The following is a 55,568-nucleotide window of genomic DNA, read 5'->3' on the forward strand; positions in this document are numbered from 1 at the left end:
TGGCGAGGTAATAGGCATTGCCGCCCAGCGCGTCGTCGACGATCTGGTCGCGATCGGTGATGAGGATCTGCTTGCCGGTCGAATCCGTCGTGTACGACTGGCGCAGCACGCGCGGGCCGACGCCGCGGATGTCGAACCCGCGGAACTGCGGCTCGCCCAGATAGAAGCGGTCGGTGATGCGGATCTTGTCGATCCCCGGCCCGCGCGACTTCTCCAGCGAGCGGATATAGCCGCCCTCCGCGGTCAGCGACGCGACGAAGCCGCTGCCCAGCCCCTTGAACTTGGACGCCTCGGCGCGGGTACGGATATATTTCACGTCACCGCCCAGACCGGCGAAATCCTGGCTGAAGACGAAGCGCTGCCCCGCGGTCGGGCGCAGGCGGCTGTTGAGGCTGTCGTAGATCAGCGAATAGCCGACCGACGACGTCAGGCGGTTGCCGAGCGCGTCGCACAGATAGTTGCCCGCCCGCAGGCGGTCGCACTGCCCGTTGGTGAAGAAGGTCGACTCGTCCAGCCCCACCTCGTCGTACGAGAAGCTGTAGCGACCGGCGAGCTGCCAATATTCGGTCAGCGGCACGCCCGCGCGCACCTGGAACCCGGTCGAGGTCTGGCTGTACGTCGTGTTGCGGTTGGTACCGATGAAGTTGAACGCGTTGAAGTCGCGCCGGAACACGTCGACGCCGACCGCAATGTTGCGATCGAAGATATACGGCTCAGTAAAGCCCAGCTCGATCGACTTGGAATAGCTGGAATAATTCACGCCGGCGCGCAACGTCTGCCCCTTGCCGCGGAAATTCTCCTGCGTGATGTTCGCCTGGATGATGAACCGCTCGAGGCTGGAGAAGCCCGCCGACAGCTGCAGCTGCCCGGTCGACTTCTCCTCGACGTTCGCCTCCAGCACGACGCGGTCCGGCGCGGAGCCGGGAGTCTGCTTGATCTCGAACTTGTCCTGGAAATAGCCGAGCGAATTGATGCGGTCCTGCGAGCGCTTCACCTGGAAGCTGTTGAACGCATCGCCCTCCGCGACGCGCACCTCGCGGCGGATGATCTTGTCCTGCGTCTGGACGTTACCGGTGATATCGATGCGCTCGACATAGGTGCGCTGCGCCTGGCCGATATGGAAGTTGATCGACATGGTCAGCGTGTCGCGGTCACGCTGGAACTCGGGGCTCACATCGGTGAAGGCGTAGCCGAACAGGCCCGCGGTCTCGGACAGGTTGTCGACCGTGTCCTCCACCATCTTGGCGTTGTACCAGTTTCCTTCCTTGACCGGCAGCGTCGCGGCCAGCTTCTTCCCGTCGAAATCGCGGATGTCGCTGTCGACCGTCACCTTGCCGAATTTGTAGCGCGGGCCTTCCTCCACCACATAGGTGATGATGAAGTCCTTGCGATCCGGGGTCAGCTCCGCGACCGCGCTGGTCACGCGGAAATCGGCATAACCCTCGGTCAGGTAGAATTGCCGCAGCTTCTGCTGGTCATAGGCCAGACGGTCCTGGTCGTAGGACGTGCCCGACGACAGGAAGCGATAGAAGCGCGCTTCCTTGGTCGCCATCTGCGCGCGCAGCTTGCCGTCGTCGAACACCTCGTTGCCGATGATGTTGATCTGGCGGACCTTGGATTTCGGCCCTTCGCTGATCTCGAACACCACGTCGACGCGGTTCTGGTCCAGGCTGACCATCTTCGGATCGACCGTCGCGGCGAAGCGGCCCTGCCGGCGGTACAGCTCGATGATGCGCGCCACGTCCGCGCGCACCGCGGAACGCGTGAAGATCTGGCGCGGCTTCAGCCGGATCTCCTTCGTGATCTTGTCTTCCTTCAGGCGCTTGTTGCCCTCCAGGATCACGCGGTTGATGATCGGGTTCTCGCGCACGCGGATGACGACGTCGCCCGTCTCCGCGCCCGAGATCGAGACGTCGGCGAACAGGTCGCTGGCGTACAGGTCCTTGATCGCCTGATCGAGCGTCTCGTTGGTGTAGGGCTGGCCCTGACGCAGCTTGGTATAGCTCAGCGCGGTTTCGGGCTCGATCCGCTGCGTCCCCTCGACGCGCAGCGACGCGATCGTCTTCACCGCCGCCGCAGGCGCAGCGGCCGGGGTCGCCGTCGCGGCGGGACGCGTCGCCGCCGGACGCGCCGGTGCGGTCTGCGCCGCGGCGATGGCGGGGATGCCGGCCAGCATGGTGCAGCCCAGCAGGGTCGCCGAGGCACGCGCCCGCGAAGTCGAAACGTTGAGCACCGTCACCAAATTCCCACCCGAGAGAAGCCGCCACGCGAAAAAGGCCGCGTCGCCCTGCCTTACCTTCGTCACCCGATCAACCCGGCCAGATGACGCCACAGTCCGAAGTTGCCCAGATCGTTGAACGTGACCAGCAGCATCAGCGCCAATACCGCCATCAATCCGCCGCGATAGGCCCATTCGATCGTTTGCGGGGCCACCGGACGCCGTCGCACCGCCTCGATCGCGTAGAAGAACAGGTGCCCGCCATCCAGCATCGGCACTGGCAGCAGGTTGATGAACCCCAGATTGATCGAAATGAGCGCGATCAGGAACGCGAAGGCGTCCCAGCCCAGCGTCATCTGCTCGCCGGACACCTTCGCGATCGACAGCGGACCGCCCAATTCCTTCACCGAACGGCGCCCGGTGACGATCTGACCGATCGTTTCCACCATCATGCCGACGATCTGCCCGGTACGCTTCACCGCCACGACGGGCGCCTCCGGCACGCCGACGGGACGTACCACCGGCGCCCCCGGCGCGATGCCGAGCAGACCGACGCGATATTCGTTGCCGAAGCGGTCGCGCTGGAGCTGCGTGCCGATCGTCGCCACCGTCGATTGCGCCGCGCCGTCGCGGACATAGTCGACGCGGATCCGCTCGCCCGCGCGGATCTTCACGAAGCGGACCATGTCCTCGAACGTGGCGACGGGGCGGTCGCCCAGCGCCGTCACCTGATCCCCCGCGCGGAGCCCCGCCGCCGCCGCCGCGGTGCCGGGCATCGCCTGCCCCACCACGGCGGGCGTCCGCGGATCGCCGTAGGCGAGCGCGAAGCCCGCGAGGATCACCACCGCCAGCACGAAGTTGATGACCGGCCCCGCCGCGACGATGATCGCGCGCTGCCACACCGGCTTTGCCTGAAACGTGCGCTGCCGCTGCGCCGGGGGCAGCGCGAGCCACTCGGTCGAGGGTTGCCCCGCGGGGTTCATGTCGCCCGCGAACTTGACGTACCCCCCCAGCGGCAGCCACCCGATCTTCCACCGCGTGCCGCGCCGGTCGGTCCATCCCGCGACCTCGCGACCGAAGCCGATCGAGAACGCCTCCGCATCCACGCCGAACCAGCGCCCCGCCAGGTAATGACCCATCTCGTGGACGAAGACGAGCGGACCGATCACCAGGATGAAGGCGACGATGGTCAGCAATACTCCCGGTGTCTGGATCAACGCACGCAATCCTTCACGCGCTCGCCGGCCAGTCTGCGCGCCTCCGCATCGATCGCGAGCACCGCGTCGAGCGTCTCCGGCGCGGCCGGGTCGTAGCGCTGCAGGGTATCGTCCACGATTGCGGCGATTTCAAGAAACGCGATGTTACCCGCCAGAAAGGCCGCGACCGCCACCTCGTTCGCCGCGTTCAGGATCGCCGGCCGCGCGCCGCCCGCCTCCAGCACCGCGCGCGCCAGCGCCAGCGCGCGGAACCGCACCGGATCGGGCGCCTCGAAGTCCAGCCGCCCCAGCGCGATCAGGTCGAGCGGCGCCATCGGCGTCGCCATCCGCTCCGGCCAGGCGAGGCAGTGCGCGATCGGCACGCGCATGTCGCTCGGCCCCAGCTGCGCGAGCATCGAGCCGTCGATATAATCGACCATCGAGTGGATCACCGACTGGCGGTGGATCACGATCTCGATCCGCTCGGCCGGGACCGGAAACAGCCGCGCCGCCTCGATCAGTTCCAGCCCCTTGTTCATCATGGTCGCGCTGTCGACCGAGATCTTCGCGCCCATCGACCAGTTCGGATGCGCCACCGCCTGTTCGCGGGTGACCGTCGCCATCCGCTCCAGCGACCAGTCGCGAAACGGCCCCCCGCTGGCGGTCAGGACGATGCGGCGCACGCTGTCCGGGCGCGCCGCGTCGAAGCATTGGAAGATCGCATTATGCTCGCTGTCCGCGGGCAGCAGCGTCGCGCGATGCTCGCGTGCGGCCGCGGTGACCAGGTCGCCGGCCGACACCAGCGGCTCCTTGTTCGCCAGCACCACCGTGCCGCCCTGCTCGATCGCGCGCATCACCGGCTTCAGCCCGGCGCACCCGACGATCGCACCCATCGTCCAGTCCGCGCCCGACGCGGCTGCGTCGCACACCGCGTCCATGCCGCCCGCCGTCTCGATCCCCGAGCCCGCCAGCGCCATCCGCAACGCCGGCAGGCACGTCTCGTCCGCGACCACCGCCAGCTCGGCCCGCGTGCGCAGAGCGGCCTCGGCCAGCCGTGCGACATCGCAATTCGCGGTCAGCGCACGGACGCGGTACCGCTCCGGCGCGCGCTCGACCAGATCGAGCGTCGAGGTGCCGACCGACCCGGTCGCCCCCAGGATGCTGACCGTCCTCACGGAAACACCAGCGTCGTCGCGACCACGAACGCCGCGACCGGCGCCACCGGCACGAGCCCGTCGAGCCGGTCCAGCACCCCGCCGTGCCCGGGCAGGATATTGCCCGAATCCTTCACCCCGGCCTGCCGCTTGAGCCAGCTTTCATACAGGTCGCCCGCCTGCGCCAGCACCGCGAGGAACGGCGACATCAGCGCCAGCGCGGCGGGAAGGCCAGCCTCGGTCCAGAGGATCAGCCCCAGCAGCCCGGCCGCGATCACGCCGCCGCCCAGCCCCGCCCAGGTCTTGTTCGGGCTCAGCCGCGGCGCCAGCTTCGGCCCGCCGATCGAGCGCCCGGCGAAGAACGCGCCGATATCGGTCGCCCACACCAGCGCCATCGCCCAGAAGGCGTGGAGCAGGCCGTCGTCGTGGCGGCGCAGGAAGACCAGCGACAGGACCGGCAGCCCGCAATAGACCACGCCCAGCGCCAGTTGCGGCAGCCTGGTGACGATCACGACGAAGAACGCAGCACCTGCGATCAGCCCCAGCGTGAAGAAGTCGTGCGGCTCGATCACCAGCCACGCCGGCGCCATCGTCGCCAGCGGCACGCTGAGCGCGAACTGCGCCAGCCGCTTGGTCTTGGGCGGCACCTTCTGCAGGTCGGCCCACTCCGCCATCATAAACAGCGCGACGACGACCGTCAGCAGCCAGAAGGCGATGTCGCCCAGCCACAAGGCGACGCTCGCCACCGCGATCATCCCGACGCTGGCGATCATCCGCAGCCGCAGGTTCGACGGCGTACGCAGCGGCGCATCGGGGGTGAGCGGCGGGTTGGGGGGGAACGGCGCCGGATCGGTCATACGCGCAATGTACTCGTCAAAGGCCACCGTAGCGACGCTGGCGCCGGCCGAACGCATCGACCGCCGCGGCCAGATCCGCCGCGCCGAAATCGGGCCACAGCGTCTCCACGAACAGCAATTCGGCATAGGCCGCCTGCCACAGCAGGAAATTGGACAGGCGCTGCTCGCCCGAGGTGCGGATCAACAGGTCGAGCGGGGGAAGCTCACGCGTCTCCAGCTCGCGTTCGACCGCGTCGACATCGATCGCGGCGGGGTCCATCCCGCCGGCCGCCGCGCGCGCCGCCAGCCGCTGCGCCGCCGCGACCAGTTCCGCCTGCGCGCCGTAATTGAGCGCGATCGCCAGGATCGGGCCGGTATTGGCCGCGGTCCGCTCCACCGCATCCTCGACCAGCGCGACCACGTCCGCCGGGAAACGGCGATAGTCGCCGATCACCCGCAACCGGACGTTCTCGCGCACCAGCTCGGCCAGGTCGTGACGGATGAAGAATTTGAGCAGGCCCATCAGCCCGCTGACCTCATCCTCGGGGCGACGCCAGTTCTCCGAGGAGAAGGCGTACAGCGTCAGCGCCTCCAGCCCCATCGCCCGTGCGGCGCGGGTGACGGTACGCACCGCCTCCACCCCCGCGCGATGCCCCGCGGCGCGCGGCAGGTGACGCCTGGCGGCCCAGCGGCCGTTGCCATCCATGATGATCGCCACGTGACGCGGCAACACCTCCGGCACGGGCTGGTGCGTGGCCGCCGCGGTCGCCATCATTCCTCCCCCAAGGATCCCCGGCGCGTCACTTGCCCAGAATTTCCTTTTCCTTGGCCGCCGCGACCGTATCGATGTCCGCGATCGTGGCGTCGGTCAGCTTCTGGACCTCGCCCTCGTGACGCTTGCGCTCGTCCTCGCTGAACACGCCCTTCTTCTCGTCGGTCTTCAGCGCGTCCATGCCGTCGCGGCGGACGTTGCGTACCGCCACCTTGGCCTTCTCCGAATATTGCCCGGCGAGCTTCGCCAGTTCCTTGCGGCGCTCCTCGGTCAGGTCCGGGATCGGCAGCCGCAGCGTCGTGCCGTCGTTGATCGGGTTGAGGCCGAGCCCGGCCGACCGGATCGCCTTCTCAACCGGCCCGACGTTGGTCTTGTCCCACACCTGGACCGAGATCATGCGCGGCTCGGGCACCGACACCGTCGCCACCTGGTTCAGCGGCATGTGCGCGCCGTACACCTCGACCGTCACCGGATCCAGCAGCGAGGTCGACGCACGCCCGGTGCGCAGACCGCCCAGGTCGCCCTTCAGCGATTCCACCGCGCCCTGCATGCGGCGCTCCAGATCTGCCTTGTCATAGGCGGCCATCAGATCGTCTCCATTTGCTTCTGCACGACCGTCGATACCCCCTCACCGCGCAGCACGGCGGCGAAGTTGCCGTGCTCGCGGATGTTGAAGACGACGATCGGAATGTTCGAATCACGGCACAGCGCGATCGCGCTGGCGTCCATGACCTTCAGGTTCCTCGCCAGCACCGTGTCGTAACTGACGGTATCGAAACGCTTGGCGCTCGCCACCTTCTTGGGATCGGCATCGTAGACGCCGTCGACCGAGGTGCCCTTGAACAGCGCGTCGCAGTTCAGCTCCGCCGCACGCAACGCCGCGCCGCTGTCGGTGGTGAAGAACGGCGAGCCGACGCCCGCCGCGAAGATCACGACGCGGCCCTTCTCCAGATGCCGCTCGGCGCGGCGCCGGATGAACGGCTCGCACACCGACTGCATCGGGATCGCGGACTGGACGCGGGTATCGACCCCGATCTGCTCCAGCGCGTTCTGCACCGCCAGCGCGTTCATGACGGTCGCCAGCATGCCCATGTAATCGGCGGTGCCGCGCTCGAACCCCTTGGCCGCCGCGGCGAGGCCGCGGAAGATGTTGCCGCCACCGACGACGATGCACAGCTCGTAGCCCTGCGCCTTCACGTCCGCGATCTCCTCCGCCACGCGCGCGGTGATCGCGGGATCGATCGCCAGCCCCCCCTCGCCCATCAGCACTTCGCCGGACAGTTTGAGGAGGATGCGTTTGTAGCGGGGCTGGGTCATGGAATCCGGATGATGGTGGAGGGCGGCGCGGACCCTAGGCGGCAGGTCCGCGGCTGGCAATGGGTTGACACCTACCCAAACCGTCACCCCGGGGTCGACCCGGGATAACGACGAAGGCATCTTCCCCCGAAAGGAAAACCGCCGCTCCGGCATCCCGGAGCGGCGGCCCTCTTCGTGCGCAGGCTGTGCGGACGGCTCAGGCGTTCTGCGGCACGCCCGAGGCAGCGGCGACTTCGGCGGCGAAGTCGGACACTTCCTTCTCGATGCCCTCGCCCAGCTGGAAGCGGACATAGTCCTTCAGCGCGATCGCGGCGCCGGCATCCTTGCCCGCCTTCGCGACGACGTCGCTGATCTTGGTCTTGCCGTCCATCACGAACAGCTGGCTGACCAGCGCATGCTCCTTGCGGTACTTGGCGATCGAACCCTCGACCATCTTGGCGATGATGTCGGCCGGCTTGCCCGATTCGGCGGCCTTCTCGGTCGCGATCGCGCGCTCGCGCTCAATCTCGGCCTCGTCCAGATCCTCCTCGTTCAGCGCCTTCGGGAAGGCGGCGGCGATGTGCATCGCCAGCTGCTTGCCCAGGCCCTGCAGCACCTCGTCCGACGCCTCGGACTCGAGCGCGACGAGCACGCCGATCTTGCCCAGGCCCGGCGCCTGCTGATTGTGGACATAGGCGACGACCGCGCCCTTCTCCACCGACAGCTGCCTGGCGCGGCGGATCGACTGGTTCTCGCCGATCGTCGCGATGTTGTTGGTCAGCGCTTCCTCGACGGTCTTGCCCGACGGCATCGTCTCGCCCTTGATCGCGTCGACGTCACCGCCAGTGGCGAGCGCGATCTGGGTCACTTCGCGGACGAACGCCTGGAACTGGTCGTTCTTCGCGACGAAGTCGGTCTCGGAATTCACCTCGACAACCGCACCCTTGGTGCCGGCGACGGCGACGCCGACCAGGCCCTCGGCCGCGGTGCGGCTCGACTTCTTCTGCGCGGCCGCCAGGCCCTTGGTACGCAGCCAGTCGAGCGCGGCCTCCATGTCGCCGCCGTTCTCGCTCAGCGCCTTCTTGCAGTCCATCATGCCCGCGCCGCTCTTCTCGCGCAGGTCCTTGACCATCGCTGCCGTGATATCGGCCATCATATCGTCCTTGCTTGGTGCGCCGACGCGCGACGGCTCGAAAGGGAACCGCCGCGCGTCGAACGGGAAAATCGGCAACGCGCCCTTTAGACGCGCTGCATGACGGTTACGCGGCAGCGGTCTCGTCGGCAGCCTCGGCGGCCGGGGTCTCGACCGTGGTCGCCTCCTCCGCCGGCGGCTCGCTCATCGCGCCCAGATCGACGCCACGGCTCGCCTGCTGCTGCTGGTTGCCGCGGGTCGCCGCGATCGCGATCGCCTCGCAATACAGGCGGATGGCGCGCGCGGCGTCGTCGTTCGCGGGCACCGGGAAGGCGATGCCGTCCGGCGACACGTTCGAATCGAGGATCGCGACGACCGGAATGCCCAGCGTGTTCGCTTCCTTGATCGCCAGCTCTTCCTTGTTCGCGTCGATCACGAACATCACGTCGGGAACGCCGCCCATGTCGCGGATGCCGCCCAGCGACAGCTCCAGCTTGTCGCGCTCGCGCGTCAGCTGCAGCACTTCCTTCTTGGTCAGACCGGCGGTGTTGCCCGACAGCTGCTCTTCCAGGGCCTTCAGCCGCTTGATCGAGTTGCTGATCGTCTTCCAGTTGGTGAGCATGCCGCCCAGCCAGCGGTGGTTGACGAAATGCTGGCCCGCACGACGCGCGGCGTCGGCGACCGGCTCCTGCGCCTGACGCTTGGTGCCGACGAACAGCACCTTGCCGCCCTGCGCCACCGACTGCGACACGAACTCCAGCGCGCGCGCGAACAGCGGCACGGTCTGCGACAGGTCGATGATGTGGACGCCGTTGCGCTCGCCGAAGATGTAGGGCTTCATCTTCGGGTTCCAGCGATGCGTCTGGTGGCCGAAGTGCGCGCCGGTTTCGATGAGCTGCTGCATGCTGACGACAGGTGCCGCCATAAGATAATTCCTTCCGGTTAAGCCTCTGGGAAGCGAGTGACGCGGCCTGGAAGGCCGGCGCACCGGGTGATGATGCTTCCCATGCGGGGTTGAGGGTCGCGCCGTTAGCGGAACTTGCGGCAGGACGCAAGCTCACGACGATGGTTGACACGTCGGAACATAGATGGAACAAGGGCGCGGAACGAAAAGCGAACCGAGTGTACGCCGCCGTACCATAGCCGCCGAATCGCAATGATCCGGATCATATGGGATGCGGGCAGAGGAACCCTGGCATTGTCAAGAGGTTCGTCGCACGTGGTTCGCGTATCGAGGAGGCGAACGTGGTGACCTTTGTAGCTATCGTGATTTTCGGGGCAGCGCTGGCAACGGCCGGATATGCGCTCGCCGCCACCGTTTTGCCCAGCACGGGGAAGATCGTCGCCGCGCTGCGCGGTCAGCCGCAGCAGACGCGCTTCGAACCGCTCGCCTCGCTGGTGCGGGCCGAGCGCCGCATCGCGGTCAGGCGCTGGGCGGCGGCGCCGGCGCGTCCGTCGCAGCGCCGCCGCGAAGCCGCCTGACGCGGGCGTAGCTGCGGACGCTGAACGGGATCGACAGCAGATAGGCGACGCATGCGGCCGCCGCCGTCTGCCACGGTGCGCTGACCGCCGCCGCCCCGACGAAGACGACCAGCGCGATCGCCTCGAACCGGATGTTCCGCCGCAGCCGCAACGACGTCCACGAGAAGGTCGCGAGGCTGGATACCATCAGCATCGCGACCAGCACCGTCCACGGCGCCACCAGGCGCGGATCGCGCAATATCGGTTCTTCGGTGACGAACCACAGGAACAGCGGCAGGAACGCCAGCCCGGCTCCGGCGGGCGCCGGCACGCCGGTCAGGAACCCCGCCGACTTGTGCGGCTGTTCGCTGGCATCGATCGCGGCATTGAAGCGCGCCAGTCGCAGGGCGCAGAAGACCGCCAGCATTAGAGCGGCCATCCAGCCGAACCGCGGCAAGGTATGCAGCGACCATAGATAGATGATGAGCGCGGGGGACACCCCGAACGAGATGGCATCGGCCAGCGAGTCGAGCTCCGCGCCGAAGCGGCTTTCGCCGTGCAGCATCCGCGCGACGCGACCGTCCAGTCCGTCGAGGACGCCCGCGACGAGCACCATCACCACCGCCAGTTCGAACGAGCCGGAAATGGCGAAGCGGATCCCGGACAGCCCCGAGCACAGCGCCAGCGCGGTGACCGCATTGGGCGCCACGGCGCGAAGCGGCAGGCCGCCCGCAGCGCGGCGCAACGGGCGACGGGGCATACGGCGCTGGACGGGCGGCAACATCGTTACTGCGCGATCGCGCTGACGGCGGGGCCGTCCAGCCGCGCCAGCACGGTCTCCCCCGCCATCGCACGCTGTCCCAGCGCCACTTGGGGTACGAACCCGTCGGGAAGGAAGACGTCGACCCGGCTGCCGAAGCGGATCAGGCCGACGCGCTGCCCGGCGCCGACGATGTCGCCGATCTTCGCGAAGGCGACGATGCGGCGCGCGACCAGCCCGGCGATCTGCGTGAAGCCCACCTTGCGACCGTCATGTCCCTCGACCACGAAATGCTGACGCTCGTTCTCCTCCGACGCCTTATCGAGATCGGCGTTCAGAAACTTGCCCGAGATATAGACGACCTGCCTCACCACACCCGCGATCGGCGAGCGATTGATGTGGACGTCGAACACCGACATGAACACCGACACGCGCACCATCGGCGCCTCGCCCAGTTCGCCGGCCAGCTCGCGCGGCACGGGCACGCGCTCGATCATGGTGATGAGGCCGTCGGCCGGCGAGACGATCAGGTCGTCGCCCACCGGCGTCGCGCGCACCGGATCGCGGAAGAAGGCGGCGACCCACAGGGTGACGCCCAGCAACGGCCAGAAGAACACCTTGGACAGGATCGTCATCAGCAACGTGATGCCGAACGCGATGGCAGCGAACTTCTGCCCCTCCGGATGGATCGCGGGAAAACGCCATTTGACGGTACTGGTAACGGGTATCCCGCCGTGCAGCGGCGGCTTGTCGAGCGATGTCATCGCCTCGTCCTATCGGCCGGTACGCAACGTGACAACCGTTACAGGCGGAGCGCCGGGCACAGCCGGTACCGCGTCCCGTCGGACAGATCGGTAAAGGCGTCGCGCGCGTCGACCCGCAGCTTCAGCCGCTCGGCCCGTCCCATGACGGGCGCCCGGCCGCCATATTCGACGCACCGCTGCCGCAGCGTATAGCGCCTGCCGATATGCGCCAGCACGCGCGCCTGGCACTGGCCCGCCTTGCTCGATCCGATGCCCTGACCGTTGTAATCGCGCAGCGCGACGTTCGGCGCTTCCCGGCAGGCGATGCCGTTCTGGACATAGGCGCCGCGCGCCAGCGGCAACGTATCGGCCCATGCCGGGGCCGTCGTCATCAACAATGCGCCAACCGTCGTCAACATCCGCATAGGTCCACCTCCGGCCTACGAACGTCCCGCGCCCGTTCCGGCTCCGTGACGCACGTGGTTGATCCCCCGCGCCCTTCCCCCTATCGACCGCGACAACCTCCCCTCACAAGGAAAGCGCAGATGGCGAAGATCAAGGTGAAGACGCCCGTCGTGGAGATCGACGGCGACGAGATGACGCGGATCATCTGGGAGTGGATCCGCGAGCGGCTCATCAAGCCGTATCTCGACATCGATCTCGATTACTACGACCTGGGAATCGAGCACCGCGACGCCACCGACGACAAGGTGACGGTCGATTCCGCCAAGGCGATCCAGAAGTACGGCGTCGGCGTGAAGTGCGCCACGATCACCCCGGACGAGGCGCGGGTCGAGGAATTCGGCCTGAAGAAGATGTGGAAGTCGCCCAACGGCACGATCCGCAACATCCTGGGCGGCGTCGTCTTCCGCGAGCCGATCGTGATGAAGAACGTCCCCCGCCTGATCCCGGGCTGGACGCACCCGATCGTCGTCGGCCGCCACGCCTTCGGCGACCAGTACAAGGCGACCGACTTCAAGGTGCCCGGCAAGGGCAAGCTGACGATGAAGTGGGAAGGCGAGAACGGCGAGAGGATCGAGGAGGAGGTGTTCGACTTCCCCGGCGCCGGCGTCGCGATGGGCATGTACAATCTCGACGAATCGATCCGCGACTTCGCGCGCGCCTCGATGAACTACGGCCTGGGCCGCGGCTGGCCGGTGTATCTGTCGACCAAGAACACGATCCTCAAGGCGTATGACGGCCGCTTCAAGGACATCTTCGCCGAGGTGTTCGAGAGCGAGTTCGCCGAGCCGTTCAAGCAGGCCGGCATCGTCTACGAGCATCGCCTGATCGACGACATGGTCGCCTCCGCGCTGAAGTGGAACGGCGAGTTCGTCTGGGCCTGCAAGAACTACGACGGCGACGTCCAGTCGGATCAGGTCGCGCAGGGCTTCGGCTCGCTGGGCCTGATGACCTCGGTGCTGATGACCCCGGACGGCAAGACGATCGAGGCGGAGGCCGCGCACGGCACCGTCACGCGTCACTATCGTCAACATCAGCAGGGCAAGGCGACCTCGACCAACCCGATCGCGTCGATCTTCGCCTGGACCGGCGGCCTGAAGTATCGCGGCAAGTTCGATGGCACCCCCGACGTCACACGCTTCGCCGAGGAGCTGGAGCGCGTCTGCGTCGAGACGGTCGAGGCCGGCGACATGACCAAGGATCTCGCGATCCTGATCGGCCCCGATCAGAAGTGGATGACCACCGAGCAGTTCTTCGAGGCGGTCCGCGTCAACCTGGAGAAGAAGATGGCGACCTGGGCCTGATCGCCCGGTCACCGTCGCAGGACGGGAGCCGGCGCATCTTCGGATGCGCCGGCTTTTTCTTTGCTCAGTCGTCGCTCGCCGCCGGCTGCGGGCAGCGACATGCCGGCTTCGCGGTTTTGCGCTTCGGCGCGGTCGTGGCGAATTCGCCGGCGGTGAGCGTATTCGACCTGTCGCGATCCGCCTCGGCGAAGCGCTTCGTCGTCTTGACCGCCCATTCGTCGAACGACAGCCGGCCGTCGCCGTTCACGTCGAGCTTCGCGAACGCCTTGTGCCGCGACGCGAGATATTCCTCGCGCGTGATGCTGGCATCGCGGTCCTTGTCGTAGCGATCGAATCGCTTTTGCTCGCGTGTTTTCGCCGTCGCCTCGGGCAGATCCGCGTCGTCCGCTGCCGCCTGACCGGCTACAGCCGCCTGTGCTGTCACGGGCGCCGGGGAGGGTAGCAACGGATCGGGGCGCGCCTGACCGTTGAAGACCAGCCACCCCGCCGCCACCAGCAGCAACGTCGCCACACTACCCGCTGCATATCGCCACATCGTCCGTCCCCCCCGTTGCCGCATGTTATCGGCACCGCGGCGGACGGCAACCACGCCAAAGCGGTCAGCGGCCCGTCATACGATGCCACAGGATGCGCGCCGCCCGCGCCGGATGGTCCTCCGGTCGATCGTCGCGCAGGTCGAGCCGGGCCAGATGCGCCATCGCCCCCAGCGCGCGCAGCGCCACCGGCCACCGCGGCGACAAGGCCCGCGCCAGCCCTTCCTCCGCGGTTCGACGGGCCTCGGCGGCAAGCGAGGAATCGCTGAGGTGGCGCGACAGGTCGGCGAGCGCCCACCCCTCTCCGGCGAGCCTAACCTGCTCGCTGTCCCGATCCAGAACGACCGCCGCAAGCGAGAAGAGGCCTGCCCCGCGCGCCTCGGCATGACGCGCCAGCGCCGCGCGGTCGAGCGGGATATCGAGGAGCGCCTCCCACCCCTCCACCAGATCGGCGAGCGGGGCCGCGGCGGTCAGCGCCACGACATCGCGCGACAGGGCCGACAGCACCGGCTCCGCCGGCCCGTCACCCGGGGTCAGGCCGGAAAGCGCCTCATGCCACCAGGTCAGCCGCATCTGTCCGACCAGCGGCTCGCGCGTGGTCCGCAGGATCGCGGCCAACCGATCGTCCAGCGCGAACAGCGCCGCCAGCGCCGCGCGGCGATCGGCGGGCGCATAGCCGATGGCGAGCGCGCGCTCGTCGGGCGAGCTCATGCCGCCACCCGCCACAGCGTCCGCGCGCCGATCGAACGGTCGGCGCGCGGGATGCCCGTCACTGGCGGTAACAGACCTTCTTGACCGCCGCCGTCACCTTGTCCGCCGACACCAGCGCCAGCTTCTCCAGATTGGCGGCATAGGGCAGCGGCACGTCCTCGTTGGTGACGCGCAGGACCGGGGCGTCGAGGTCGTCGAACCCCTCCTCCATCGCGATCGCCACGATCTCCGACGCGATCGAGCAGGTCGGCCAGCCTTCCTCGACCACCACCAGCCGGTTGGTCTTGGCGAGGCTCTTGAGCACGGTTTCCTTGTCGAGCGGACGCAGCGTGCGCAGGTCGATGACCTCCGCCTCGATCCCCTCGCCCGCCAGCGTCTCGGCGGCCTCCAGCGCCAGCCCGACGCCGATCGAATAGCTGACGATCGTCACGTCGCTGCCCTCGCGCATGATGCGCGCCTTGCCGATCGGCAGCACCCAGTCGTCGAGCTTCGGCACCTCGAACGAGCGACCGTAGAGCAGCTCGTTCTCCAGGAACACAACCGGATCGGCCGAGCGGATCGCAGCCTTCAGCAGCCCCTTGGCATCGGCCGCATCGTACGGCGCGATGACGATCAGTCCGGGGACGCTGGCGTACCACGGGCCGTAGTTCTGCGAGTGCTGCGCGCCGACGCGGCTCGCCGCGCCGTTCGGGCCGCGGAACACGATCGGGCAGCGCATCTGGCCGCCCGACATGTAATTGGTCTTCGCGGCCGAGTTGATGATGTGGTCGATCGCCTGCATCGCGAAGTTGAACGTCATGAACTCGACGATCGGCTTCAGCCCGCCCATCGCCGCGCCCGCGCCGATCCCGGCAAAGCCATATTCGGTGATCGGCGTGTCGATGACGCGCTTGTCGCCGAACTCGTCGAGCAGGCCCTGCGTCACCTTGTACGCGCCCTGATATTGCGCGACTTCCTCACCCATCACGAACACGCGCTCGTCGGCGCGCATTTCCTCGGCCATCGCGTCGCGCAGCGCCTCGCGGACGGTGACCTTCACCATCTCGGTGCCCTGCGGGATCGCGGGATCGGTCACCTCGGCCTTCTGGCTCGCCGCCTCGAACAGCTGGCGCGCACCCGTCTCGACCTTCTCCTGCGCCGGGTGTGCGGAATCCTCGACCTCGTCGTCCTTCTTCGCGTCCGCCTTCGCCTTGGGCGCGGCATCGTCGTCCTTGCTTTGCGCCGGGGCGGTGTCCGCGTTACCCGCCTCCTCCCCCTCGCCGGTCAGCTGCATGATGACCTCGCCGACCTTCACGCCGTCGGTGCCCTCGGCGACCAGGATCTTCGCCACGGTGCCCTCGTCGACCGCCTCGAATTCCATCGTCGCCTTGTCGGTCTCGATCTCGGCCATGATGTCGCCGGACCTGACGGTGTCGCCTTCCTTGACGAGCCACTTGGCGAGCGTCCCCTCCTCCATGGTGGGGGACAGCGCCGGCATCTTGATGTCGATCGCCATCTCAATACTTCTCCACCAGAACGTCGGTATACAGTTCGCCCGGCTCCGGCTCGGGCGTGCTCTCGGCGAAGTCGGCCGCTTCGTTGACCTGCTTGCGGATGGTCTGCTCGATCGCCTTCAGCTCGTCTTCCTTCGTGCCGTGGTCGTCCATCAGCAGCTTCTTGACGTGCTCGATCGGGTCGGACTTGTCGCGCACCGCCTGCACCTCGTCGCGCGAACGGTATTTGGCGGGGTCGGACATGGAGTGGCCGCGGTAGCGATAGGTCTTCATCTCCAGGATGATCGGCCCCTTGCCCGCGCGCACCCAGGCCAGCGCTTCCTCGGCCGCGCCGCGCGCCGCCAGCACGTCCATGCCGTCGATCTGCAGGCCCGGGATGCGGAAGCTCTCGCCGCGGCGATACAGCTGATCCTCCGACGAGGCGCGGTTGACCGACGTGCCCATGGCGTACTGGTTGTTCTCGATCACGAAGATGATCGGGAGCTTCCACAGCTCGGCCATGTTGAACGTCTCGTACACCTGGCCCTGGTTCGCCGCGCCGTCGCCGAAATAGGCCAGCGTGACGCCGCCGTCGCCATTGTACTTGTGGCTGAAGGCGAGGCCCGCGCCCAGCGATACCTGCGCACCGACGATGCCGTGGCCGCCGTAAAACTTATGCTCGACGCTGAACATGTGCATCGAGCCGCCCTTGCCCTTCGAGATGCCGGCCTGACGCCCGGTCAGCTCCGCCATGACGTCCTTGGGCGGGATGCCGCACAGCAGCATGTGGCCGTGGTCGCGGTATCCCGTGATGACCGAATCCGCCTCGGTCAGCGCCGATTGCAGCCCCACCGCGACCGCCTCCTGCCCGATGTACAGGTGGCAGAAGCCGCCGATCAGCCCCAGGCCGTACAGCTGCCCCGCCTTCTCCTCGAAGCGGCGGATCAGCAGCATGTCCTCGTAAAACTTGAGCAATTCCTCCTTCGTCGCCTCATAGGGGGCGGGATCGGCGGGACGCTCGCGATTGGACCTGTACGGGTCGCTCGATTTTGGCGCGGATGCCGTAGCGTTCGTGCGGGCTGGGGCTTTTGCCACGATGGACGTAACCTCGTTTCCTTGGGGAGAGACGCGCCTATAGTCGCGGCACGCCGGGTTGCGCAAACCCTAGCGGCTTGAAAGGGTTTCGGAGCGCGGCTACCGATCCGATCATGGATCGCCCGCCCCAGCCAGAGCCCGCCGCCCCGATCCATCCGCTACGCATCGCGAACTTCCGCGCATACTGGTTGGCGCGTTTCTCCGGCACGATCGCGATCAGCGCGCAGGCGATCATCATCGGCTGGCAGGTATACGGTATCGCCCGCGAGACGATGGACATCCGCGAGGCGGCGTTCATGCTCGGCATGATCGGGCTGGTACAGTTCGTGCCGCTGTTCGTCCTGACGCCAGTCGTGGGACTGGTGGCGGACAGCATCGACCGGCGCTGGATCGTGCGCGGGACCACGGCGGTGCTCGTCGTCAACGCCGCGATGCTCGGTGTGCTGACCTGGGCGGGCGGGCTGACGTTGCCGTTCCTCTTCGGGGCCGCCGGCGTGATCGGCGTGGCGCGCGCCTTCTCCGGACCGGCGTATTCGGCGCTCGCGCCCAATCTGGTGCCCAAGGAGAGCCTGCCGACGGCGATCGCGATCTCGTCGATCGCGTGGCAGACCGGCACCATCGCGGGGCCCAGCGTCGGCGGGCTGCTGTACGCGATCCATCCGGACGTCGCGTACGGCACGGTCGCGGGCATGCTGGCGCTGGCGCTGGGGCTGATGTTCCTGATCGGGCGCGTGCCCCAGCCACCGGCGCAGAAGGACCGCCGCCCGCTCCAGCGCATCCTCGACGGCTTTTCCTATGTACGGCGCAACCGGCTGGTGCAGGCCGCGATCACGCTGGACCTGTTCGCGGTGCTGCTGGCGGGCGCGACCGCCTTGCTGCCGATCTTCGCGCGCGACATCCTGCACGTCGGCGCCAGCGGGCTGGGTTTCCTGGCCGCCGGCATGGGGATCGGCGCGGCGTCGACGGCGATCTGGTTCTCCTTCCGCCCGATGAAGACCAACGTCGGGGTGAAGATGCTGATCGCGGTCGTCGTCTTCGGGCTCGGCATCCTGACCTTCGGCATCGCGACGCAGGTGACCGACGCGCTCGGCATAACCGTCCTGCCGCTCCCGCCCGGCTCGCTCTTTCCCGCGATCCGGACCGATTTCGTGCTCAGCCTCGTCGCGCTGATCGTCGCGGGCGGTGCCGACATGGTGTCCGTCTACGTCCGCCAGTCGCTGATCCAGCTCCACACGCCCGACGCCATGCGCGGACGCGTCGGCGCGGTGTCGCAGCTCACCATCTCCGCCTCCAACGAGCTGGGCGAGGCGGAGAGCGGGCTGATGGCATCGCTGCTGGGTCCGGTCGGCGCGGTCGTCTTCGGCGGGGTCGGCGCGATCACCGTCACCCTGCTATGGGCCTATCTCTTTCCGGAACTGAAGCGGGCGCGGACGTTTGACCCGCCCGAGGTGCTCGAAACCGAACCACAACACGGAGTAGCGCAGCCATGAAGGCCAACACGATCCTGGAGACGATCGGCAACACGCCGCACATCCGCGTGCAGAAGCTGTTCCCCGGCTCCGAAGTCTGGATCAAGTCTGAGCGCTCGAACCCCGGCGGCTCGATCAAGGACCGGATCGCGCTCGCCATGATCGAGGCGGCGGAGGCAGCCGGCGACCTGAAGCCCGGCGGCACGATCATCGAGCCGACGAGCGGCAACACCGGCATCGGCCTCGCCATGGTCGCCGCGGTGAAGGGCTACAAGCTGGTGCTGGTGATGCCCGAGAGCATGAGCCTGGAACGCCGCCGCCTGATGCTGGCCTATGGGGCCGAGTTCGACCTGACCCCGCGTGAAAAGGGGATGAAGGGCGCGATCGAGCGCGCGCTGGAGTTGGTCGAGCAGACGCCGAACGCGTGGATGCCGCAGCAGTTCGAGAACCCCGCCAACGTCGACGTCCACGTCCGAACCACGTCGCAGGAAATCCTCAACGACTTCCGCGATGCGCCGATCGACGTCATCATCACCGGCGTGGGCACCGGCGGCCACATCACCGGCGTCGCCGAGACGCTGAAGAAGGAATGGCCGCAGCTGAAGGTCTATGCGGTCGAGCCGCAGGCTTCGCCGGTCATCTCCGGCGGTCAGCCGGGACCGCACCCGATCCAGGGCATCGGCGCGGGCTTCATCCCGTCCAACCTCCACACCCAGGCGCTCGACGGCGTGATCGAGGTGGATGCCGCGGTCGCCAAGGACATGGCGCGCCGCGCCGCGCGCGAGGAGGGGATGCTGGTCGGTATCTCCTCGGGCGCGACGCTCGCCGCGATCCTTCAGAAGCTGCCCGACCTGCCGGACGATGCGCGCGTCCTCGGCTTCAATTACGACACCGGCGAGCGTTACCTCTCGGTGCCGGATTTCCTGCCGGAGAGTTGATCTGAGCGACCTGTCCTGGCGGCTGCGCGCGATCCTCGGCGGGATCGCGGCGGCCGCGATCGCCGTTCCCGCGGCGGTCGTCACCCATCCGCCCGCGATCCCTGCCGCGCTGCCGCCTGCGCTCGTCGCCAAGGTGAAGCGCCCGCAGCGCGTCGTCGCCGCGACCGAGGTGCCGGAGGTCGAGCCGGTCGAGTTCCAGTCGCTCGACCCGGCGGACGCCCGCGCGTGGAACGCGAGCATTCCGTTCGTCCGCGGTCCGAAGCCTGCCGCGCGCCCGTTCCGCTTCGCCGGCGACGAGCAGCAGCGCGCCCGCGCCACCGACTGCCTCGCCGCGGCCGCCTATTACGAGGCGGGAGACGATCCGGTCGGGCAGAAGGCGGTCGTGCAGGTCGTCCTCAACCGCCTGCGCCATCCCGCCTTTCCCAAGACGGTGTGCGAGGTCGTGTTCCAGGGATCGGAGCGCAGCACCGGCTGTCAGTTCACCTTCACCTGCGACGGCGCGCTCGCGCGCATTCCCTCGCCCCCCGCCTGGGATCGCGCGCGACGGCTCGCGTCAAAGGCGCTGAATGGCGCGGTCGATCGCACCGTGGGCTATGCCACCCACTACCATACCGACTGGGTCGTGCCCTATTGGAGCGCCAGCCTAGACAAGATCGCCGAGGTCCACACGCACCTGTTCTTCCGCTGGACCGGCTGGTGGGGTACGCCGGCCGCGTTCCGCCGCAGCGTCTCCGCGCAGGAGCCGGTCGTCGCCAAGCTGGCGGCGGTGTCCCCGGTTCACCGGCTGGGCAGCGCGCTGGACGAGGCCGCGCTTGCCGTCGCCGCCGCTGCTCCTTTGGCCGATGGACTGATCGCTCCGGCCCCCGCGACGATCGCCGCCGCGTCGCTCGCCGGCACGCCGCGCGCGCTGCCGGACGATCCCGATACGTTCCTCGTCGTCCTCGATCCGCGCACGCCGGAGGCGTTCCCCGCGCTGGCGCTCAAGGCATGCGGCGAGCGTGCGCGATGCAAGCTGATGGGCTGGATCGACGCTCGCCTGCTGCCGAACTCGCTGACCATGTCGCCGGCGCAATATCAGGGGATGGGGTTCAGCTACCTGCGCGACCGCGCGGGCAAGCTGGAGCGGACCTTGTGGAATTGCCAGCAATTCCCCCGCGAGGCGGCGACGCAATGCATGCGCGGGCGGGCGACGCTGACGGCGACACCCGCGCCCGCACCGACGGCACGCGGACCGGAGGGATTGACCGGGGTCCGCCGCGCGCCCGCTCCCGTCGCCGGTCCGACGATCGCGGTGCCGGAGATGTAATCATGGACCTGTTCCGGCATCCAGGGGTCCACACGTCACGACGCGCCGTGTGCGGAACCCTGGACCCCGGAACAAGTCGAGACCTGCGAAAGTCGTGGATCGCTCGGCAATTTTTCCGTTCCCCGGCGAAGGCCGGGGCCCAGTTTGTATGACCTTTCCGTCTGTTACCACCGTCGACCAGCTGGGCCCCGGCCTTCGCGAGACCATTGCAAAAGCTTCCACCGTGCTCCTGCGAAGGCAGGGGCCCAGGGTTGCCGGCCCCTACAGGCCTTGTTCTGTCTGACCCTGGGCTCCTGCCTGCGCAGGAGCACGATCGGTATGCGGCGCTGTTGCATCCATTTTGCAAAGGCCCCGGCCTACGCCGGGGAACAAGGAACTGAGTGTCGCAGAGGTCTCGAACAAGTCCGGGGTGACGAAGGGCACCGGCTCACGCCGCCGCGAACATCTCCGGCGGCAGCGCCATGACCGACTCCGCGCCGCCCTCGATCTGGCGGCGCAGCGCACCCGCCTGCGGCAGCACCCGCTCGGCATAGAAGCGCGCGGTTACCAGCTTGGCGTCGAGGAATGCGGCGTCGCCGCTGCCCTCGGCCTTCAGCTTCGCCGCCGCCGTCGCCATGCGCAGCCACATCAGCCCCACCGCGACGACGCCGACGATATGCATGTACGGGACCGCACCCGCGCCGATATTGTTCGGGTTCTTCATGCCGTTCGCCAGGAACCACATGGTCGCCCCCTGCAACTCGCCCGCGGCCTTCTCCAGCCGGGCGGCGAAGTCGGCGGTGGCCTCGTTCTGCTTGCCCGCCGCGATCTCCTCCAGCACCAGCTTGCCGAACGCCTGCACCGCACGGCCGCCGTTCATCGCCAGCTTGCGCCCCGCCAGATCCATCGCCTGCACGCCGTTGGTGCCTTCGTAGATCTGCGCGATCCGCGCGTCGCGGACGTATTGTTCCATCCCCCATTCCTGGATGTAGCCGTGTCCGCCATACACCTGCTGCGCGTTGGTCGCGATCTCATAGCCCTTGTCGGTGCCGACGCCCTTGATGACCGGGGTCAGCAGCCCGATCAGGTCGCCGGCCAGCTGGCGCTCCTCCTCGGTCGCGGCATTGTGCTCCAGATCGACCTGCAGCGCCCCCCACAGGCACAGGGCGCGAAGCCCCTCGGTCCACGCCTTCGCCTCCATCAGCATCCGGCGCACGTCGGGATGGACGAACAGCGTGTCGGCCTTCTCATCGGGCTCCGCCGCCCCGGTCAGCGCGCGGCCCTGGCGCCGGTCCCTGGCGTATTGCACCGCATTCTGGAACGCGACCTCGGCGATCGCCAGCCCCTGCAAGCCGACACCCAGCCGCGCCGCGTTCATCATGATGAACATTGCGGCCAGCCCCTTCATCTCCTCGCCGACCAGCCAGCCCTTCGCGCCGTCATAGTTCATGACGCAGGTCGCGCTCGCGCGGATGCCCATCTTGTGCTCGATCGAGCCGCACGACACCGCGTTGCGCTCGCCCAGCGACCCGTCGTCGTTGACCAGGAACTTGGGCACGACGAACAGGCTGATGCCCTTGCTGCTGTCGGGCGCGCCCGGCGTCTTCGCCAGCACCAGATGGATGATATTGTCGGTCAGGTCGTGCTCGCCCGCCGAGATGAAGATCTTGGTGCCGGTGATGGCATAGCTGCCGTCCGCCTGCGGCTCCGCCTTGGTGCGGATCAGCCCCAGGTCGGTACCGCATTGCGGCTCCGTCAGGTTCATGGTGCCGCCCCACTCGCCCGACACCATCTTGGGCAGGTACTTCTCCTGCTGCTCGGGCGACCCCTTCACCACCAGCGCCGCGATCGCGCCATGCGCCAGTCCGGGATACATGGCGAAGGCCATGTTGGAGGAGATCATGAACTCCTGAAACGCGGTCGAGACGACGTGCGGCATCCCCTGCCCGCCGAACGCCTCGGGCGCGCTCAGCGTGCCCCAGCCCGATTCGACGAAGCGGTCATAGGCCTGCTTGAACCCGGCCGGGGTGGTGACGCTGCCGTCGTCATGGCGCTTGCAGCCTTCCTGATCGCCCGACTGGTTGAGCGGGAACAGCACCTCGGCGACGAAGCGCCCGCCCTCCTCCAGCACGGCATCGACCGTGTCCGGGGTCGCGGCGGCAAAGCCCTCGACATTGGCGTAGCGGTCCAGCCCGACGACATGCTCCAGCACGAAGCGGGTGTCGCGGACGGGCGGGGTGTATTGCGGCATGGGATCAGTCTTCCTTGCTCTGCGCGCTCTCCACCACGTCGAGGAAGGCGGTCAGCTCCTCGATCGCGGCGTCGATGTCGCGCCTCTGGTTCTTGAGTGCATCGATCCGCGCCTTGCAGCGCTCGATCGTCACGACGCGCTGCACGTGCCGCCCGTCGCCGATGTCGTAGAGATCGATCATCTCGCGGATTTCGGCCAGGCTGAAGCCGACGCGCTTGCCGCGCAGGATCCACGCGACGCGCGCACGGTCGCGCTGGGAGTAGATGCGGGCCAGTCCGCGCCGCTCCGGCGCGATCAGTCCTTCGTCCTCGTAGAATCGCAGCGCGCGTGGGGTGATGCCGAACTCGCTCGACAGATCGGTGATGCTGAAGCTGTCGCGATCGGGCCGCGGCGGGACGACGGCATAGGCGGCGGACGAACTCATGCCACCGCTTCTAAATTCCGCTTACGTGAACGTCAATCCGCACAAAGCAGCTGACCATCCGCACCGCGCAGGCGCGCCGCCTCCGCCGCAGCGTCGCTCAACCGCTCGACACGGAGCGCCGCCAGGGTCGCGCGTCCCTCGCACGCCGCCTCGCAGGGGGCCGGCAGGATGGTGGGAAAGACGATGCGGTCGCCCTCGCTGCGCGCGTCGAATCGGCACCCGCCGCCGAAATCGATCGCCAGCACGTCGCGGCCCGTCGCCGTGCCCCGCGCGGAGCAGCGCTGCCCCTCGCCATAGTCGACACTCGCCCCGACGCGATAACCGTCCGGCCGCGGCACCAGGCAGATCCGGTCGTTGTCCGCGACGAACACGCCGGTGGGCAGGATGCGCGCCGGATCCACGACGAGATTCGCCGCCAGCGCTGCCCGCTCCAACCCCTCGCCGCCGCGCGGGTCGACGGTCGCCGGGTCCGGACGCCCGCACGCCGCCAGCATCGCGAGCGCGGCGAGCGCGCCACGCCTCAATCGACGCGCTCCAGCCCGTCAGCGCCGACGCGGCGATAGAAGCAGCTCTTCGCCCCCGTATGACAGGCGGGCCCGGCAGGATCGGCGATGATCCACAGCGCATCCTGATCGCAATCGACCCGCATCTCCACCACGCGCAGCACGTTGCCGGACGTCTCGCCCTTCTTCCACAGCCGCCCGCGGCTCCGCGAGAAGAACGTCGCCTCGCCGCTGTCCCGGGTCGCGCGGATCGCCGCCGCATTCATGTGCGCCACCATCAGCAGCGCGCCACTCGCGCGATCGCTCACCACCGCGGTGACAAGTCCCGCAGCATCGAACTTCGGTTGGAAAATAGTGCCCTGCTCGCGATCGTCGACCATGAGCGGCGACCTAGCATCGCCTCGGTCGCGTGTCAGCGGTTGCGGATCGCCTTGACCAGATCGTCCTTCGACATCGTCGAGCGACCCTCGATGCCGATCTTCTTCGCCTCGTCGTACAGGTCCGACTTCGTGCGGTCCTCCAGCCGGGTCGATTCGTGGTCCAGCGAGCCGTTCGCCTTGGCATTGGCGATTCGCGCCGCTTTCTCCTTCGACGCGCCCTGCTCGCGCAACTCCTCGTACAGCGCGTCGTCCTTGACCTGCGATCCGTGGTCCTTGGCCATGCGAAATCTCCTGTCGAACCGACCCGAACGCGGTGTGCCGCAAAACGCTCCGCGCTTTGATGACATTCGCGCGTCAGGCGCTATATGCGGCCCCGCACGATGGAAGCCCCCGCCACATGCTGACCACACATCCGTTCGACGACGATCACCTGCACGAGGAGTGCGGCATCTTCGGTGCCTCCGGCTCCGACGGCGCCGCCGCGCTCGTGGCGCTGGGGCTGCACGCGCTCCAGCACCGCGGCCAGGAGGCCGCCGGGATCACGAGCTTCGACGGGCGCGAGTTCCATACGCACCGCGCGATGGGGCATGTCGCGGGCAATTTCGACCGCGACGACATCATCCGTTCGCTCCAGGGCGACGTCGCCTGCGGGCACGTCCGCTATTCGACCACGGGAGAGACCGCGCTGCGCAACGTGCAGCCGCTCTATGCCGAGCTGCAGTCGGGCGGGTTCGCGATCGCGCATAACGGCAACATCTCCAATGCGATGCGCCTGCGCCGCGAGCTGGTGCGCCGCGGCTCGATCTTCCAGTCGACCTCGGATACCGAAACGATCATCCATCTGGTCGCAACCAGCCAGTATCGCACTTTGCTAGACAAGTTCATCGACGCGCTGAGGCAGGTCGAGGGCGCGTATGCGCTGATCGTGATGACCCCCGACGGCATGATCGCCTGCCGCGATCCGCTGGGCATTCGTCCGCTGGTCATGGGCAAGCTGGGCGATGCGATCATCTTCGCGTCGGAAACCGTCGCGCTCGACGTGGTCGGCGCGGAGTTCGTCCGCTCGGTCGAGCCCGGCGAGCTGGTGATCGTCCAGGGCAACGAGATCCGCTCGATCAAGCCGTTCGAAAAGGTCGCGGCACGCCCCTGCATCTTCGAATGGGTGTATTTCTCGCGCCCCGATTCGATCGTGGACGATCATTCCATCTATTCCGTGCGCAAGAATATCGGCGCGCAACTGGCGATCGAGGCGCCGGTGGAGGCGGATCTGGTCATCCCGGTGCCGGATTCCGGCGTCCCCGCGGCAATCGGCTATGCGCAGGAGAGCGGTATTCCGTTCGAACTGGGCATCATCCGCTCGCATTACGTCGGCCGCACCTTCATCCAGCCCGGCGACAAGGTCCGTCACCTCGGCGTCAAGCTGAAGCACAACGCCAACCGCGCGCTGATCCAGGGAAAGAAAATCGTCCTGATCGACGATTCGATCGTCCGCGGCACCACCTCGCTGAAGATCGTGCAGATGATGCGCGATGCCGGCGCGGCCGAGGTGCACATGCGCATCGCCTCCCCGCCGACCCGCCACAGTTGTTTCTACGGCGTCGACACGCCGGAACGTGCCAAGCTGCTCGCGGCGAAGCTCGATCTGGGCGGCATGACCGACTTCATCCACGCCGACAGCCTCGCCTTCGTGTCGATCGACGGGCTCTACAAGGCGCTGGGCGAGAGTCACCGCGCCGACATCCGCCCGCGCTATTGCGATGCCTGCTTCACCGGCGACTATCCGACCGCGCTGACCGACCACGACGAATCGAGCGCGGTGGACCAGTTCGCGATGCTGGCCGAACGAGTGAACTGACGACCCTATGGCTCAGGAATTGAAGGACAGACTGGCGCTGGTCACCGGCGCCAGCCGCGGTATCGGTGCCGCGACCGCGATCGCGCTGGGCGCCCGGGGCGCGCACGTGATCCTGACCGCCCGCACCGCCTCCGCGCTGGAAGATGTCGAACAGGCCATCTTCGACGCGGGCGGATCGGCGACGATCGCGCCGCTCGACCTGGCGCAGAGCGATTCGATCGCGAAGCTCGCCACCGCGATCGGCGAGCGCTGGCAGGCGCTCGACGTGATGGTGCTCAACGCCGGCATGCTCGGCACGCTGGCCGCGGTGCCCGCGATCGATGCGAAGGAATTTGCGCAGCTGCTGACGCTCAACGTCTCGGCGCAACTGGCGCTGCTCCAGGCCTTCGACCCGATGCTCCGCCGGTCGAGCGGCGCACGGGTGATCGGGATCACTTCCTCGGTCGGGCGGACGCCGCGCGCCTATTGGGGCGCGTACGGTGCCTCCAAGGCCGCGTTCGAGACGCTGCTCGAGGCATATGGCGACGAAACGGCGGAGGTCGGCCGCATCCGCGTCGCGGTGCTCGACCCCGGAGCCACGCGGACGAAAATGCGCGCGCGCGCCTATCCGGGCGAGGATCCCGCCTCGGTCAAGCCGCCGGAAGTGGTCGCGGAGCGGATCGTCCAGCTGGCGATCGACGGGTTCGAGGCCAATCACCGCGAGCGTGTCGCCGGTTGAGGGTCAGCCCTTCACCAGCGTCACCTGCATCACGTCGATCCCGCCGCCGCGAAAGCCGCCTTCGCAATACATCAGATAATAGCGCCACAATCGCTGGAAGCGCGCGTCGAAGCGGGGCGGCAGGCGGCCGTCCGCCGCGGCCGCATCGAACCGATCGCGCCATTGTCGCAGCGTTTCGGCATAATCCTCCCCGAAGGACTGCGGGTCCTCCCAGGTCAGGCCCTGCTGCGCCGCGATCGCGCGGAAGCGGCTCTCCGAGATCAGCGATCCACCCGGGAAGACGTAGCGCTGGATGAAGTCCACGCCGCCCGCGTAGGAGGCCCAGACGTCGTCGGCGATGGTGATAAGCTGGAGTGCCGCACGACCGCCCGGTTTGAGCACGCGCGCGATCGTCGCGAGATAGGTCGGCCAATATTCCGGGCCGACCGCCTCGACCATCTCGATGCTCGCGACCGCGTCGAACCTGCCCTCGACGTCGCGATAGTCGGTCAGCCCGACCGTGACGCCGGGCAGGTCGCGCGCCAGCACATGGTCACGCTGCTCGGTGGAGAGCGTCAGCGCATGTACCCCTACGCCCGCCGCCGCGGCGGTAGCCGCGAACGAGCCCCAGCCACAGCCGATCTCCAGGATGCGGTCGCCGGGGCGCGCGGCGGTACGGCGCAGGATCGCATCCAGCTTGCTGTGCTGAGCTTCCTCCAGCGACGGCGCCGAGCCGGCGAACAGCGCACTGGAATAGGTCAGCGTCGGGTCGAGCCACTCGCGATAGAAGTCGTTGCCCAGGTCGTAGTGCGCCGCGATGTTGCGACGCGACCCGGCGCGATCGTTGCGGCGCAGGCGGTGAAGCACGCGCGCCGCGAGCTTCGCGCTCGCCTTGGCGCGGGCGACGTCGCCCAGCGCGGTGCGGTTGCGCATGAACAGGTCGAAGATCGGCACCGCATCCGGGCTGGTCCAGTCGCCGGCCTCCCACGCCTCGTACCAGCCGATCGAGCCGCCGGTGACGAGCCGCCACAGCGCGCGCCAGCGCACCACGCGGACGATCGCGAGCGGGCCGGCGGCATGTCCGCCGAGCAGGCGACGGGTGCCGTCGGGAAGCTGCGCATCGATCGCCCCTTCCAGCAGTCCGGCATTGATGCGGTCGAGCACGCGGTGATAGACGCGGCCGAGCCACCGCGCGGCGACAGGGGGTCGAGAAATCCGGGTGGTCGCCGCGTCCATGCGCAGCGCGCCTAACGCACCTTTCGTCCCGCCGCCAGCGCGCGCTCGCGCGCCTCGCGGTGACCGATCAGCGGCTCCGGGTAATCCCGCGGCCGGCAGCCGGCCCCGTCCGGATCGTGGACGGCGTCGTCGCCCAGCTCGGCGAGCTCCGGCACCCACTGCCGGATATAGTCGCCCGCATCGAACTTCGCCGATTGCGACAGCGGGGCCATGATTCGGCCGAACATGTTGGCATCCACCCCGGTGCCCGCGACCCACTGCCAATTGACCGCGTTGTTCCCGTAATCGGCATCCACCAGCGTGTCCCAGAACCAGCGCTCCCCTTCGCGCCAGTCGATCAGCAAGTGTTTGATGAGAAAGGAGGCGGTAATCATGCGGACGCGGTTGTGCATCCAGCCGGTGGTCCAGAGCTGGCGCATCCCGGCGTCGACGATCGGATAGCCCGTCCGTCCCTGCTGCCATGCCGTCAGGTCGCGCTTCGCTGCCGCGCCGGTGCGCCACGGGAGCTTGTCGAACGCAGGACGTCCGTTTTCCTCGCCATATTTCGGCAGCGCCCAGACGACGCCGCTGGTGAAATCGCGCCACGCGAGCTCCTGGCGGAAGGTCGTATCCCCTGTCCCGGTCGCCTGCCAGACGGTGCGCGGCGACACTTCCCCGAAGTGGAGATGGGGGGAAAGGCGCGAGCTTCCCTCCTGCGAGGGCATGTTGCGAGCGGTATCGTAGTCGCTGATATCGAGCGACTTCACCTTCGCCAGCGCGGCGGCTTCGCCGGGGGTCCAGTCGAACCCGCCCGACCAGTCGGGCTTCGTCGGCAGCAGGTTCCAGTCGGCCAGCCGGTCACTCTTGGGCCATGTCTCGGGGGCCGGGATCGAGCGCGGCATGGGAAGCGGATCCTCGGGCGGCAGGCGCGACTGGAGTGCCTTCCAGAACGAGGAATAGATGCGATATTGCCCGCCCGATCCGGTCGTCACCTGCTCCGGCGGGGCGAGGTGGTTGCCGTCGTGGAGGCACAGGCGCTCGCCCAGCGCTTCCTCCGCGTCGCGCCACCACGGCTCGTAATGACGGATCGCGTGGATCGCCTCCGCCCCCGTCTCGTCGGCCAGTTCGATCAATATCCTGGCCGCCTTGCCCCGCCGCAAGATCAGATTACTCTGCTTTTCTTTCAATGCCTTGGAGAAGTTTGTCAAGCTGTGGTGCAACCACCAGCGCTGCGCACCGCCCATCCGCCACGCGCCCGGCGTCTCGTCATCCAGCACATAGACCGGGATCACCGGGCCGGCATGCGCGGCGGCGGTGAGCGCGGGTTGATCGTGGAGGCGGAGGTCCTGGCGGAGCCACAGAAGACTGGTCATCGCCCGACGCTACGCCGCTACTCCACCCGCGGTTCCTTCTCGACCATCCAGGTCTGCCCCTTGGCGAGCAATTTGGCGAGGTCGGGGGTCTTGCCGGCCGCGACCTGCGCATTCTGCGCCACGACCGCGCTTTCGAACGTCGGCGCCGGGTCCTCGTAGATGACGCCCAGCGCCATCGGGAACGTCCCGAAGGGCATTTCGACCAGCGCATGCGCGATGGCGCGGTTGGCCTTGTCGTGGACCAGCACGCCGGGATCATCCGCCGCCACGACCTGGAGCGTCAGGGTCGCAGGATCGAGCTTCAACCCCTTCGTTCCGCCGGCGAAGGTCAGCGGCTTGCCGTGCTCGACCCACATCTGCGCCTCGGCGGCCTTCGCCTTTTCGGTGAAGGGAGCGAAGACGTCGTCGTTGTAGACGATGCAGTTCTGGAAGATCTCGACGAAGCTGGTTCCCTTGTGCGCATGCGCGGCCTTGAGCACGCCGACGAGGTTCTTGTGGACGTCGATGCCGCGCGCGACGAAGCGGGCGCCCGCCCCGAGCGCGAAGGCGCAGGGGTTGGCCGGGCGGTCGACCGACCCGAACGGGGTCGATGGCGACTGGGTGCCCACCCTGGATGTTGGCGAATATTGCCCCTTCGTCAGTCCGTAGATCTCGTTGTTGAACAACAGCAGCTGACAATCGAGGTTGCGGCGCAACAGGTGCATCGTGTGGTTGCCGCCGATCGACAGCGCGTCGCCGTCGCCGGTGATGATCCAGACATCCAGCTCGGGATTGGCCAGCTTCACCCCCGTCGCGACCGCGGGCGCACGGCCGTGGATGGTGTGGAAGCCATAGGTTTCCATGTAATAGGGAAAGCGAGAAGAGCAGCCTATCCCACTGACGAACACGGTGTTTTCGGGCCGAACGCCCAGCTCCGGCATGGTCCGCTGAACCGCCTTCAAGATGGCATAGTCGCCGCAGCCGGGGCACCAGCGAACCTCCTGATCGGTCTCCCAATCCTTGGGCTTGGTCACCACGAAACCGGGGGTCATGTCGTTCATCGGGCGGGTCCTGTCGGGCGGATGTTGGCGATGTTGGCGCGGACGCGAGGTTCAGACGCGTTGCGGAGAAGGCGCCTCCGTCCGGAGCGAGCCGTCGTCATGGCCCGATTGCGGCGTCGGCAGCTGCGCGGCATCGGCCGGCACCTCGCCGCCCTCGTTGCCGGGCACGCCGTCGAAGAAGGTGGCGATCGCCGCCTCGATCTCCGAGATGCGGAACGGCTGGCCCGACACCTTGTTGAGCGGCTTCGCGTCGACCAGGAACTGATCGCGCAGGACGGTTTTCAGCTGGCCGGTATTCATCTCGGGCACGAGGATATGCCGAAAGCCGCGAAGTAGGACAGCGAGATTCTGCGGCATCGGCCAGATGTGGCGGATGTGGATGTGGCTGACGTTCAGCCCGCGGCGCCGCGCGCGGCGCACCGCCTGATGGATCGGGCCGAAGGTGGAGCCCCAGCCGACGACCGCGAGCGTCCCCGACGTCTCGCCCAGCTCGACCGCCTGATCGGGCACCGCGATGCCGTCGACCTTCGCCTTGCGGGTATCGGTCATCTCCTGATGGTTGGCGGGAGAGTAATCGATGTTGCCGGTGCCCTGCTTCTTCTCGATCCCGCCGATGCGGTGGAGCAACCCCGGGGTCCCCGGCCTCACCCAGGGGCGCGCGAGCTTCGCGTCGCGGGCGTAGGGCTGGAACCCGCCATCGGGCACATCCTGAAGGAAGGCGACAGGAAACGGATCGAACCCGTTGGGATCGGGGACCTTCCACGGCTCGGCCGCATTGGCGATATAGCCGTCGGTCAGCAGCATGACCGGGGTCATATATTGCGTCGCGATACGGCACGCCTCGATCGCGACCTCGAAACAGTCTGCCGCCGAGCGCGCGGCGATGACGGGCATCGGCGCGTCGCCGTTGCGGCCATAGACCGCCTGATAGAGATCGGACTGTTCGGTCTTGGTCGGCAGCCCGGTGGAGGGTCCGCCGCGCTGCGAATTGACGATGACCAGCGGCAGCTCGGTCATGATGGCGAGCCCGATCGCCTCGCCCTTCAGCGCGATGCCGGGGCCGGAGGAGGAGGTGACGCCGAGCTGCCCGGCGTAGCTGGCGCCGATCGCGGAGGCGATCGCGGCGATCTCATCCTCCGCCTGGAACGTGGTGACGCCGAATTCCTTCAGCCGCGACAGATGGTGGAGGATCGCCGAGGCCGGGGTGATCGGATAGCCGCCGAAGAACATCGGCAGTTCCGCCAGCTTCGCGCCGGCGACGAGCCCCAGGCTGATCGCCTCCGCGCCCGTGACGGTGCGGTACAGGCCGGGCTCGGCGGGGGCGGCGGGGAGCGCGTGCTGCTTGACGGTCTGGCCCAGCTCGGCGGTTTCGCCGTAGGCATGGCCGGCATTGAGCGCGGCGATGTTCGCCTCCGCCAGCGTCGCATTCTTCGCGAACTTCGCCTTGAGCCAGTCGACCAGCGGCTGACGGTCGCGGTCGAACATCCAGAGCGCGAGCCCCAGCGTCCACATGTTCTTGCAGCGCAGCGCCTCCTTGTTGCCGAGGCCGAAGGGCTTCACCGCGTCGAGCGTCAGCTGCGAGATGTTGAGGCGGATCACCTGCCAGCGCGCGAGCGTGCCGTCGTCGAGCGGGTTGGCGGGATATTTCGCCTTGTCGAGGTTGCGCTGCCCGAACTCGCCCTCGTCCGCGATGATGAGGCCGCCGGGCCTGAGCGCGTCGACGTTGGTCTTGAGCGCCGCCGGGTTCATCGCGACCAGCACGTCGAGCATGTCGCCCGCGGTTTCGATCGCGGTGGAGCCGAAGTTGATCTGGAAGGCGGAGACGCCGAAGAGCGTGCCGAGCGGCGCGCGGATCTCCGCGGGAAAGTCCGGGAAGGTGGCGAGGTCGTTGCCCGCCAGCGCGGTGGAGAGCGTGAACTGACCGCCGGTCAGCTGCATGCCGTCGCCGCTGTCCCCGGCGAAGCGGACCACCATCGACTCGGGGGCGGGCGACGCTCCGGCTTCCTCGGGCGTGACCTGATGCGCGGCGGTGGCCATCGGCTCTCCTCGTCTTCTTTTGCCACCTTCTTATCCGGGCGGCGATCCACCCGCCAAGGTAAAAGGATATTGCGTCGGCGCAACCTCCGCTTTTCCGGAGGTTTCCGCGAGCGTGGCGATGACGCGGACATGCCGCGCCGCCAGCGCCATGACGTCATCGCCGTATCCGCCGCCCACGGTGCTCGCCAGCGGGATGCCGCGCGCCCGGGCGAGCGAGCCGACCAGCCGGTCGCGGCGCGCCAGCCCGCCTTCCGTCAGCGCAAGCCGGCCGAGGCGGTCGTCGGCGAAGGGATCGACCCCGCCCTGGTAGAGGATCAGGTCGGGGCGGTGACGATCGAGCAGCGGGACCAGCGTGGCGGCGAGCGTCTCGACATATTCGTCGTCGCCGACATGGTCGCGCAGCGGCACGTCGAGCGTCGAGCGCGCCTTGCGGGCGGGGAAGTTCTTCTCGGCGTGGATCGAATAGGTCGCGATGCGCGGATCGGCGGCGGTGAGCGCGGCGGTGCCGTCGCCCTGATGGACGTCGACATCGACGATCAGCAGCCGCTCGACCGTCCCCTCCTCCACCAGCCGGGTCGCGGCGATGGCGAGGTCGTTGAGGACGCAATAGCCCGCCCCCGTCGTGGCGAGCGCGTGGTGGCTGCCGCCCGCGGTATTGGCGGCGAAGCCGTGGCGGAGCGCGAGGCGGGCGGCGAGCCAGGTGCCGCCGGGGACGACCCGCGAGCGGCGCGCGACCCCATGGGTGACGGGGAAGCCGATGCGGCGTTCCTTCTCCCGCGGGACCGACGCCGACAGCACCTCGGCGACGTAATCGGGGTCGTGCGTCGCCTCCAGCCATGCGTCGGGCATCGCGTCCGGCTCGTGCCAGACCACGTCCGTGCGCGCGCGCAGCAGGTCGCGGATCGCGCCGTTCTTGCCCCAGCGATAGGTCGTCCGCCCGGGAGTCCCGGTCACGTAATCGGGATGGTGGACGACGTGGATCATTGGGATAAGATAGGTTGCAAAGGCGAACGCGCCACCTGAGCAGGAGAGACATGCATGACCGATACCGGCCCCTTCGTTCGCGCGGATGTCCGCGGGTTCCTCGACTATCTGAACAACGTGCCGGGGCCGAAGATGCACGAGCAATCGGCGGCGGACGCGCGCGCGGTATATTACGCGATGAAGGACGTGGCCGATCCGCCGGTGGGCGAGCTGGCGGTCATCAAGGACCTGTCGATCCCCGGCCCCGGCGGCGCGATCCCGGCGCGGCTGTTCGACGTGCGAGAGGCGCGCGCGCCGGGGCCGGTGGTGGTCTTCTATCACGGCGGCGGGTTCGTGATCGGCGACATCGACACGCATGCCAGCTTCACCGCGGAGATGTCGCGCCAGCTCGACCTGCCGGTCGTGAGCGTCGACTACCGGCTGGCGCCCGAGGCCAGATGGCCCGCGGCACCCGACGATTGCGAGGCGGCGGCACGCTGGGTCGCGGGCAACCCGGCGGAGCTGGGGCGGACCGCGACCTCGCTGGTGCTGTCGGGCGACAGCGCGGGCGGCAACCTGACCATCGTCGTGGCGATGGCGCTGCGCGACGATCCCGCGGCGGTGCCGGTGGTGGTGCAGGCGCCGATCTATCCGGCGGCGGACATGGCGAAGGAATATCCGTCCTTCAACGACTTCGCCGACGGCTTTCTGCTGACGCGCGAAGGTATGATCTGGTTCGGCGAGCATTATGCCGCCGATCCGGCGCATCCGCGATCCTCGCCGCTGGCGGGCGAGCTGAAGGGGCTGCCGCCCGCGGTCGTCATCACCGCCAGCCTGGACCCGATCCGCGACCAGGGGCGCGCCTATGCCGCCGCGCTGGCGCTGGCGGGGGTGCCGGTGACGTTCCGCGAGGCGCAGGGCATCGTCCACGGCTTCATCACGCTGCGTCAGGCGATCCCCTCCGCGCAGGGCGACGTGGCGGGGTATCTGACCGCGGTGAAGGCGGCGATCGTCGAGGCGGAAGCGCAGCGGGTGATGGCGCAGGCGGCCGGGTGACGTTAGGAGGCGGGGCATGACCGATCCTGCCCCGCTCCCCTACCGCCCCTGCGCGGGTGTCATGCTGATGAACCGCGACGGCCGCATCTTCGTCGGCCAGCGGCTCGATAACGTGCTGGAGGCATGGCAGATGCCGCAGGGCGGCGTCGATCCGGGCGAGGAGGCGCGCGATGCCGCGGTGCGCGAGCTTCGGGAGGAGACCGGCGTCACCGCGGACAAGGTGACGCTGGTGGCGGAGGCGCCGGGCGAGTTCGTCTACGACCTGCCGCCCGAGATGATCGGGAAGGTGTGGAAGGGGAAATATCGCGGCCAGGTGCAGCGCTGGTTCCTGTTCCGCTTCGACGGGGAGGACGGCGACATCGACATCCGGACCGAACATCCCGAATTCCGCGCCTGGCGCTGGGCCGACGCGGCGGACCTGCCGCACCTGATCGTGCCCTTCAAGAAAAAGCTCTATGAGGATGTGATCGCGGCCTTTTCCGAGTATCTGCCCACCGCGTGACGATGCTGCCGAGCCTTTTGATCCTGTCCGCGGCGCAGGTGACGCCGCCGCCGCTGGAGGTGCCCGCCCCGACGCTGGGTCCGGTGGAGGTGGCGCTGGCCCCGGTGCCCCCGCCCGAGATTCCGCCCGAGGTCCGCGCCATGCTGGACGCCGCGATGCAGACCGGCGACGAGAGCGGGGTCGACACGATCGTCAAATATGCGCGCGTCGCCGATCCGGGGTCGGGCGACCTCGTCCTGCGCCGCGCCACCGACTGGCGCGAGGCACGGGCCCGCGCGCGCGACCAGCGCGTGCGCCGCGCCGGGGTGCTGGAATTGTGGAGCGGGCGGGTCGAGGCGGGCGGCTTCTCCTCCTCCGGCAATACCGAGGTCACCGGGCTGACCGGCACGCTGGACCTGACGCGCGAGGGGCTGCGCTGGCGGCACCGTCTGCTGGCGCAGGCCGATTTCCAGCGAACGGCGGGCGTCACCAGCCGCGAACGCTACGTCGCGGCCTATCAGCCCAATTACAAGATCAACGACCGCGGCTATATCTACGGCAACGCGCAATATGAGGCGGATCGTTTCCTGGGCTACGACAACCGCTATTCGGTGTCGGCCGGGGCGGGTTACGGCGTGCTGCGGCGCAGCGGGCTGACCGCGGATGTCGAGCTGGGGCCGGCGTTTCGCCAGACCGATTTCACCGACGACACGATGCAGCGCAGCCTGGCGGTGCGCGGCAGCCTGGACCTCGACTGGACGCTGATGAGCGGGCTGGTCGTGACGCAGGATGCCGCGCTGTACCTGGAGCGGTACAACAGCACGGTGCGAAGCGTCTCGGCGATCGAGGCGAAGCTGCTGGGACCGCTCTCCGCACGACTGTCCTATACGGTGCAATATGAAAGCGCGCCGACCGCAGGGCGCGTGCCGACCGACCGCACCAGCCGGGCGTCGCTGGTCTATGCCTTCTGACGGTTCCGTTCGGGCGACGGGGCCGCTAGGCTGACGCACATGGATCAACTTTCCACGAACGAACGCGCCGCCGTCGAGCGGATCGACGCGCCCGCGATGCTGGCCCGGGTCGAGCGCTGGGCGGCGGTGAACAGCGGCACGCGCCACGTCGCGGGCTGTGCGACGATGGCGGGGCTGCTGGCGGATGCCTTCGCCGCGCTGCCGGGCGAGGTGAGGCTGGTCGAGCCGGCGGCGGCGCACAGCGTGGGCGCGGACGGCGTCGTCTCCGCGCTGGAGCATGGCCGCCACCTGCACCTGAGCGTGCGCCCCGACGCGGCGGTGCGGGTGCTGCTGACGGGGCATATGGATACGGTCTATCCGGTCGATCACCCCTTCCAGACGGTGGCGTGGCGCGAGCCGGGCGTGCTGGGCGGTCCCGGCGTAGCGGATATGAAGGGCGGGCTGGCGCTGATGCTGGAGGCGCTGCTGGCGATCGAGGCGTCGGATTGCGCGATCGGCTATGACGTGGTCATCAATTCGGACGAGGAGACCGGCTCCTTCTCCTCCGCCGCGCTGCTGGCGGAGGCGGCGCGCGGCAAGGTCGCGGCGCTCACCTACGAGCCGTCGCTGCCCGACGGGACGCTGGCGGGAGCGCGCGGCGGCACGGGCAATTTCTCGATCATCGTGCGCGGGCGCGCGGCCCATGCCGGGCGCAATCCGGAGGATGGACGCAACGCGGTCGCCGCGGCGGCGGCCCTGGCGGTGCGGCTGCACGCCGCGCGCTCGCCACGGCTGGCGGTGAACCCGGCGCGGGTCGATGGCGGCGGGCCGAACAACGTCGTCCCCGACCTGGCGATCCTGCGCATCAACTTCCGCCCCAGGGATGCCGACGAGATCGCGCGCGCCGGTGACATGATCCGCGACACGGTGGCGGCGGTGACGGCGGAATATGACGTCGCGATCGAGGTGCACGGCGGGTTCAACCGCCCGCCCAAGCCGATCGACGCCGGCGCCGCGCGCCTCTTCGCCACGGTCCGCGATGCGGGCGCGGCGCTGGGTCAGGCGATCGCGTGGCGCGACACCGGCGGAGTGTGCGACGGCAACAACATCGCCGCCTGCGGCGTGCCCGTGGTCGACACGATGGGCGCGCGCGGCGGGGCGATCCATTCGAGCGAGGAGTTCCTGATCGTGGACAGTCTGGGCGAGCGCGCGGCGCTCTCCGCGGTGACGCTGCTGCGGATCGCGGCCGGGGGGATGGCATGACGTTCGTGGTGCGTGCGGCGCAGGACGACGACCTGCGCCACCTGTACGAAATGGCGAAGCTGACCGGCGGCGGGTTCACCAACCTGCCCGCGGATCGCACCGCGCTGACCAACAAGCTGGCGCTGAGCCGCGCCGCCTTCGGGCGCGACGATACGACGCTGGCGGATGAGCATTTCGTGCTGATGCTCGAGAATACCGCCAACGGCGAGGTGCGCGGGACGAGCCAGCTCATCACGCACGTCGGGCAGAAGCATCCCTTCTACAGCTATCGCATCGGCACGCTGACGCAGCACAGCCGCGAGCTGGAGCGGACGTTCCGCGCGGAGATGCTGTCGCTGACCACCGATCTGGAGGGGGCGAGCGAGGTCGGCGGGCTGTTCCTCCACCCCGGCGAGCGCGCCGGCGGGCTCGGGCTGCTGCTGGCGCGCAGCCGCTACCTGTTCATCCGCGCGCACCGGCCGCGCTTCGCGGACCGGGTGCTGGCGGAGCTTCGCGGCGTGATCGACGAGGCGGGGGGCTCGCCGTTCTGGGACGGTCTGGCGGGGCGCTTCTTCGGGATGAATTTTCAGGCCGCGGACGAGTTCAACGCCATCAACGGGCATCAGTTCATCGCCGACCTGATGCCCAAGCATCCGATCTATACCGCGATGCTGTCGGAGACGGCGCGCGCGGCGATCGGGATGCCGCATCCGTCGGGACGCGCGGCGATGAGAATGCTGGAAAACGAGGGCTTTGCCTTCGAAAGCTATATCGACATCTTCGATGGCGGGCCGACCATGACTGCGCGCACCGACCAGGTCCGCACGATCAAGGAGGCGCGCGACGGCACGGTCGCCGCGGTCGGCGACGTCCCCGGCGGGACCGAGGCGCTGGTGGCGACCGGGCGGCTGACCGCGTTCCGCTGCGCTTATGGTCAGGTCCATGGCGACGGCGACCGCGTGACGCTGTCGTCCGCCGCGGCGCAGGCGCTGGGGGTGGAGCCCGGTGAGACGATCAGCTGGATCGGGCGGATATGAGCGAGCTGCGCGAGATCAATTTCGACGGGATCGTGGGGCCGAGCCACAATTATGCGGGCCTCAGCCCCGGCAATCTGGCCGCGACGGGCAACGCCGGCGCGGCGTCGCATCCGCGTGCCGCGGCGCTTCAGGGCGTGGCGAAGATGCGCGCCAATCTGGCGCTGGGGCTGGTGCAGGGGGTGTTCGTCCCCCACCCCCGCCCCGACCATGCGTGGCTGGCGACGCTGCACACGAACTTCGCCGATGCCGATACCTTCCTGAAGGCGCGGGCGCTGTCGGCCTCCGCGATGTGGGCGGCGAATGCGGCCACCGTGTCGCCCGCGCCGGACTGCGGCGACGGGCGCTGTCACCTGACCGTCGCCAATCTGGTGACGATGCCGCATCGCAGCCACGAATGGCCCGCGACGCTCGCGCAACTGCGCCTCGCCTTCGCCGATCCGGCGTTCGCGGTGCACGCCCCCATCCCCGCCCCGTTCGGCGACGAAGGGGCGGCGAACCACATGCGGCTGGCCGACCGGCACGGCGCGGGCGGTATCGAGCTGTTCGTCTATGGCAGCGGGGGCGGCCCCTTCCCCGCGCGCCAGCATCTGGAGGCATGCCGCGCGGTGGCGCGCGCGCACCGGCTCGATCCCGCACGCGTGCTGTACGTCGAGCAATCCCCGCAGGCGATCGCCGCGGGCGCGTTTCACAACGACGTGGTCGCGGTGGCGAACGAGCGCATTCTGTTCGCGCATGAGCAGGCGTTCGCCGATCGCGACGCGACCCATGCCGCGATCCGCGCGCTGATGCCCGAGGTGGAGATCGTCGAGGTGCCCGCCGCGGCGGTGTCGCTGGCGGATGCGATCGGCTCGTATCTGTTCAATGCGCAACTGGTGACGCCCGCGGACGGCGCGCCGACGCTGATCGTCCCGGGCGAGGCGTGCGACAATGCGCGCGTGTGGCAGTGGTTGCAGGGGCATCTCGCCGGCAACGGCGCGATCCGCCGGGTCGAGGTGGTCGACGTGCGCGAGTCGATGGCCAATGGCGGCGGGCCCGCGTGCCTGCGGCTGCGCGTGGTGGCGGACCCCGCGACGATCGACCCGCGCTTCCTGGTGGACGATGCCAGGCTGGACCGGATAGCCGACGTGATCGAGCGTCATTGGCCCGAGACGATCCAGGCGGAGGCGATCGGCGATCCGGCGCTGATCGCACGGATCGAGACGGCGCATCGGGCGCTGCTGGAGGCGATGGAGCTGGCGGAGCTGCTGGACTGACGATGCCGCCGCCGCCGGAGGGACTGCGCCGACCCCGGTTCCACGGATGACACTCTTGCAAAGGTCCCGCCTCCGCCGGGGTCGGGTGGGCGGGTTGCGCGCGATGAAGCTGTCGGTCCCGATGGCGCCCCCGCCCCTTCGACGAGCGGGACATGGCGGGCGAGAGGCGGTACACCTGTCGAATTAACTGACAGGTAACCATGAGCGATGGCGAAGGATCGACGTATTTCCGCCCCTGGCACGCTCCTTGCGATGTTGCGGGGCATGTGGACCCGCCTCGCCCGCCTGTTCGTCATCAAGACCCGGTTCGAGGCGTTCCTCGTGATCTACGCGCTCGGAGCGGGCGCGGTGGAGCGGGGGATGGGGTATCTCCATCGCTTTCCGGGGACGCAGGGCTGGATCCTGTTCCTCGCCTGCACCGCCGCGGTGTTCATGGCCGGGGGCAAGATCCTCGACGCGGTGACCTACGAACAGGAACGGGCGGGCTGACGCTACGATAGAACCGCGCGGCATACCGCACGCGCGAACGCCTCTTGATACGTTGTAACATTTCTTTATCAGGCGGGGCGATCATGGAGTCGCCGATGAAAACCTTGCTGCTCGCCGCTGTCGCCCCCCTCGCCCTTGCCCCGGTCACCGTCGCCCTGCCCGCCGCCGCGCAGGACGCGCGACAGGCCGACCCGCACCGTTCCGACGACATCATCGTCTCCGCGCCGATCCGGCAGAGCGAGGCGGACGTGCTCCAGGGGACCTCGGTGCTGGCGGGCGAGAACCTGACGCGCGAACTGCGCTCCACCATCGGCGAGACGCTGGCGCGGCTGCCGGGCGTGTCCTCCACCTCGTTCGGTCCGAACGCGTCGCGCCCGATCCTGCGCGGTTTCCAGGGCGACCGCATCCGCGTGCTGACCGACGGGATCGGCTCGATCGACGTGTCCAACACCTCGGTCGACCATGCCGTCATCATCGATCCGCTGCTGTCGGAACGGGTCGAGGTGCTGCGCGGGCCGGCGGCGCTGCTGTACGGCTCGTCCGCGGTGGGCGGCGTGGTCAACGTGGTCGACCGGCGTATCCCGCGCTCGCTGCCGGAGAAGGGCTACCGCGTCGACGCGATCGCCAATTACGGCAGCGCGGCCGACGAGCGGTCGGTCGCGGGGTCGGCCGAGGCGGTCGTGGCGGGGCCGCTGGTGCTCCACGTCGACGGCTCCTACCTGAAGGCGGACGACCTGCGCATCGGCGGCTTCGTGCTGTCGCGGCAGGCGCGGCGTGAGGCGCTCGCCTCGGTCGGGGCGCCGCAGCCCGGTGCCGACGAGCCGATCGACTTCGCTGCCAATGCCGCGCTGCGCGGCCGGCTGCCCAATACCGCGGCGGAGACGTGGACCGCGGGCGCGGGCGCGGCGATCGTCACCGATGGCGGGACGCTGGGCGTCTCCTATGGTCATTACGACAGCCTGTACGGCCTGCCGGTGCGCTATGCGACGCAGCCGGGCCAGGAACAGGAAGCGCCGCGGCTGGACGTGGTGCAGAACCGCTACGACCTGCGCGCGGAGGTGACTCCGCACGGCAGCGTGATCGACGCGATCCGCTTGCGCGCGGCGCACGCCAACTATCGCCATTTCGAACTGGAAGAGGACGGCGCGGTCGGCACCGCCTTCTATAACAAGGGTCTGGAGGGCCGGCTGGAGGTCGTCCAGGCGAAGCGCGGCGGCTGGCAGGGTGCGAGCGGCGCGCAATATTTCAGCCGCGCGTTCAACGTGGTCGGCGACGAAGCCTTCCTGCCGCGCAACGACACCCAACAGGTCGGGCTCTTCACGCTGCAGCAATATGACGACGGCCGCTTCAAGGCCGAGGGCGGCGTGCGCTACGAGAATACGGTGCTGAGCGGAAAGCCGCTGAACGACGACCGCGGTTTCTTCGCGGGGCAGCGCCGGTTCGATACGTGGTCCGGCTCGATCGGCGCGGGCTATGCGCTGGCGGACGGGGTGCGGATCGGGCTGAACGGCTCGCGCACCGAGCGCGCGCCGTCCGCGGAGGAACTGTTCGCCAACGGTCCGCACGCCGGTACGCAGGCGTACGAGCTCGGCAATCCCGACTTCCGCGCGGAGAAGTCGTGGGGGCTGGAAGCGACGTTCCATGCGCACAGCGACACGTTCAGCCTGGATGCGTCGGCCTATTACAACTGGTTCGACGACTACATCTACGAGACGCGCGTCGCCGATGCCGTGTGCGAGGCAGCGACGCCGTCGGGCGACATCGATGGCCTGCCCTGCTTCCAGTACAGCCAGGCGAAGGCGCGCTACTACGGGTTCGAGGCGGATGCCTCCGCGCGGCTGGCGACGGTCGGCGCGCACACGATCACCGCGGACCTGATGGGCGATTACGTCCACGCGACCGTCGTCGATCGCAGCCCCGTGCCGCGCATCCCGCCGCTGCGCGTGCTGGGCGGGCTGGAGGCGCGCAGCGACACCAGCAGCGCACGGGTCGAGGTGGAACATGCCTTCGCCCAGCGCCGCGTGGCGCCGCTGGAGACGACGACGGACGGCTATACGATGGTCAATGCGTCGCTGTCGTTCCGGCCGTGGGGATCCGGCGACCGGCGCAGCATCCTGCTGGCGGCGAACAATATCTTCGACGTCGAGGCGCGGCGGTCGACGAGCGTGCTGAAGGATTTCGCGCCGCTGGCGGGACGCGACATCCGCGTGACGCTGCGAGTGGGAATCTGACCGTCGTTCCCGCCTCCGCGGGGATGACGGAGGGGGGGAGCGGGGTGCCCCTCCCCACAGGCCTCGCGAAGGAAGCGGGCCCCCGGCTCAAGGCCGGGGTGACGGGGCCGTCAGCGTGCCGGCACCGTCAGCGCATCCGCGCTGGCGTCGCCCAGGTCGTTGCCGCCGTCGACGTTCATGATGATGCCGGTGATGTATTTCGCCGCCGGGCTGGACAGGAACATCGCCGCCTCGGCGATATCGGCCTTGGTGCCGTAATCGCGCAGCGCCAGCGTCTTCTTGATCTTCGCCTCGCGCGCGGGATCGGCGAGGCGGCGCATCCCCTCGGTATCCGCGATCGGACCGGGCGAGATGGCGTTGACGCGGACGCCCGCGGGCCCCCATTCCAGCGCCAGGCACTGGGTCACCATGTTGACCCCCGCCTTCGCCGCGCAGGCATGGATCTGATAGGGCGAGGGATGGACCGCCTGTCCCGCGGTGATCGCGATCAGCGACGCGCCCGGCTTGGTCAGATGGTCCCAGCTGGCGCGGAAGACGTTGAACGTGCCGAGCAGGTCGATGTCGATCACGGTCTTGAACGCATTGGCGCTGACGCCGAGCGCGGGCGCGAGGAAATTGCCCGCCGCCCCCGATACCAGCACGTCGACCGGGCCGTGCGCGGCCACCGCCTGCGTGAAGGCGGCCTCCAGCCCGGCATAGTCGCGCACGTCGCAGGCGATGCCGAGCGCGGTGGCGCCGGTATCGCGAATGCCCTGCGCCGCCGCCTCGATCTTTTCCGCGCTCCGGCTGAGGATCGTCACCTTCGCGCCGGCCGCCGCGAAGGCGTGCGCGATCTCCAGGTTGATGCCGCTGGATGCACCGGCCACGAACACGTGCCGGCCGCCGAAATCGCCCATCATCGCTCTCCCTTTACGTCGGTAAAGGATGCCGCGTCGCGCGGCGGGGCGCAAGTCGATCGTTTTAGAAACCGCGCTTCACTGGATGGTACGGGCGGTCGGACTCGAACCGACATGTATTGCTACGGCGGATTTTGAGTCCGCTGCGTCTACCATTCCGCCACGCCCGCGTGAAGGAGCGCGCGCCTTGCCACGACTGTGGCCCGCGCGTCCAGAGGGGAGTTGGCGCGACCGGCTCCAGGCGGCCCTCAGCGGCCGGCCCCGCCGTCATCCTGGATCAGATCGGGGTCGATGGCATGATCGAACGCGATCCCGGCGCGTCCCTCGGTCTGCCAGACGACACGGCCCGGCACCCAGCCGGCCTGCGGCAACTCGACCTCGACCGCGCTGTCCGGCGCGATCGCGTGCGGCAGTTCCACCATCAACCCGCCGGCGGAAAAGTTGCGGACCCGGACCTCGAAACCGTCATGACCCACCAGCCGCAGCTGGGCGATGGCGAAAACGCTGCGGCGACCGCCGACGGGGTCGGCTGCTGGTGTGGACTCATTGAACACGTCTCGGTCGATTCGTCCCATTGCTCTCACCGCGGATTCCATGGCGGTCGAGTAACGCGTTCCTGGTAAACACGAAATTAAACCCGCGCCGATTCGCGACGAAGCGCCTCAATCGTCCCGTGAAATCTTCTCGTTACGCTCGTGACGCTCCTGCGCCTCGACCGTCATGGTCGCGATCGGGCGCGCTTCGAGCCGGCCGAGGCTGATCGGCTCGCCGGTGACCTCGCAATAGCCGTACTCGCCCTCGTCGAGGCGGCGCAGTGCCGCGTCGATCTTCGAGATGAGCTTGCGCTGGCGGTCGCGCGTGCGCAGCTCCAGCGACCAGTCGGTCTCGCTCGACGCGCGGTCGCTGAGATCCGATTCCCGCAGCGAGTCGAGCTGAAGCTGCGACAGCGTGCCGAGCGATTCGCGCAGGATCGCCTCCTTCCACGCGAGCAGCTTGGCCCGAAAATATGCCTGTTGCCGCGGATTCATGAACGGCTCGTCGGCGCCGGGACGATAGCCGTCCCCGGCATCGTTAGCAGGCACCGTCATTCCGCCGAGACCATTGTCGATATCCGCCACCGCCGTTGCCATGACCATCTCCCGTCCCCCGAAGCCGCTCCGCCGTTGTTCCTGACGGATGCGCTCCGGGCCGCGCCTATAGAGGGGCCGACGTGCCCCGACAAGCGAGTTGGCCGCCGGTCGCGTGCCGCCACCGCACAGGCGGCCGCCACCCGGACGACGCGGGGTCCCGCACAGTCGTGCGTCGCTCCGCTCATGATATCGCCCCATCGCGGGACGTTAACCATATCGTCCTACGCCGTCCCGGATGAATGCAGGCTGCACGATCCGTAATGGTGGTTAACGCCCTTGCACTTAATCCTTTGTTTCGCACTTTGCCGGATGAGGACGACCTACCATCGTCCTTGATTCCACGGCGAAGCATCAGCGCCGTCAACGAAAGAACGACGTTATGTCCGTGCGCATGGCCCTTGCGAAACTTTGTGCCTGCACCTGCGGCGGCGCGCTGATCGGCGGCGGGGCCGTGCATGTCGCGGAGCGCAACCACGCGCGCACCGTCTATGCGAAGAAGGCGACGACGCGCGTCGTGCGCCGCGCCGTGGCGAGCAACGGCAGCAAGATGCGCCGGGTGGTCAAGGCGCGCGGCGCGGGCAGCTGCGCCGCGACGACGGTGACGATCGCGAGCCAGGGCGCGCCGGTGCCGGTGCCGATGCCCGCCGCGCCGGTCTATGCCGCGGCGGACAGCGGCCCGACCTTCGTCGGCGGCACCGGCGGCGGTTTCGGTGGCGGCTTCGGCGGAGGGGGCTTCGGCGGGGGCGGATTTTTCGCCGGCGGCTTCTTCGGCGGGTCGGGCGGCAGCTCGGGCAGCAGCGGCGGGATCGTCATCTCCTCGACGTCGAGCTCCAGCACGAGCGGGTCGAGCTCGACATCGTCTTCCGGCAACGTGTCGTCGTCGGGGAACGTCTCCTCCTCGTCGTCCGGGAACGTATCCAGCTCGACCAGCAGCTCCACGGGAGGCGCATCGGTGGTGATCGACAATTCGAACTCGAACACCAGCAACAACAACAATAGCAGCAACAACAGCAGCACGAACACGAACAACAATTCGAGCAACAGCAGCAGCAACAACACGAATACGAACAATAACTCGAACAGCAACAACAACAGCAACCAGCAGTCCCAGAATCAGGGCCAGAACCAGGGCCAGAATCAGGGTCAGGGTCAGGGTCAGGGTCAGGGTCAGGGTCAGGGCCAGAGCAGCACGTCGAGCACCTCCTCGTCCTCCTCGTCCTCCTCGTCCTACGGGTCCAGTTCGAAGGGCTGGGGATCGAGCCACGGCTGGTCGTCGAACGGCGGGTGGCAGTGCAACGGGGGATGCAAGCCGCCGTCGAGCAGCGGATCGAGCGGGTCGAGCAGCGGGTCGCCCGCGCCCGTACCGGCGCCGCCGATGATCCTGCTGTTCGGCGCGGCGGCGGCAGGACTGGTGGCGCGGCGGCGGTTCGCCAGGAAGTCCGCCGCGTAGCGGGCCATCGCCGACGTCGGGCACGGGAACGCCACGACCGGCTCGTGCGATACGACGACGTGACGTGACGTGGCAGGGCCTTCGCGGGACCTTTTGCAAAAGCCCCTTTTCTGTGCCCCGGCGGAGGCCGGGGCACAGCATCGGCACGCCCGTAAGATACTGAAACCGGGGGCCCAACTGGACCCCGGCCTTCGCGCGACCTTTGCAAAAGGCTCCCCCGTGCTCCTGCGTAGGCAGGAGCCCAGGGTTGCGGGTCCCTACAGGCGTTGTTCTTCTTGGCCCTGGGCTCCTGCCTGCGCAGGAGCACAGCATGGGCTCGGGGCTGTTGCGCCCGTTTTGCAACGGTTCCGCCTTCGCCGGGGAACGAAGAAGGTTTCGGACTTATTCAAAGGCCCCGGCCTTCGCCGGGGCACACCGGGGTCAGGCGTTGAGAAGCGCCTGTTCGATATCCGGGATCGGGTGCCCGGTCAGGTCCTTGCTGACTTCGCCCGCCAGCCGCTGCTCGACCTCCTTGTGATAATGTTTGCGCAACTCGCCCAGCGTCTTCGGCGCGGCGACGATGATGAGCTTTTCGAAATCGTTGGCGAGCGCGCGGCGCTTGAGCAGGTCGGCGGCGTCAGCGGCGAAGCGGTCCTCCTCCTGCTGGTGGAAATCCACCTCGCCCATCGTGCCCTGCTGCGTCGACGAGGCCTGACCGGCGGCGTCGGTCTTCTGCTCGCGGTCGGCGGGGTTGTTGCGTTCCTCGGCATGTTCGACCTGAAGGTTGGGATAGTCCGCGTCCCCTTCGTTGCGCAGGAACAGCAGCTTGCGCCCATCGACCACCATCACCACCGATTGATGCGGGACCTGCATGGTTCTTTCTCCTTCGTCGTTGGCGTCTGCGATGAAGAACCCACGGCGGCGGTGCGGGTTGCCTCCCCTGCCCGCGCCCGTCATAGCGCGGCGCCATGCACGACATCCGCCTGATCCGTGACGATCCCGCCGCCTTCGACGCCGCCATGGCGTTGCGCGGTGCTGCCCCCTGTGCCGACGCGCTGGTGGCGCTCGACCGCCGCCGCCGCGAGGTGACGACCCAGGCGCAGGCCGCGCAGGCGCGCCGCAACGAGGCATCGAAGGCGATCGGCGCGGCCAAGGCGAAGAAGGACGAGGACGCCGCCGCCGGGCTGATGGCGGAGGTCGCGGCGCTGAAGCAGCGGCTGCCCGAGCTGGAGGCGGAGGACGCGCGGCTGGGCGCGGAGCTGGACGCGGCGCTGGCGGCGCTCCCCAACATCCCGGCCGCCGACGTGCCGCAGGGGGCGGACGAAGACGACAATGCGCTGGTCCACGAACGCGGGGCGAAGCCGGGGTTCGACTTCGCCGCGAAGGAGCATGACGCGATCGGGCCGGCGCTGGGGCTGGACTTCGAAACCGGCGTGGCGATCGCCGGCGCGCGCTTCACGCTGGTACGCGGCGACGCGGCGCGGCTGCAACGCGCGCTGGGGCAGTTCATGCTCGACCGGCTTACGCGCGAGCATGGCTATGAAGAGGTCGCGCCGCCGCTGATGGTGCGCGACGAGGCGGTGTTCGGCACCGGACAGCTGCCGAAGTTCGCCGACGACCTGTTCCGCACCACCGACGGGCGCTGGCTGATCCCGACCGCCGAGGTGTCGCTGACCAATATCGTGCGCGAGAAGATCCTCGCCCACGACGTCCTGCCGCTGCGCTTCGCCGCGCTGACGCCGTGCTTCCGCTCCGAGGCGGGCGCGGCGGGGCGCGATACGCGCGGCTATATCCGCCAGCACCAGTTCGAGAAGGTCGAGATGGTGTCGATCGTCGCGCCGGAGGCGAGCGAGGACGAGCACGAGCGGATGACGGCATGTGCCGAGGGGGTGCTCGACGCGCTCGGCCTCGCCTATCGCCGGATGAAATTGTGCACCGGCGACATGGGCTTCACCGCGGCGCGGACCTACGATCTGGAGGTGTGGCTGCCGGGCCAGGCACGCTATCGCGAGATTTCCAGCTGCTCGACCTGCACCGACTTCCAGGCACGGCGGATGAACGCGCGCTATCGCCCCGCCAAGGACGACAGGGGGAGCGAGAAGGCGACGCGCTTCGTCCATACGCTGAACGGGTCGGGGCTGGCGGTCGGCCGGACGCTGGTCGCGGTGCTGGAGAATTACCAGCAGGCCGACGGCTCGGTCGCGGTCCCGGGCGTGCTGCAACCGTATCTGGGCGGACAGGACCGGCTGGAGCCGCGCTGAGGAAGCCGATGATGAAACGGGCGGTGGTGCTGGCCGGGTGCGTGATCCTGGCGGGATGCGTTCCCGGCGGCAGGCGGGCCGCCCCCGGTCCCGCTCCCGCCCCGGCGCCCGCTGCCGCACCGGCGCCGCAACCCGCGGCGACCGCGGACGAGGCGGCGCAGCTGCCCGCCCCCGCCCCGGCATGGGAGACGCGGCCGGTCAATGCGGATGCGCGCACGGTCCCCTCGCAGCGCTACGTCGTGCGCAAGGGCGATACGCTGCGCGGGATCGCCGATCGCACCGGCTCCGCGTCGGAGGCGATCGCGCGCGCCAACGGCATGACGCCCCCGTTCACGGTGCGGATCGGGCAGCGGCTGTCGATCCCCGGCGGACGCTATCACCTCGTGCGGCCCGGGCAGACGGGGATCGCGATCGCGCGCGCCTATGCGCTGCCCTGGGCCCGGATCGTCGCGGCGAATGCGCTGGTCGAGCCCTATATCCTGCGCGCGGGGCAGCGCGTGCTGATCCCGGTCGATGCCGCACGGCCGGCGAGCGCCGCGGAGCGCGCCGCCGCCTTCACGCTCGACGTCGATACGATCCTGACCGGGGGCGAGCCCGCGGTGGCGGCGAACCAGCCGCCGGTTCGCCCGGTCGCCTCGCCCGCCCGCGTGCTTCCCGCGACCGCGGCGGTGGTGGCACCCGCCGCCCTGCCGGGGCGGTTCGTCTGGCCGGTCGACGGGCGCATCGTGCGCCGCTTCGGCCACGGCGCGACCGGCGAACGCAGCGACGGCGTGAAGATCGCGGTGCCGCTCGGCACGCCGGTCAGGGCGGTGGCGGACGGCACGGTCGCCTATGTCGGCGACGGGATCGCGGCACTGGGCGGGCTGGTGATCGTGAAGCACGGCGGCGGCTGGACCTCGGTCTACGGCCATGCGTCGCAGCTGTCGGTGCGGCGCGGTCAGGCGGTGACGAAGGGGCAGGAGATCGCGCTGTCGGGCGAGACGGGCTATGCCGACCGCCCCGAATTGCATTTCGAGCTGCGCCGCGGACGCACGCCGGTGGACCCCACGACGCAATTGCCGCGGCGCTGACCACTGTGTAACCGCGGTCGCATCATGACGACCCATTATCAGTCCGATCTGCTGCGCCTGCTTTCGGAGCGTGGCTACATCCACCAGATGACCGATGCCGCCGCGCTCGACGCGCTGGCGGCCAGGCAGGTGGTGCCGGGCTATATCGGCTTCGATCCCACGGCGCCGTCGCTGCACGTCGGCAGCCTGGTGCAGATCATGCTGCTGCGGCGCCTGCAACAGGCGGGGCACAAGCCGGTCGTGCTGATGGGCGGCGGCACCGGCAAGATCGGCGACCCCAGCTTCAAGGACGAGGCGCGCAAGCTGTCGTCGGAGGATACGATCGCCGCGAACATCGCGGGCATCCAGCGCATCTTCGAACGCTTCCTGACCTTCGGCGAGGGGGCGAGCGACGCGGTGATGGTCAACAATGCCGACTGGCTCGACAAGCTGGAATACATCCCCTTCCTGCGCGAGGTGGGGCAGCATTTCAGCGTCAACCGCATGCTGTCGTTCGACTCGGTGAAGCTCAGGCTCGACCGCGAGCAGTCGCTGTCGTTCCTGGAATTCAACTACATGATCCTCCAGGGCTACGACTTCCGCGAGCTGGCGAAGCGCAGCGGCGTGCGGCTGCAGATGGGCGGCAGCGACCAATGGGGGAATATCGTCAACGGTGTCGAGCTGGCGCGGCGGATGGACGGGGCCGAGGTGTTCGGCGTCACCACGCCCCTGCTGACCACCGCGTCGGGCGAGAAGATGGGCAAGACGGTCGCGGGCGCGGTGTGGCTGCACGAGGACCAGCTGCCGCATTTCGACTATTGGCAGTTCTGGCGCAACACCGACGACCGCGATGTCGGGCGCTTCCTGCGGCTGTTCACCGACCTGCCGCTGGACGAGATCGCCCGGCTGGAGGCGCTGGGGGGCGCGGAGATCAACGAGGCGAAGAAGGTGCTGGCCAACGAGGCGACCGCGATGTGCCGCGGCACGGCGGCAGCGGCCGAGGCGGCGGAGACGGCGCGGCGCACCTTCGAGGAAGGGGCCGCGGGCGATACGCTGCCGACGATCAGCGCAGCGGGATCGATCGCACTGGTCGATGCGCTGGTCGCGCTCGGCTTCGCCGCGTCGAAGGGCGAGGCGCGGCGGCTCATCAAGGGCGGCGGCGCCAGGGTCGCGGGGGAGAAGGTCGCGGACGAGGCGGCGGTGATCGAAATCGGGGGCGGCGCGGTACGCGTCTCCGCGGGCAAGAAGCATCACGGGATCGTCATGCCGGCGTGATGAACGCAACGCGGCCGTAACGATTCATCATGGGTTAAAGGCCGCGCCTCAACAAGGGTGTATGCTTTGTTGAAGGAAGTGCGTATGCGTCCAGCGATCGCCGTATTCGAGGAACGAGTGGAACCTCGCGACGAAACCCTGTTCCGCACGAAATTGCGGCTCGACGACGGATCGGCCTATCCCGCGACGATCGTCAACGTCTCGCCGCACGGGTTGATGGCGCGGTGCGACGCGGTGGTGGCGGTCGGGGACCTGGTGGCGGTGACGCTGCCGGTGGTCGGCGACTTCTCCGCGGAGGTGCGCTGGACGCTGGGCGGGCGGATCGGCTGCCGTCTGACGCGGGAGGTCCCGCCGGCGTTGTACCAGTTCGCGGTGGCGGCGATGCGGTGACGTCGTAAGCCCCTCCCCTTGGGGAGGGGTTTGGGGTGGGTGGAGAGGGAACGGTTCCGCTCCACAACCACCCCACCCCAACCCCTCCCCTGAAGGGGAGGGGCTTTCCTGCATTACCCCGAGCGCAATCTCACCACCCCGGCGTCGCGTTCGAACAGGTACAGCGCGGTGCGCGCCGCCCGCCCGCGCTCCGCGCTCAATCCCCCGTCGCGATCGATCAGCAGGCGCGCATCGTCGGTCGCCGCCGGAAGCAGCTCGCCCAGCAATTCGGGCGTGGCGAGGCGGAACATCGCCTCCCCCGACTGGCGCGTTCCCAGCAACTCCCCCGCCCCGCGCAACCGCAGATCCTCCTCCGCCAGCCGGAAGCCGTCGTTCGTCTCGCGCATCAGCGCCAGCCGCGACCGTGCCGTCTCGCTGAGCGAGGGGCCGCGCAGCAGCAGGCAGACCGAGCGCCCGCCGCCGCGCCCCACCCGCCCGCGCAGCTGGTGAAGCTGCGCCAGCCCGAAACGGTCGGCATGTTCGATCACGATCAGCGTGGCGTTGGGGACGTCGACGCCAACCTCGATCACCGTCGTCGCCACCAGCACGCCCAGCCCGGCGGCGGAGAAGCGCGCCATGACCGCGTCCTTCTCCGCCGGCTTCATGCGACCGTGGACCAGCCCGACGCGGTCCCCGAACCGCGCGGCGAGCGAGGCCGCGCGCGCCTCCGCCGCCTGAAGGTCGCTCGTCTCGCTTTCCTCGACCAGCGGGCAGACCCAATAGGCCTGCCTGCCCTCCGACAGATGGCGGCCAAGCGCGTTGACGACCTCGTCGATGCGCTCCTCGGAGACGACGCGCGTCTCGATCGGCTCGCGGCCCGGGGGCATTTCGTCGAGTCGGCTCTGGTCCATCTCGCCGTGGAGCGCGAGGGTCAGCGTGCGTGGGATCGGGGTGGCGGTCATCGCGAGCACGTGCGGCGGCGTCTTCCCCTTGTCCTGCAACAGCAGCCGCTCCGCGACGCCGAAGCGGTGCTGCTCGTCGACCACCACCAGCCCCAGGTCGCGATAGGCGACCGCCTGCTGGAAGATGGCGTGGGTGCCCACGAGGATGTGGATCGAGCCGTCGGCGAGCCCCATCAGCGTCGCCTCGCGCGCGCGGCCCTTGTCGCGGCCCGTCAGCACCGCGATCTCGACCGGCAGCCCGGCGAGCAGGCGGCGCAGCGTCTCGTAATGCTGGCGCGCGAGGATCTCGGTCGGGGCGAGCATCGCGCCCTGCGCCCCCGCCTCGACCGCGATCAGCAGCGCCATCGCCGCGACCAGCGTCTTGCCCGAGCCGACATCGCCCTGGAGCAGGCGGAGCATCGGCGCGCTCTGCGCCATGTCGCCCTCCAGCTCGCCGACCGTGCGCGCCTGCGCCCCGGTCATCCGGTACGGCAGCCGCAGCATGTCGCGCAGCCGGCCGTCGCCCGCCAGGGCCCGCCCGCGACGCCGCCGGGTGTCGGCGCGGACCAGCGCAAGCGCCAGCTGGTTGGCGAACACCTCGTCATAGGCCAGCCGGGCGCGGGCGATCGCATCGGCGGGGTCGGCGTGGATGCGCGCGATCGCCTCGCGCCACGATGGCCAGTCGCGCTGCGCCTTCAGGCTGGGCTCGATCCATTCGGGTAGGTCGGGCGCGCGCGCCAGCGCCTGTTCGACCAGCCCGGCGAGGCGGCGCGAGGTCATCCCCTCGGTCAGCGGATAGATCGCCTCGCGCGCGCGGAACGTGTCGTCGTCGCCCACGATCTCCGGGTGGATGATCTGCAGGTCCTGCCCGTATTGCTCGAGCTTGCCCGAGATGCGTTTCGCCTCGCCCACGGGCAGCAGCTTCTTCACCCAGCCCGACGAGCCGCCGAAATAGACGAGGCTGACGGTATTGCCGCAGGCATCCTCCGCCTGCACCCGCGTGGGCGCGCGCGGCGAGGAAGAGGAACGGTGGTCGCGCACCGTCAGCGTGATCGCGATCGTGCGGCCGACGTCGCTTTGCATCAGCTCGTCGCGCGCGACCCGGTCGATCCAGCCCGACGGCAGGTGGAACAGGAGATCGAGGACGCGTGCGATGCCCAGCCGGTCGAGCGGCTTTTTGAGCGCGGGGCCGACGCCTTTCAGCGCCTCCACCTCGGCGAACAACGGATTGAGGATATCGGGTCGCATGACTATGTGCCGGGGGATACCCCGACCCGACCGGCGCCGCCAGCGTCCGCCGGGCTTTTGTGCATGGGATAGCATCGATGGATCACGACATTCGCCTGAAGCGCCTGCGCTTCCGCGCCTGGCACCGCGGCACGCGCGAGGCCGATCTGATGATCGGCGGCTTCTTCGACACGCACGGGACGACGTGGAGCGCGCAGCAGCTCGACTGGTTCGAGGCGCTGCTGGAGGAACAGGACGTCGATATCATGGGCTGGGCGATCGGGTCGATCCCCTGCCCGCCGCAATGGGAGGGCGAGATGATGGACACGATGCGGCGGGTGGATTTCGTGACCGTGCTGGATACGGGGATGTGAGCTTCGTCATCCCCGCGGAGGCGGGGATCCAGCCACGCCGGTTTACCGATAGAGGCGCCACGTCAGCGCATCTGGATTCCCGCCGTCGCGGGAATAACGAATGTCTGAGGCGTCCGCCTCGCCCCCACTTAGGAAATCGATGCCCGACCTTTCGCTGATCCTGAAGGCCACGCGCCCCCTCACCCTGTCGGGCGTGCCCGGCGGATTCCTGCCGTCGCTGCTCGCCGATCTCGCGCGCGCCGCGGCGACGCGTGCGGTGTTCGTCGCGTCGGACGAGGCGCAGATGCGCGCGGTCGCGGCCACCGCGCCGTATTTCGCGCCGGAGCTGGAGGTGGTGCAGCTGCCCGCCTGGGACTGCCTGCCGTACGACCGCGCCTCGCCGACGTTGCGGGTGATGGCGGAGCGGATCGGGGCGCTGCATCGGTTGCAGCAGAAGCCCGCGGCGGCGCAGCTGGTCGTCACCACCGTCAACGCGCTGACGCAGCGCACGCTGACGCCGTTCCGCATCCGCCAGCTGGTCGCCGAGCTGAAACCGGGCGCGCGGCTGGGGATCGAGAAGCTGGGCGCGTTGCTCCAGGCCAACGGATACGTCCGCACCGATACCGTCCATGACGCGGGCGAATATGCGGTGCGCGGCGGGCTGGTCGACCTGTTCCCCAGCGGCGAGGAGCAGGCGCTGCGGCTCGACTTCTTCGGCGACGAGATCGAGAGCGTCCGCACCTTCGACCCGGCCGACCAGCGCACCACGGGCCGCGTCGAGCGTTTCGTGCTGCTGCCCGCGTCCGAGGCGCTGCTCGACGAGGACAGCGTCAAGCGCTTCCGCACGCGCTACCGCGAGACGTTCGGCGCGACGGCAACGGGCGACCCGCTGTACCAGGCGGTCAGCGACGGGCGGCGGCTGGCCGGCATGGAGCATTGGCTGCCGCTGTTCGAGGAGAAGCTGGCGACGCTTTGGGACCATCTGGGCGACGATGCGATCATCGTGCGCGACAGCGGCTCGCCCGCGGCGGCGGAGGCGCGGATGGAGGCAGTCGCCGATTATTACGAGAACCGCAAGCGCGCCGAGGCGGCCGAGCCCGGCAGCTATCGCGCGCTGCCGGCGAAGACGCTGTATCTGGACGGCGACGAATGGGCGCAGGCGGTCGCCGAATTCCCCGCGCATCTGGTGACGCCGTTCCACGAGCCGGAATCGGCGACCGTGCTCGACTTCGCAGTCGACGGCCCGCGCGATTTCGCGCCGGAGCGCGCGAACCAGGCGAACGTGTACGAGGCGGTGGTCGCGCATGTCGCGCGGTTGCAGCGCGACGGACGCAAGCCGGTGCTCGCGAGCTATTCGGCCGGCGCGCGCGAACGGCTGAAGGCGCTGCTGGAGGATCACGGGCTGACGGGTGCGCGGCTGGTGGATACGTGGCAGGAGGCGTTGGGGGCGCCGGGCGCAAGCCTCATCGTCCTGCCGCTCGATCACGGCTTCACCGCGCCGGATGTCGCGGTGCTGACCGAGCAGGACATGCTGGGCGACCGGCTGATCCGGCGCGCGAAGCGGCGCAAGTCGGCGGACGCGTTCCTGGCGGAGCTGGCCACGCTGTCGCCCGGCGATCTGGTGGTCCATTCCGACCACGGCATCGGGCGCTATGTCGGGCTGATGCAGGTGCCGGTGGCCAAGGCGCCGCACGATTGCGTCGCGCTGGAATATGCCGGGGGCGACAAGCTCTATATTCCGGTCGAGAATCTCGAAGTGCTCTCGCGCTACGGCTCGTCCGAAGAGGGCGCGGCGCTCGATCGGCTGGGCGGCGAGGCGTGGCAACGGCGCAAGAGCCGGATGAAGGAGCGCATCCGCGAGATCGCCGGCGAGCTGATCGCGGTCGCCGCCGAGCGCGCGCTGCGCCCGGGCGAGGTCGCGGAGCCCGACAGTGCGGGCTATCCGGCGTTCGTCGACCGCTTCCCCTATGAGGAAACCGACGATCAGGACCGCGCGATCGGCGACGTGCTGGCGGACCTGTCGGCGGGCAAGCCGATGGACCGGCTGATCGTCGGCGACGTCGGCTTCGGCAAGACCGAGGTCGCGCTGCGCGCCGCCTTCGTCGCGGCGATGGCGGGGATGCAGGTCGCGGTCGTCTGCCCCACCACGCTGCTGGCCCGCCAGCACCACATGAACTTTTCCGCGCGGTTCGAGGGCTTCCCGATCAACGTCGGGCGGCTGTCGCGGCTGGTGCCCGCGGCGGAGGCGAAGAAGGTCAAGGAGGGGCTGGCGGACGGGTCGATCGACGTGGTCATCGGCACGCATGCGCTGCTGGCGAAGAACG

53 protein-coding genes and 1 tRNA gene (2 of these 54 only partly in view) are annotated in these 55,568 nt (G+C 68.9%); 22 read left to right on the forward strand and 32 right to left on the reverse strand.

The window, feature by feature from the left end:
• From bamA to rpsB, 9 genes are all read right to left on the reverse strand, one after another.
• Positions 1 to 2,176, reverse strand: the 5' portion of a protein-coding gene (gene bamA / locus PGN23_RS11775) for an outer membrane protein assembly factor BamA (RefSeq protein ID WP_335304585.1). It extends 485 nt beyond the left edge of the window; only the first 2,176 of its 2,661 coding nucleotides appear in the window; it begins with the start codon at positions 2,174 to 2,176; the stop codon falls past the left edge of the window.
• 125 nt (positions 2,177 to 2,301) lie between these two features.
• Positions 2,302 to 3,435 (reverse strand): M50 family metallopeptidase, encoded by a 1,134-nt coding sequence (locus PGN23_RS11780; RefSeq protein ID WP_335303083.1) that lies wholly within the window; start codon positions 3,433 to 3,435, stop codon positions 2,302 to 2,304.
• Entirely contained in the window at positions 3,432 to 4,589 is a 1,158-nt protein-coding gene (locus PGN23_RS11785) for a 1-deoxy-D-xylulose-5-phosphate reductoisomerase (RefSeq protein WP_335303085.1), read from the reverse strand. The genes PGN23_RS11780 and PGN23_RS11785 overlap by 4 nt, the downstream gene beginning before the upstream one ends.
• A complete protein-coding gene (locus tag PGN23_RS11790) occupies positions 4,586 to 5,425 on the reverse strand; it encodes a phosphatidate cytidylyltransferase (protein WP_443019771.1) in 840 nt (279 codons plus the stop codon). The genes PGN23_RS11785 and PGN23_RS11790 overlap by 4 nt, the downstream gene beginning before the upstream one ends.
• A 16-nt stretch (positions 5,426 to 5,441) precedes the next feature.
• The gene (locus tag PGN23_RS11795; RefSeq protein ID WP_335303086.1) at positions 5,442 to 6,179 is read right to left on the reverse strand and encodes an isoprenyl transferase; all 738 of its coding nucleotides are present in this window, start codon (positions 6,177 to 6,179) and stop codon (positions 5,442 to 5,444) included.
• Between the two features lie 25 nt (positions 6,180 to 6,204).
• Positions 6,205 to 6,762, reverse strand: coding sequence for a ribosome recycling factor (gene frr / locus PGN23_RS11800; RefSeq protein WP_335303087.1), 558 nt, complete (start codon positions 6,760 to 6,762; stop codon positions 6,205 to 6,207).
• A complete protein-coding gene (pyrH, locus tag PGN23_RS11805; RefSeq protein WP_335303088.1) occupies positions 6,762 to 7,493 on the reverse strand; it encodes a UMP kinase in 732 nt (243 codons plus the stop codon). Before pyrH ends, frr begins: the two co-directional genes overlap by 1 nt.
• Before the next feature lie 196 nt (positions 7,494 to 7,689).
• Positions 7,690 to 8,625, reverse strand: coding sequence for a translation elongation factor Ts (gene tsf / locus PGN23_RS11810; protein WP_335304587.1), 936 nt, complete (start codon positions 8,623 to 8,625; stop codon positions 7,690 to 7,692).
• A 106-nt stretch (positions 8,626 to 8,731) separates the two neighbouring features.
• The gene (gene rpsB, locus PGN23_RS11815; protein ID WP_335303089.1) at positions 8,732 to 9,529 is read right to left on the reverse strand and encodes a 30S ribosomal protein S2; all 798 of its coding nucleotides are present in this window, start codon (positions 9,527 to 9,529) and stop codon (positions 8,732 to 8,734) included.
• A 323-nt stretch (positions 9,530 to 9,852) separates the two neighbouring features.
• On the opposite strand from rpsB, the gene PGN23_RS11820 reads away from it, so the two are divergent.
• Positions 9,853 to 10,086 (forward strand): hypothetical protein, encoded by a 234-nt coding sequence (locus PGN23_RS11820; protein WP_335303090.1) that lies wholly within the window; start codon positions 9,853 to 9,855, stop codon positions 10,084 to 10,086.
• On the opposite strand, the gene PGN23_RS11825 is transcribed toward PGN23_RS11820, so the two are convergent.
• From PGN23_RS11825 to PGN23_RS11835, 3 genes are read right to left on the reverse strand one after another with little or no spacing between them, the layout of a single operon-like run.
• The gene (locus PGN23_RS11825; RefSeq protein WP_335303092.1) at positions 10,028 to 10,849 is read right to left on the reverse strand and encodes a CDP-alcohol phosphatidyltransferase family protein; all 822 of its coding nucleotides are present in this window, start codon (positions 10,847 to 10,849) and stop codon (positions 10,028 to 10,030) included. The two genes, PGN23_RS11820 and PGN23_RS11825, sit on opposite strands and share 59 nt — an antisense overlap.
• Before the next feature lie 2 nt (positions 10,850 to 10,851).
• On the reverse strand, positions 10,852 to 11,589 hold the full coding sequence (locus tag PGN23_RS11830) for a phosphatidylserine decarboxylase (RefSeq protein WP_335303093.1): 738 nt from the start codon (positions 11,587 to 11,589) through the stop codon (positions 10,852 to 10,854).
• A 38-nt stretch (positions 11,590 to 11,627) separates the two neighbouring features.
• A complete protein-coding gene (locus tag PGN23_RS11835; RefSeq protein WP_335303095.1) occupies positions 11,628 to 11,960 on the reverse strand; it encodes a hypothetical protein in 333 nt (110 codons plus the stop codon).
• A gap of 153 nt (positions 11,961 to 12,113) precedes the next feature.
• Between PGN23_RS11835 and PGN23_RS11840 the strand changes: the two genes are divergently transcribed.
• Positions 12,114 to 13,334 carry an NADP-dependent isocitrate dehydrogenase gene (locus PGN23_RS11840; protein ID WP_335303096.1) on the forward strand — a complete coding sequence of 407 codons (1,221 nt, stop codon included), beginning with the start codon at positions 12,114 to 12,116 and terminating at the stop codon, positions 13,332 to 13,334.
• A gap of 64 nt (positions 13,335 to 13,398) precedes the next feature.
• Here the strand turns inward: PGN23_RS11840 and PGN23_RS11845 are convergent, their stop codons facing one another.
• The 4 genes from PGN23_RS11845 to pdhA all read right to left on the reverse strand — a co-directional run bounded on the left by PGN23_RS11845 (position 13,399) and on the right by pdhA (position 17,145).
• Positions 13,399 to 13,869, reverse strand: coding sequence for an EF-hand domain-containing protein (locus PGN23_RS11845; protein WP_335303097.1), 471 nt, complete (start codon positions 13,867 to 13,869; stop codon positions 13,399 to 13,401).
• Between the two features lie 64 nt (positions 13,870 to 13,933).
• Positions 13,934 to 14,578, reverse strand: coding sequence for a squalene/phytoene synthase family protein (locus tag PGN23_RS11850; RefSeq protein WP_335303098.1), 645 nt, complete (start codon positions 14,576 to 14,578; stop codon positions 13,934 to 13,936).
• 58 nt (positions 14,579 to 14,636) lie between these two features.
• Entirely contained in the window at positions 14,637 to 16,073 is a 1,437-nt protein-coding gene (locus PGN23_RS11855; protein WP_335303099.1) for a pyruvate dehydrogenase complex E1 component subunit beta, read from the reverse strand.
• Between the two features lies 1 nt (position 16,074).
• Complete coding sequence (gene pdhA / locus PGN23_RS11860) at positions 16,075 to 17,145, reverse strand: pyruvate dehydrogenase (acetyl-transferring) E1 component subunit alpha (protein ID WP_443019773.1); 1,071 nt, start codon at positions 17,143 to 17,145, stop codon at positions 16,075 to 16,077.
• A 113-nt stretch (positions 17,146 to 17,258) separates the two neighbouring features.
• Between pdhA and PGN23_RS11865 the strand changes: the two genes are divergently transcribed.
• The 3 genes from PGN23_RS11865 to PGN23_RS11875 are packed head-to-tail and all read left to right on the forward strand — an operon-like array spanning position 17,259 to position 20,858.
• The gene (locus tag PGN23_RS11865; protein ID WP_335303100.1) at positions 17,259 to 18,635 is read left to right on the forward strand and encodes an MFS transporter; all 1,377 of its coding nucleotides are present in this window, start codon (positions 17,259 to 17,261) and stop codon (positions 18,633 to 18,635) included.
• On the forward strand, positions 18,632 to 19,552 hold the full coding sequence (gene cysK, locus PGN23_RS11870; protein WP_335303101.1) for a cysteine synthase A: 921 nt from the start codon (positions 18,632 to 18,634) through the stop codon (positions 19,550 to 19,552). The genes PGN23_RS11865 and cysK overlap by 4 nt, the downstream gene beginning before the upstream one ends.
• Positions 19,476 to 20,858 carry a cell wall hydrolase gene (locus PGN23_RS11875; RefSeq protein ID WP_335303102.1) on the forward strand — a complete coding sequence of 461 codons (1,383 nt, stop codon included), beginning with the start codon at positions 19,476 to 19,478 and terminating at the stop codon, positions 20,856 to 20,858. Before cysK ends, PGN23_RS11875 begins: the two co-directional genes overlap by 77 nt.
• Before the next feature lie 427 nt (positions 20,859 to 21,285).
• Here PGN23_RS11875 and PGN23_RS11880 read toward each other — a convergent pair whose 3' ends face one another.
• Genes PGN23_RS11880 through PGN23_RS11900 form a run of 5 tightly spaced genes read right to left on the reverse strand, consistent with a single transcriptional unit; the run spans position 21,286 to position 24,676 of the window.
• Positions 21,286 to 23,088 carry an acyl-CoA dehydrogenase C-terminal domain-containing protein gene (locus tag PGN23_RS11880; RefSeq protein WP_335303104.1) on the reverse strand — a complete coding sequence of 601 codons (1,803 nt, stop codon included), beginning with the start codon at positions 23,086 to 23,088 and terminating at the stop codon, positions 21,286 to 21,288.
• Positions 23,089 to 23,092: 4 nt separating this feature from the next.
• Entirely contained in the window at positions 23,093 to 23,512 is a 420-nt protein-coding gene (locus PGN23_RS11885; RefSeq protein WP_335303105.1) for a MerR family transcriptional regulator, read from the reverse strand.
• A gap of 32 nt (positions 23,513 to 23,544) precedes the next feature.
• A complete protein-coding gene (locus tag PGN23_RS11890) occupies positions 23,545 to 24,036 on the reverse strand; it encodes a hypothetical protein (RefSeq protein WP_335303106.1) in 492 nt (163 codons plus the stop codon).
• Complete coding sequence (gene hisI, locus PGN23_RS11895; RefSeq protein WP_335303107.1) at positions 24,033 to 24,395, reverse strand: phosphoribosyl-AMP cyclohydrolase; 363 nt, start codon at positions 24,393 to 24,395, stop codon at positions 24,033 to 24,035. Before hisI ends, PGN23_RS11890 begins: the two co-directional genes overlap by 4 nt.
• Before the next feature lie 32 nt (positions 24,396 to 24,427).
• Positions 24,428 to 24,676, reverse strand: coding sequence for a DUF7218 family protein (locus tag PGN23_RS11900; protein ID WP_335303108.1), 249 nt, complete (start codon positions 24,674 to 24,676; stop codon positions 24,428 to 24,430).
• Between the two features lie 116 nt (positions 24,677 to 24,792).
• Between PGN23_RS11900 and purF the strand changes: the two genes are divergently transcribed.
• Complete coding sequence (purF, locus tag PGN23_RS11905; RefSeq protein WP_335303109.1) at positions 24,793 to 26,250, forward strand: amidophosphoribosyltransferase; 1,458 nt, start codon at positions 24,793 to 24,795, stop codon at positions 26,248 to 26,250.
• A 7-nt stretch (positions 26,251 to 26,257) separates the two neighbouring features.
• Entirely contained in the window at positions 26,258 to 26,968 is a 711-nt protein-coding gene (locus tag PGN23_RS11910) for an SDR family NAD(P)-dependent oxidoreductase (RefSeq protein WP_335303110.1), read from the forward strand.
• A gap of 3 nt (positions 26,969 to 26,971) precedes the next feature.
• On the opposite strand, the gene PGN23_RS11915 is transcribed toward PGN23_RS11910, so the two are convergent.
• Genes PGN23_RS11915 through PGN23_RS11935 form a run of 5 tightly spaced genes read right to left on the reverse strand, consistent with a single transcriptional unit; the run spans position 26,972 to position 33,596 of the window.
• Positions 26,972 to 28,183: a cyclopropane-fatty-acyl-phospholipid synthase family protein gene (locus PGN23_RS11915; protein ID WP_335303112.1), complete on the reverse strand. Its 1,212-nt coding sequence runs from the start codon at positions 28,181 to 28,183 to the stop codon at positions 26,972 to 26,974.
• Between the two features lie 11 nt (positions 28,184 to 28,194).
• Positions 28,195 to 29,535 carry a cryptochrome/photolyase family protein gene (locus PGN23_RS11920; RefSeq protein ID WP_335303113.1) on the reverse strand — a complete coding sequence of 447 codons (1,341 nt, stop codon included), beginning with the start codon at positions 29,533 to 29,535 and terminating at the stop codon, positions 28,195 to 28,197.
• A gap of 17 nt (positions 29,536 to 29,552) precedes the next feature.
• A complete protein-coding gene (locus PGN23_RS11925) occupies positions 29,553 to 30,575 on the reverse strand; it encodes a 2-oxoacid:ferredoxin oxidoreductase subunit beta (protein WP_335303114.1) in 1,023 nt (340 codons plus the stop codon).
• Between the two features lie 51 nt (positions 30,576 to 30,626).
• On the reverse strand, positions 30,627 to 32,612 hold the full coding sequence (locus PGN23_RS11930; RefSeq protein ID WP_335303116.1) for a 2-oxoacid:acceptor oxidoreductase subunit alpha: 1,986 nt from the start codon (positions 32,610 to 32,612) through the stop codon (positions 30,627 to 30,629).
• A gap of 30 nt (positions 32,613 to 32,642) precedes the next feature.
• Complete coding sequence (locus PGN23_RS11935) at positions 32,643 to 33,596, reverse strand: histone deacetylase family protein (RefSeq protein ID WP_335303117.1); 954 nt, start codon at positions 33,594 to 33,596, stop codon at positions 32,643 to 32,645.
• A 54-nt stretch (positions 33,597 to 33,650) separates the two neighbouring features.
• Between PGN23_RS11935 and PGN23_RS11940 the strand changes: the two genes are divergently transcribed.
• The 8 genes from PGN23_RS11940 to PGN23_RS11975 all read left to right on the forward strand — a co-directional run bounded on the left by PGN23_RS11940 (position 33,651) and on the right by PGN23_RS11975 (position 42,314).
• Entirely contained in the window at positions 33,651 to 34,631 is a 981-nt protein-coding gene (locus tag PGN23_RS11940) for an alpha/beta hydrolase (protein ID WP_335303119.1), read from the forward strand.
• A 16-nt stretch (positions 34,632 to 34,647) separates the two neighbouring features.
• Positions 34,648 to 35,133, forward strand: coding sequence for an RNA pyrophosphohydrolase (locus PGN23_RS11945; protein WP_335303120.1), 486 nt, complete (start codon positions 34,648 to 34,650; stop codon positions 35,131 to 35,133).
• A gap of 2 nt (positions 35,134 to 35,135) precedes the next feature.
• On the forward strand, positions 35,136 to 36,083 hold the full coding sequence (locus PGN23_RS11950) for a DUF481 domain-containing protein (RefSeq protein ID WP_335303122.1): 948 nt from the start codon (positions 35,136 to 35,138) through the stop codon (positions 36,081 to 36,083).
• A gap of 39 nt (positions 36,084 to 36,122) precedes the next feature.
• Complete coding sequence (locus PGN23_RS11955; protein ID WP_335303123.1) at positions 36,123 to 37,325, forward strand: hydrolase; 1,203 nt, start codon at positions 36,123 to 36,125, stop codon at positions 37,323 to 37,325.
• A complete protein-coding gene (locus PGN23_RS11960; protein WP_335303124.1) occupies positions 37,322 to 38,341 on the forward strand; it encodes an arginine N-succinyltransferase in 1,020 nt (339 codons plus the stop codon). Before PGN23_RS11955 ends, PGN23_RS11960 begins: the two co-directional genes overlap by 4 nt.
• Positions 38,338 to 39,594, forward strand: coding sequence for an N-succinylarginine dihydrolase (locus PGN23_RS11965; protein WP_335303125.1), 1,257 nt, complete (start codon positions 38,338 to 38,340; stop codon positions 39,592 to 39,594). The genes PGN23_RS11960 and PGN23_RS11965 overlap by 4 nt, the downstream gene beginning before the upstream one ends.
• Before the next feature lie 264 nt (positions 39,595 to 39,858).
• Positions 39,859 to 40,083: a hypothetical protein gene (locus tag PGN23_RS11970; RefSeq protein WP_335303126.1), complete on the forward strand. Its 225-nt coding sequence runs from the start codon at positions 39,859 to 39,861 to the stop codon at positions 40,081 to 40,083.
• A gap of 95 nt (positions 40,084 to 40,178) precedes the next feature.
• Positions 40,179 to 42,314 carry a TonB-dependent receptor gene (locus PGN23_RS11975; protein ID WP_335303127.1) on the forward strand — a complete coding sequence of 712 codons (2,136 nt, stop codon included), beginning with the start codon at positions 40,179 to 40,181 and terminating at the stop codon, positions 42,312 to 42,314.
• 110 nt (positions 42,315 to 42,424) lie between these two features.
• Here PGN23_RS11975 and PGN23_RS11980 read toward each other — a convergent pair whose 3' ends face one another.
• The 4 genes from PGN23_RS11980 to dksA form a co-directional block, all read right to left on the reverse strand.
• Positions 42,425 to 43,213 (reverse strand): SDR family oxidoreductase, encoded by a 789-nt coding sequence (locus tag PGN23_RS11980; protein ID WP_335303128.1) that lies wholly within the window; start codon positions 43,211 to 43,213, stop codon positions 42,425 to 42,427.
• An 83-nt stretch (positions 43,214 to 43,296) separates the two neighbouring features.
• A tRNA-Leu gene (locus tag PGN23_RS11985) sits at positions 43,297 to 43,380 on the reverse strand.
• A gap of 78 nt (positions 43,381 to 43,458) precedes the next feature.
• Positions 43,459 to 43,785: a PilZ domain-containing protein gene (locus PGN23_RS11990; protein ID WP_335303130.1), complete on the reverse strand. Its 327-nt coding sequence runs from the start codon at positions 43,783 to 43,785 to the stop codon at positions 43,459 to 43,461.
• Positions 43,786 to 43,872: 87 nt separating this feature from the next.
• Positions 43,873 to 44,298 (reverse strand): RNA polymerase-binding protein DksA, encoded by a 426-nt coding sequence (gene dksA / locus PGN23_RS11995; protein WP_335304589.1) that lies wholly within the window; start codon positions 44,296 to 44,298, stop codon positions 43,873 to 43,875.
• Positions 44,299 to 44,731: 433 nt separating this feature from the next.
• Between dksA and PGN23_RS12000 the strand changes: the two genes are divergently transcribed.
• Entirely contained in the window at positions 44,732 to 45,790 is a 1,059-nt protein-coding gene (locus PGN23_RS12000) for a hypothetical protein (protein WP_335304590.1), read from the forward strand.
• 420 nt (positions 45,791 to 46,210) lie between these two features.
• Here the strand turns inward: PGN23_RS12000 and PGN23_RS12005 are convergent, their stop codons facing one another.
• Positions 46,211 to 46,642 carry a host attachment family protein gene (locus PGN23_RS12005; RefSeq protein ID WP_335303132.1) on the reverse strand — a complete coding sequence of 144 codons (432 nt, stop codon included), beginning with the start codon at positions 46,640 to 46,642 and terminating at the stop codon, positions 46,211 to 46,213.
• A gap of 95 nt (positions 46,643 to 46,737) precedes the next feature.
• Between PGN23_RS12005 and serS the strand changes: the two genes are divergently transcribed.
• The 4 genes from serS to PGN23_RS12025 all read left to right on the forward strand — a co-directional run bounded on the left by serS (position 46,738) and on the right by PGN23_RS12025 (position 50,744).
• Entirely contained in the window at positions 46,738 to 48,030 is a 1,293-nt protein-coding gene (gene serS, locus PGN23_RS12010; protein ID WP_335303133.1) for a serine--tRNA ligase, read from the forward strand.
• An 8-nt stretch (positions 48,031 to 48,038) separates the two neighbouring features.
• Positions 48,039 to 49,100: a M23 family metallopeptidase gene (locus tag PGN23_RS12015; protein WP_335303134.1), complete on the forward strand. Its 1,062-nt coding sequence runs from the start codon at positions 48,039 to 48,041 to the stop codon at positions 49,098 to 49,100.
• Positions 49,101 to 49,124: 24 nt separating this feature from the next.
• Complete coding sequence (tyrS, locus tag PGN23_RS12020; RefSeq protein WP_335303136.1) at positions 49,125 to 50,354, forward strand: tyrosine--tRNA ligase; 1,230 nt, start codon at positions 49,125 to 49,127, stop codon at positions 50,352 to 50,354.
• 117 nt (positions 50,355 to 50,471) lie between these two features.
• Positions 50,472 to 50,744, forward strand: a complete 273-nt coding sequence (locus PGN23_RS12025) for a PilZ domain-containing protein (protein ID WP_335303137.1) — start codon at positions 50,472 to 50,474, stop codon at positions 50,742 to 50,744.
• 113 nt (positions 50,745 to 50,857) lie between these two features.
• Here the strand turns inward: PGN23_RS12025 and recG are convergent, their stop codons facing one another.
• Positions 50,858 to 52,912 (reverse strand): ATP-dependent DNA helicase RecG, encoded by a 2,055-nt coding sequence (gene recG / locus PGN23_RS12030; RefSeq protein WP_335303138.1) that lies wholly within the window; start codon positions 52,910 to 52,912, stop codon positions 50,858 to 50,860.
• A 77-nt stretch (positions 52,913 to 52,989) separates the two neighbouring features.
• Between recG and PGN23_RS12035 the strand changes: the two genes are divergently transcribed.
• The gene (locus PGN23_RS12035) at positions 52,990 to 53,265 is read left to right on the forward strand and encodes an FAD assembly factor SdhE (RefSeq protein ID WP_335303139.1); all 276 of its coding nucleotides are present in this window, start codon (positions 52,990 to 52,992) and stop codon (positions 53,263 to 53,265) included.
• Positions 53,266 to 53,404: 139 nt separating this feature from the next.
• Positions 53,405 to 55,568: the 5' portion of a transcription-repair coupling factor gene (gene mfd, locus PGN23_RS12040; RefSeq protein WP_335303140.1), read on the forward strand. Its footprint extends 1,286 nt past the window's final position; the window shows 2,164 of its 3,450 coding nt (coding positions 1-2,164); it begins with the start codon at positions 53,405 to 53,407; its stop codon lies beyond the right edge, outside the window.

The organism is Sphingomonas adhaesiva, from assembly GCF_036946125.1.
GTDB lineage: Bacteria > Pseudomonadota > Alphaproteobacteria > Sphingomonadales > Sphingomonadaceae > Sphingomonas > Sphingomonas adhaesiva_A.

What these genes read in the sequence shown, in the direction of transcription:
- PGN23_RS11790 (WP_443019771.1), bottom strand. Translation starts at nt 5,425, where the DNA reads ATGACCGATCCGGCGCCGTTCCCCCCCAACCCGCCGCTCACCCCCGAT.
- PGN23_RS11795 (WP_335303086.1), bottom strand. Translation starts at nt 6,179, where the DNA reads ATGATGGCGACCGCGGCGGCCACGCACCAGCCCGTGCCGGAGGTGTTG.
- frr (WP_335303087.1), bottom strand. Translation starts at nt 6,762, where the DNA reads ATGGCCGCCTATGACAAGGCAGATCTGGAGCGCCGCATGCAGGGCGCG.
- pyrH (WP_335303088.1), bottom strand. Translation starts at nt 7,493, where the DNA reads ATGACCCAGCCCCGCTACAAACGCATCCTCCTCAAACTGTCCGGCGAA.
- tsf (WP_335304587.1), bottom strand. Translation starts at nt 8,625, where the DNA reads ATGGCCGATATCACGGCAGCGATGGTCAAGGACCTGCGCGAGAAGAGC.
- rpsB (WP_335303089.1), bottom strand. Translation starts at nt 9,529, where the DNA reads ATGGCGGCACCTGTCGTCAGCATGCAGCAGCTCATCGAAACCGGCGCG.
- PGN23_RS11825 (WP_335303092.1), bottom strand. Translation starts at nt 10,849, where the DNA reads ATGTTGCCGCCCGTCCAGCGCCGTATGCCCCGTCGCCCGTTGCGCCGC.
- PGN23_RS11830 (WP_335303093.1), bottom strand. Translation starts at nt 11,589, where the DNA reads ATGACATCGCTCGACAAGCCGCCGCTGCACGGCGGGATACCCGTTACC.
- PGN23_RS11835 (WP_335303095.1), bottom strand. Translation starts at nt 11,960, where the DNA reads ATGACGACGGCCCCGGCATGGGCCGATACGTTGCCGCTGGCGCGCGGC.
- PGN23_RS11840 (WP_335303096.1), top strand. Translation starts at nt 12,114, where the DNA reads ATGGCGAAGATCAAGGTGAAGACGCCCGTCGTGGAGATCGACGGCGAC.
- PGN23_RS11845 (WP_335303097.1), bottom strand. Translation starts at nt 13,869, where the DNA reads ATGTGGCGATATGCAGCGGGTAGTGTGGCGACGTTGCTGCTGGTGGCG.
- PGN23_RS11850 (WP_335303098.1), bottom strand. Translation starts at nt 14,578, where the DNA reads ATGAGCTCGCCCGACGAGCGCGCGCTCGCCATCGGCTATGCGCCCGCC.
- PGN23_RS11855 (WP_335303099.1), bottom strand. Translation starts at nt 16,073, where the DNA reads ATGGCGATCGACATCAAGATGCCGGCGCTGTCCCCCACCATGGAGGAG.
- PGN23_RS11865 (WP_335303100.1), top strand. Translation starts at nt 17,259, where the DNA reads ATGGATCGCCCGCCCCAGCCAGAGCCCGCCGCCCCGATCCATCCGCTA.
- cysK (WP_335303101.1), top strand. Translation starts at nt 18,632, where the DNA reads ATGAAGGCCAACACGATCCTGGAGACGATCGGCAACACGCCGCACATC.
- PGN23_RS11875 (WP_335303102.1), top strand. Translation starts at nt 19,476, where the DNA reads ATGCGCGCGTCCTCGGCTTCAATTACGACACCGGCGAGCGTTACCTCT.
- PGN23_RS11880 (WP_335303104.1), bottom strand. Translation starts at nt 23,088, where the DNA reads ATGCCGCAATACACCCCGCCCGTCCGCGACACCCGCTTCGTGCTGGAG.
- PGN23_RS11885 (WP_335303105.1), bottom strand. Translation starts at nt 23,512, where the DNA reads ATGAGTTCGTCCGCCGCCTATGCCGTCGTCCCGCCGCGGCCCGATCGC.
- hisI (WP_335303107.1), bottom strand. Translation starts at nt 24,395, where the DNA reads ATGGTCGACGATCGCGAGCAGGGCACTATTTTCCAACCGAAGTTCGAT.
- PGN23_RS11900 (WP_335303108.1), bottom strand. Translation starts at nt 24,676, where the DNA reads ATGGCCAAGGACCACGGATCGCAGGTCAAGGACGACGCGCTGTACGAG.
- purF (WP_335303109.1), top strand. Translation starts at nt 24,793, where the DNA reads ATGCTGACCACACATCCGTTCGACGACGATCACCTGCACGAGGAGTGC.
- PGN23_RS11910 (WP_335303110.1), top strand. Translation starts at nt 26,258, where the DNA reads ATGGCTCAGGAATTGAAGGACAGACTGGCGCTGGTCACCGGCGCCAGC.
- PGN23_RS11915 (WP_335303112.1), bottom strand. Translation starts at nt 28,183, where the DNA reads ATGGACGCGGCGACCACCCGGATTTCTCGACCCCCTGTCGCCGCGCGG.
- PGN23_RS11920 (WP_335303113.1), bottom strand. Translation starts at nt 29,535, where the DNA reads ATGACCAGTCTTCTGTGGCTCCGCCAGGACCTCCGCCTCCACGATCAA.
- PGN23_RS11925 (WP_335303114.1), bottom strand. Translation starts at nt 30,575, where the DNA reads ATGAACGACATGACCCCCGGTTTCGTGGTGACCAAGCCCAAGGATTGG.
- PGN23_RS11930 (WP_335303116.1), bottom strand. Translation starts at nt 32,612, where the DNA reads ATGGCCACCGCCGCGCATCAGGTCACGCCCGAGGAAGCCGGAGCGTCG.
- PGN23_RS11935 (WP_335303117.1), bottom strand. Translation starts at nt 33,596, where the DNA reads ATGATCCACGTCGTCCACCATCCCGATTACGTGACCGGGACTCCCGGG.
- PGN23_RS11940 (WP_335303119.1), top strand. Translation starts at nt 33,651, where the DNA reads ATGACCGATACCGGCCCCTTCGTTCGCGCGGATGTCCGCGGGTTCCTC.
- PGN23_RS11945 (WP_335303120.1), top strand. Translation starts at nt 34,648, where the DNA reads ATGACCGATCCTGCCCCGCTCCCCTACCGCCCCTGCGCGGGTGTCATG.
- PGN23_RS11950 (WP_335303122.1), top strand. Translation starts at nt 35,136, where the DNA reads ATGCTGCCGAGCCTTTTGATCCTGTCCGCGGCGCAGGTGACGCCGCCG.
- PGN23_RS11955 (WP_335303123.1), top strand. Translation starts at nt 36,123, where the DNA reads ATGGATCAACTTTCCACGAACGAACGCGCCGCCGTCGAGCGGATCGAC.
- PGN23_RS11960 (WP_335303124.1), top strand. Translation starts at nt 37,322, where the DNA reads ATGACGTTCGTGGTGCGTGCGGCGCAGGACGACGACCTGCGCCACCTG.
- PGN23_RS11965 (WP_335303125.1), top strand. Translation starts at nt 38,338, where the DNA reads ATGAGCGAGCTGCGCGAGATCAATTTCGACGGGATCGTGGGGCCGAGC.
- PGN23_RS11970 (WP_335303126.1), top strand. Translation starts at nt 39,859, where the DNA reads ATGTGGACCCGCCTCGCCCGCCTGTTCGTCATCAAGACCCGGTTCGAG.
- PGN23_RS11975 (WP_335303127.1), top strand. Translation starts at nt 40,179, where the DNA reads ATGAAAACCTTGCTGCTCGCCGCTGTCGCCCCCCTCGCCCTTGCCCCG.
- PGN23_RS11980 (WP_335303128.1), bottom strand. Translation starts at nt 43,213, where the DNA reads ATGATGGGCGATTTCGGCGGCCGGCACGTGTTCGTGGCCGGTGCATCC.
- PGN23_RS11990 (WP_335303130.1), bottom strand. Translation starts at nt 43,785, where the DNA reads ATGGGACGAATCGACCGAGACGTGTTCAATGAGTCCACACCAGCAGCC.
- dksA (WP_335304589.1), bottom strand. Translation starts at nt 44,298, where the DNA reads ATGACGGTGCCTGCTAACGATGCCGGGGACGGCTATCGTCCCGGCGCC.
- PGN23_RS12000 (WP_335304590.1), top strand. Translation starts at nt 44,732, where the DNA reads ATGGCCCTTGCGAAACTTTGTGCCTGCACCTGCGGCGGCGCGCTGATC.
- PGN23_RS12005 (WP_335303132.1), bottom strand. Translation starts at nt 46,642, where the DNA reads ATGCAGGTCCCGCATCAATCGGTGGTGATGGTGGTCGATGGGCGCAAG.
- serS (WP_335303133.1), top strand. Translation starts at nt 46,738, where the DNA reads ATGCACGACATCCGCCTGATCCGTGACGATCCCGCCGCCTTCGACGCC.
- PGN23_RS12015 (WP_335303134.1), top strand. Translation starts at nt 48,039, where the DNA reads ATGATGAAACGGGCGGTGGTGCTGGCCGGGTGCGTGATCCTGGCGGGA.
- tyrS (WP_335303136.1), top strand. Translation starts at nt 49,125, where the DNA reads ATGACGACCCATTATCAGTCCGATCTGCTGCGCCTGCTTTCGGAGCGT.
- recG (WP_335303138.1), bottom strand. Translation starts at nt 52,912, where the DNA reads ATGCGACCCGATATCCTCAATCCGTTGTTCGCCGAGGTGGAGGCGCTG.
- PGN23_RS12035 (WP_335303139.1), top strand. Translation starts at nt 52,990, where the DNA reads ATGGATCACGACATTCGCCTGAAGCGCCTGCGCTTCCGCGCCTGGCAC.